Origin of the sequence: Sediminispirochaeta bajacaliforniensis DSM 16054 (assembly GCF_000378205.1) — a bacterium.
GTDB classification, from domain to species: domain Bacteria; phylum Spirochaetota; class Spirochaetia; order DSM-16054; family Sediminispirochaetaceae; genus Sediminispirochaeta; species Sediminispirochaeta bajacaliforniensis.
Genome location: NZ_KB899419.1, coordinates 57,672 through 115,342, shown reverse-complemented (window position 1 = coordinate 115,342; position 57,671 = coordinate 57,672). Strand labels below are relative to the sequence as shown.

Sequence of the window (57,671 nt, the reverse complement as noted above, 5' to 3'; positions counted from 1 at the left end):
TTCGGAGAGTACTCTATTACTTGCTGTAGCGAAGCGCGATAGCGCCCCGGCTTTGCGTTTCCGGAACTTTGCTCAAGGAAAAGATCCGCTATAGCCGAATTCCCGCCTGTATCAAGATAAAGCTTAAGGTACCGCTGTGCTTCATCCATATAGGAACGGTCGAGGCAGTAACCTGCAGAAGCAAGCAGATAATGCTCATTCCTGCCAAAGAGAAAAGCCCCCCTATCGAGCCAAAATACCGGTTCATTCTGTTTCAACTTGTTTTCTTCAAGGATTTGCAGATTATAATAGGGAGTCCAGGAGGCAGAAGGAAACTGACGGACAATTGACTTGAAGGTCTCCGCCGACTGAATAGGATTACCGGTTTTCATGAGAATATCAGCATAAAGAAAAAGCTTTTCCTGAGCGGTAAAAGCGGAACCTGCCTCCAACATTTGCCTGGCACGATCGTATTCACCATGTTCAAAAAAAAGGAGAAACAGAAGCTCATCGCTTCGATTATAGCGATCCGAGCCGAAACCAGCCATCAGCTCTTTACCGAGCGCCAATGCCCCATCGAAATCATTATTACGGAGTCGGATAAGAAGCGCATCGGCCATTATTCTGCGGCTGTCAAGCTGCCTGGCCAACTGTTCCAGTTCATCAGCATGGTAATCCGCATAGCCTGTGCCCTTCTCCTCCTGTACATGAAACAATGCCTCACTGTATACCGCATGAGTAAAATCTTCATGAAAGGGTGTGTAGCCCTTCAGCAGGAGCACAGCATCACCCCAACGATTTCGTCGAAGCAGTGTATAGGCATAAAGGGCCGCAAAATCCTCACGACCGTCGAAGAGCCGGTGTCCCTTTGCGGCGATAGTCTCCAGAAAAGAAAAATCCCCGTTGTCCTGGGCAATATTGAAGGCTCGTTTGGAGATCTGAAGCAACATCGACGCAGAATCGGCATCATGAAGAAGCGTAGTCAAACGTTCCCCCGCCTGCTGATAATTCGCAAGCAGTAATAAACGGTCGATTTCTTTTAGTAAAGAAAGATGGTTTTCAAGATCGCCAGATTCTGCCTTAACCGATCGCTGTTTCAGCACATAGTAACCAAGAAACATAGTTGCCGCAGAAAGGATGAGAATCAGCAAGACCAATGCCCGATTTCCCAACCGCGGTAATCTCACGAAGGATCCCTCTCCTTACGAATGGAATCGAGCACACCGTTGATGAAACGATATGAGTCATCACCACCAAAATCTTTCGCAAGGTCCACTGCCTCGTCTATTGCAACGCTGGCAGGAACATCCTGCTGAAAAAGAAGTTCATAAGTGCTTAGGCGGAGTATTGCAAGATCCACCTTTGAAAGTCGGGAAAAATCCCAATGCTCGAGCCTGTTTTGTATGCGACGATCAATAGTATTGCAATTTTCAATCGTCCCCTGAACAAGAAGCCGTGCAAACAGCCAGGTTTCGGCATCAAGTTTCGCCTTACGTTCTTCTTCCAGCCAGTCAAACTGCAAAAGTTCGGCAAGGAGAGGCTTGTGAAACTCCCAGCTATATATTGCCTGAAACGCCAGAATACGAGCTTTACGTCGTGATCCCATTGATTATCTCAGTATACAACAATTTCCGCTTCGGCTTTCAAATCTTCAACAACCGCATCAAGCGCTTTCTTAAGTACCACCTGCTGCTTTTCCTGAAAAAGCCCTGCACGAATATATTCACGTACAGTCATCTTATTATCGGGAGCAATCTGATCATCCAAAGAAAGTATTCGGGCTTCCCGATGTTCGGTAACCTTGAGGATGTGAAGACCGACATTCGATTCGATGACGCCGGAATAATCTCCCGTCTGAAGAGAAAAAAGCTTCCTGAAAAAATCAGCCCCATAGGTCTTTTCCACGCGCTGATCGGTCCGCGCGATATAACCGACATCCCCGCCCCGGTATTTTGAAGATTCATCTTCCGAATACTGCAAAACCAGATCATCGAATTTGGCAGAGCCGTTCCTAAGTTTCGTCCAGGCACTCTCCAAACGTTCTCTGGCGGCCTGCTTTTCCTGGTCATTCATGCTGATGGTCGGGATAAAAATCTGTTTCAGACGGACATACTCGGGATTGGTAATAGAAGTGGCATGAGCATCATAGTGGTCCTGAATTTCCTTTTCGGTAGGAGGCTGGATGGCTTCAAACATATCACGCTTTTCCGTCGCAATATAACGCTGCTGCATGATCTGTTCCCGGATATTTCCTGTATACTGCTCCCAGCTAAGCCCAGTCTGTGATCTAACCACTTCCTGGTACTGACTGTCGGTAAGAGGACGCCCCACCTGCTGCTCGATGGAAGCCTTCTGCTTTGCAACCACTTGTTGGATTTGCTCCTGCGGGATAGAAATACCGGACCGCTCGGCAGCCTGCTTAATCAAAACCTCGGCAATCATGGCGTCGAGGACCTCTTTTCGATCCACCCCGTCGGCAGACAAACCGGCTTTTTTTCGCGCCGCAGCAACCTGAGCGACACGCTGGTCAAGCTGTACCGACGAAATACCTTCCGTTTTCGTCAAGGTCACAGTGGCAACGGTCTGTCCAACAAGGTCCGCGGAAACAGGGAAAACACTACCGCAGAGAAAGAAGAGTACCAAAACAACACCAAGTAGGTTGCCTTTCCAAATCGCACTATTGCTCAACATGTAGTTTTGCTCCTATCCTTTCCGCCTCTTCCGTGCTTCCGATGATACTTGAGACCTTCAGATACATTCCTTCTCGTTCCATCGTCTTCATAAGCGTCTGCAGTGTTTTCAAATTTCGTAATCCCGACTTGATCGTAAATGCAAAACAACGTTTTCCAGAAACCATTCCGCCGTTCTGTAAAAAAGCGGTCACATTATCCGCTATTTTTCCACCGAAGAAACCGGTAGAGGGTGCTCCAACCGCAATATAATGAAACATTGAAAGCTTTTTTTCTGTTTCGGTATCGCCGTTAATGATCTGGACGGTATGACCGCCCTGACTTTCCAAACCCTTTGCAAGACTCTTACTTATTTCCAACATCTTCGCGTGACGGTCTGCACCAAAAAAAAGAACACAAATATTCATCAATAGCTCCCAAAAAGGACAGGCCGATTCCTCAAGAAACAAGGAACCGGCCTTCTTTCTTTACTGGGCGTTGTTACTGGTCCCGGCTTGATTAGGTTCCTGCGCCTCAACCTGCTGATTCCACCACTCTTCCTGTTGAACACCAGCTTCCTGCCTGGCGGCTTTAATAACATTACCGCCTTCGGGAGTATGATTGACCCACGCCAAGCCAAAAGAACAAAGAATAAACACCGTTCCCAAAATAGAGGTGGTTTTCGTCAGCACGTTTCCGCTCCTGGAACCAAAGGCACTATTACTCGAGCCGCCAAAGATTCCTCCGAGCCCTTCCCCCTGATCGTCCTGAATCATGACAATCACAATAAGAAGAAGTGCGCTGATAACAAAAACGACCAGTAGAAGAATACCGATAAAACCCATTCTCATTTCTCCAAACGTATTAGCTGTCGTACTTCATGATAGGTACGAAGGTCTCTGCTTTCAGGGCCGCTCCACCGACGAGAGCCCCGTCGATGTTTTTCATGGCCATAAGCTCTTTCACATTTCCCGGCTTCACAGATCCACCGTACTGAATAACCATGGCTTCGGCAGCCTTGTCACCGTACAGCTCTTTGATCACCTTTCGGATAAAAGCATGAACGGCATCTGCATCCTCCGGGGTTGCAGTCTTGCCGGTACCGATGGCCCAAACCGGTTCATAGGCAATGGTAACCTTATCGAGGAATCCCTCGGGAATTCCTTTAAGACCGCCTTCAACCTGGGTGCGTACAACCTGCTCAACCTCGCCGGCCTCCCGCTGCTCCAGGGTCTCACCGACACAAAGGATGACTTCAAGATCGTTATCAAGGGCAAGCTTGACCTTTTCGTTGATAAACGCATCCTTCTCACCATAAATCAGACGGCGTTCGGAATGGCCCAGGATAACAACCTTGACACCGACATCCTTCAACATGTGAACAGAAACTTCGCCGGTGTGTGCTCCTGATTCCGCATTCGACATATTCTGAGCACCTAACAGTAAGGGGGTACCCTTTACCACCTCGCCGACAGCGGAAAGAGCAGTAAAAGGAGGAGCAATCAGATAGCGGCTGTTTCCGTCTGCCGCTGGTACCAGTTCCTTAGCCAAGGCAACGGCTTCGGAGACCGTCTTATGCATTTTCCAGTTTCCCGCAATGAAAGTTTTTCGCATTATTTGCTTCCCTCCAGCGCTGCAATACCGGGAAGCACCTTTCCCTCGAGAAATTCAAGGCTTGCGCCTCCACCGGTGGAAACGTGGTCAATTCTGTCCGCAAAACCGAATTTGTTAACGGCCGCAACGGAATCGCCGCCGCCTACCACGGTAGTACCTTTACAGGAGGCAACCATCTCGGCAACCTCAACGGTCCCCTTAGCATACGCTTCGAATTCGAATACGCCCATGGGGCCGTTCCATACAATGGACCTTGCACCTGCAAGAGCGTTCTTTATTTCAGCAAGGGTTTGAACCCCAATATCCATGCCGATGAGATCTTCGGGGATATCCGCCCCGTCGACGGCAATCGGTGTTTCCTTCTCAGAAAAAGCCTTTGCACATACATGATCAAGGGGAAGAATAACCTTTGTCCCTTTCTGCTCCGCTTTTTTCAGAAGGTCTGTGGCAGTCTTAAGAAAATCCTCTTCAAAAAGTGACTTTCCTATGCTCTTACCCGTGGCCTTGAGAAAGGTATAGCACATTCCGCCCCCGATAACGAGGGTATCACATTTATCAATGAGATTTTCCAAAACCCCAATCTTTGTCGAAACCTTTGCACCACCGATAATCGCTACAAACGGGTGCTCGGGATTCTTAAGCAGAGGTTCAAAAAAAGCGACCTCTTTTTCGATCAGAAAGCCGGCAGCGGAAGGTAGAAACTTTGTAACCCCTTCAGTACTGGCATGGGCCCTGTGAGCTGTTCCAAAAGCGTCGTTGACATATACATCGCCAAGGGAAGCAAGCTTTTTCGCAAAATCGGGATCATTCTTTGTCTCTCCCGCATAGTAGCGAACATTTTCCAAAAGCAGTATCTCGCCAGCCTTAAGCGAAGCGGCCCGGGAGGTCACAGCATCTCCAATACAATCTGCTGCCATTTCAACAGGCCTTCCGAGAAGCTCCGACAAACGCTTTGCCACCGGGGCAAGGGAAAATTCAGGTTTTTTCTCGCCTTTTGGCCTTCCCAGGTGACTCATGATGACCAAAGAGCTGCCTTCCTGTTCAAGAATATATTTCAAGGTAGGAAGAGCAGCTTTTATACGTGTATCATCGGTAATAACGCCCTCTTTCAGGGGGACATTGAAGTCCACCCTGATGAGAACGCGCTTACCGCGAAGATCAAGATCTTTTACGGTACGTATTGACATAGTGGTTAAACCCTACACCAGTTTTGTCGCCAGATCAACAACTCTGTTACTGTAACCCCATTCGTTATCGTACCAAGAAAGAATCTTATAGAAACCCTTTCCGATTTTCATGGTGCTGGTGGCATCAAAAATCGAAGAATGGGCATTGCCAACAATATCCATAGAAACAATGGGGTCTTCGGTATACTCAAGGACACCCTTCATAGGACCTTCGGCAGCCTTCTTCATGGCAGCGTTGAGCTCTTCGACCGAGGGATCCTTCTCAAGACGAACGGTCAGGTCGACAATGGAACCGGTGGGGGTGGGAACTCTCATGGCAATACCATTGAGCTTTCCATTCAACTCTGGAATAACGATCCCAACAGCTTTTGCCGCACCGGTGGAAGTGGGAATGATGGAAAGAGCCGCAGCCCGTGCCCGGCGGAGATCACTGTGGGGAGCATCATGCAGACGCTGATCAGAGGTGTAGGAGTGAACGGTGGTCATCAATCCTTCAACGATACCGAAGCTATCATTCAGAACCTTGGCAACAGGGGCAAGACAGTTGGTGGTACAAGACGCGTTGGAAACGGCAAGATCCTTGTCCGTAAGCTTGTCTTCATTGACACCGAGAACGATGGTCTTATCAACCTCATCCTTCGCAGGAACGGTGAGGATTACCCGCTTTGCACCGGCGGTGATATGATCTTTGTATCCACCCTTCGGGCCGCTTGCAGTCCGAAAAATACCGGTAGACTCGATGGCAACATCCACACCAAGTTCTTTCCAGGGGAGATTCTTGGGATCACGCTCGGCAAGAACCTTGATGGTCCTTCCGCCGACGGTAATGGCATTGTCGCTTGCGGAAATTTCATACTTGGAAACACCGTAGATAGAATCGTACTTGAGCAAGTGTGCCAAGGTCTTCGCATTTGTAATGTCGTTAATTGCTACGATTTCAATCTCGCTTCTCTCGAAGGCGGCACGAAAAACACTCCGACCGATCCTTCCAAATCCATTAATCGCTATTTTCATTTTATCCTCCTGAATTGGAATAAACGCAATTGTGTTTAAACTATACGGAAAAGGATTTTACGTGTCAATCAATCACCGTATCCCAGACACCGATTTATACACATCGGTCTGGGACAACGGCTGTGAAGGGGCCTGAACAGAGCCGTTTGGGGGCGAAGACGAGTCGGGACCGGGCTCTTTAACCACCCAATCCCCAGGATTAATAAGGTCATAGAACCGATTCGAGGCCACATCCCCTTCAGAAACCATTTCATCCATTGAAGTAACGGTGAAGGTTCCCACCGCATCTGAGGCTTCGAAACGAAGGCCGAGCCCCTCTTTTCGCACAGTAAGTTTATCCTTCGGCAAGATCATGAAGGCCTCATCGTTCTCCACCCCGTCAATGGTTCCCAGATCCATAAGGCCCGACGCGAAGGAATAGCGCAGCATTTTACCAAGGGCAGGCAAGTCGGCATCGAGGCGGTCGACCCAAATACCGATAGCATCGGTCACCCGTTCATTTCCTGTACGGTAGATTCTCTGACGCTCTATAAGGGCCCCGGTGGAACCGCCGTACAATTCGGAATCGAGGGTAAAACTTCTTTCGTCCTCAGAAAGAACGATGAGTGCAAAATAATGAGCGGAAAGAGCCCGGGCCCGGCCATAGGCTTCTGCAAACGAACCGACTTCCGCCGCCTCGGGAACCGAAAGCTTTTCATATCCGTTCATCACATGGGCGACATAAGAAGCCAGTTCATTCTTGCTCAGCGAGTGGAGCATTGCCCCTCTCTCACCGCTGATATATACCGGAATTCGATAACGGAACCTATCAAGTGAAAACTGATCAACATTCCAGCGCTCGGAAACGGATTGGTTGAGCTCATGGCGATATACTTCGAGAGTATCGGCAGTCGAAGTATCGAGCTTTCCCTGACGTTCTATCACTTCAAGAATTGAGAGTTGCTTTGCCGGAAAACCTTTCAACAACCATAAATCGGCATACATCCGGCGTGCGGAGAAAGAGTCGGGATCAAGTTTGAGAGCCCTGCGAACCTCCCGCATCGCGCTATCCGTACGATTCCGACCTCGATACCGATCGGCAAGGGTAAGATGGTACGAGACAGCCTCATCGATTCTTTTTTTATTTTCATCAAGACTTCGATCGACTTCGGATGAAAGAATCTGCTCATAAACGATCCGGCTTATCTGATCCTCCGGACGAAGACGGAGGACGGCGGAAAAGGAGTCAAGGGCTTCCCGGTAACGACCGAGAGCCTTCTGTGCCGATCCTCTCAGATAATAACCAAGATAATCGTCAAGAAGAGATGCGGCCGATTCTCTTGAACCGCCCGGGTTGAGTCTATTGAGAAGATCCTCATAACGCCCCTGTCTGGAAAGAACGAGGGCATATAAGAGAAGAGCATCGCGATTTTCCGGTTCTATACGAAGAGCCACATCACAATGATATTCGGCACGGGAAAGATCGTTTATCTCAAGATAGTGCCGAGCGGCAGTCAAATGTACGAAAAATGATTCGGGATAGAGCTCTACAGCCCTCAGGAGAACCTGTTCCGAATCGTTCCACTGCTCAAGCGCATCCGTCACCGGCACCGATGAAAGCAAAGCAATTCGATTGACAGGATCGATATTCAGCGCCTTATCATACCATACCAATGCACGACGCAGACTCCCCCTGGCAATCTCCAGCTCCCCCATTGCACGATAGGCGGAAACAAGGTTCGGCTGTTTTGAAAGCACAGTCGAAAGAAGCTCCTGGGCTTCGATGAACCTTCCCAGATCCGTCAGTATTCGCCCGCGCAAAACCTCCACATCACTTGCTTCTTTACCAAGCTTTGCAGCAGTATCGGCGTAGGCAAGGGCCTCTTCCGAAGAACCCTCATAAAAGGCGATCTCCGCCAAACGCAGATAGGGTTCACGATAATTGGGATTCTCCTGAAGAGATGCCTTATAGAGCTCCATTGCGAGCTCGCTCTTCCCGCTATTCCTGGCCGCCTCCCCCTGCGTGTAAAGTTCCACAGCCTTAGACTGTCCCCAAAGCACATTGATACAGAGGAGGAAAAACAGGAGAGCAGGTACAAATCTGCAGACATTAGGCCGTAACAGCGGCATCCCTCTTTATCACCTTCACCGTTTTAATTTTGTGTCCTTCCATATCTTGAATAATGAAATCAAGATTATTATAGGTCACTTTTTCATAGCGGACAGGAATTTTCCCAAAAAGATCAAAGACAAAACCGCCCAAGGTATCAAAATCATCATCGGGCAGTTGAAGTTTTACCTGCTCGTTCAGGTCTTCAATATCGACCCGGGCATCACAGAGATAGACCCCCTCGCCTATTTCGAGAATATCTTCCTCTTCGTTGTCGAACTCGTCCTGAATATCGCCGACAATCTCCTCAATGATATCCTCCAGACAAACGATACCCGAAACACCGCCGTATTCGTCAACGGACACGGCGATGTGTACCTTTCGACGACGGAATTCCTTAAGGAGAGAATCCAATCGCTTGCTTTCCGGTACGAAATAGGGCTTTCTGGCAACCAGACCAATGTCGATCGCCTCGTTTCTCATAAATGCCGGCAGAAGATCCTTTACATACAGAACACCGACGACATTATCGATAGTGTCCTTATAGACCGGATAGCGAGAATAGCCGTAATGAATCATGGCTTCCAGCAAGTCTTGCTTGGAGGCCTCGTTACTGATGAACTCCACGTCGATTCGAGGCACCATCACCTCTTTCACCGTTGTGTCGGAGAGGGTTACGACCCCCTTAATCATATCCTGTTCTTCGAAATTTAAATTACTGAAATTCTCTTCCTCGGAATTGTTGCTTCGACCGAACAACTTACCAAGGATACCAGTGCGTTTCAAAACAGCCTCACTCCTGAAAAAGTTTTCACGATCTGTTCCTGCAGCGTCAACATCGGTTCGCTGCCTTCGTTCGTTTCATGATCATAACCGGCGAGATGGAGAATCCCATGAATCAACAGACGCTTCAGCTCCTCTTCGCGGGTTACAGAGAAGAGTTTCGAATGAAGATCAAGGGTATCAAGAGAAATTACAATATCGCCGGCGTATACCGATCCATCTTCGGATCCGGAAACAACGTTTTCTTCTTCCAGTTGACTGAATGATAGCACATCGGTAGGTGCATCGATGCCACGCCAGGTTCTGTTTAGGTCCCTTATGGTATCATCGTTGCAAAAGAGAATGGAAAGTTCCCAGTTCAAAATATCCAGAGAACGCAGCACTGCCACACAAAAAGGTCCGATCGCGGGCAACCACGACGGCGGTTCAACATCTTTGGCGTCGACTTCAACTCTGTTCATGGGTTTTACGTTTTCCTTCCTCCGCTTTAGGGTATTCTATGCGAGAATGGAAGTGTCCGGCAAGTATCTGAACAAAACTCTGTTTGATCTTCTCCATATCCCGAAAGGTAAGATCACAATTTATCATCTGCCGGTTTATCACTTTATCCATAATCTTAGACCAAATAAATTTTTCGAGCTTCGCAACAGTCGGTTTTTTCAGTGTACGCGTGGCCGCCTCTATGGTATCGGCGAGCATAACGACCGCAGCCTCTCTGGAAACCGGCGGGGACCCATTATAGGAGTACTCCTCCGGACTTATCTTCTGATTTTCCTCTTCATTTTTCAAGGCCTCGGTATAAAAGTATTCAATCAAACCGTTACCATGGTGCTGACCAACAATATCGACCACCTCGGGAGGAAGCCTCAACTCCTTTGCTTTCTCTATTCCAATCTTAACATGACTTTTGATAACCGCAACCGACAGACTTGGCTTAAGCTCGTCATGTTTATTGTTACCGGTCTGGTTTTCTATAAAATATTCCGGCTGTTCAATCTTTCCTATATCATGGTAGTAGGCTCCTACCCTTGCAAGCAGATGATTCGCTCCGATCGCCCTGCAGGCAGATTCAGCCATATTGGCAACACTGACGGAATGGCTGTAGGTACCGGGAGCAGCCATAATCATCCGCTTAAACAGCGGGGTATTCATATCGGAAAGTTCGATGAGCCTAAATACCGTAGGAGCATTCAGAAAATGTTCAATTACGGGAAGAATCGTCAAATTGAGAACCGTACAGGCCAGAGCATTAATAATGGCAAGACCTGCTGCCGAAGCAAACCAAGACACAGGCTTCTTCGAGAGCAAGCCGATTACCAGGACCATCAAAAGGTGAATAAAAGAGATTAACGCCCCACCCCGTACGAGATCTATCCTTCGCTCCGATTTTCGGATGACATGAATACCGGTTAAACCGGAAACGATAATAAAGATTAAATCCATCTTTCCAATCGGTACAAAAGGCACAATGGAAAAGGCGGAAAGAAAGATCAAAAGAAAAGCGGCCTTCTCACCGATCATGCTGGTTATAAGCATTGAAACAAGAGCGGAAGGGAGGAAAAAAGCCCGCAACATGGTCCAATCCTCTCCCGTAAGGAAAAAGGAAAGGGCAGCACTTGCAAAAAAGAAGAGCCATGTTATCAACATTAGCATGAGAAACTGGAATGTACGCCAGCGGGGCTGCAAATAAGGGGAAAGAAGAATGAAACCGAGAAAAAACATGAGGGCAAGGTACAGGAAGGTGGCAATGATCATGCCGTATTGAATGCCTGTCTGCGCTTGACTTATTGCCCGAATCTTCTCCATATCGTTTTCGGTAACGATAAAACCCTTTCGAATGACCCGCTCCCCCTCTTCGATTTTTCCGGTTACCGGCGCGACACCGGCTGCGGCTTTATCCTTTGCCTCTTCCGTCAGGACCGAATCGAACCTGACATTCGGAGTGATGAAGTGGAGTGTCAATTTTTCGATGAGATCGAGACTCACCTCATCTATGCCGGTCCCAGCCAGAGAACTGCGAACGGCATCGGGAATCCGTGAGGGAATGATCAGATCACCGATGCTAAGAACACTCTTTCCCTTCTCTCCATGCTCCCACCGCTGAAGCGTGATGGAATCTCCCGAAACTTGCGGCAGCGACTCGAAAACACCATGCTCCATAAAATCGGTAACAAGCTCTTCAATAAGCGGAAACAGGGAACTCGATGTTGTATTTCCCTGAAGGAGGAGCTCAAGCTCTCTTTGATCAAGTCTCACCGAGAATCGCGACTCAATTTCCGCCAAAAGAGAAGAAGAATTTCCCACGGCTCTCTTGTCATTCAGATAATCAAAAAACTGTTCGAGACTATGCAGGCTTTCCAAGATGGCCTTTTCCTGGGCCGCATAGACGGGTAAGACCTGCGCACGGGCCTCTTCGATCTTTCGTGCGGTTTCCGTCGACTTCACATACTCAACGGCTTTTGGAGCGACCAGATCACGATCGGCAATCTGCCCGGTGGAAAAGCGGCTGTAATTTTCCCGAAAGAGGAAACCACCCATTTGCGGAGAAAAAAGCGAAAGCACGGCGGCAACAAGAAACGCCGCCGCCGTAGCGATCGGAGCGGCACGATGAGACAAATGGATACTATTTTGCTTCTTCACGTTCATATGCGTGTACGATTTTTCTTACCAGTCCGTTCCTTACCACATCGGCCGATTCAAAATGGCAAAATCGGATCTCGTCAATCGAAGATAACACCTGCATAGCATGAATGAGTCCCGATTGCTGCTTTCCAGGGAGATCGATCTGGGTAATATCACCGGTGATGATCGCCTTCGAATTTTCTCCAATCCTGGTGAGGAACATTTTCATCTGCTCGCGTGTTGTATTCTGGGCTTCATCCAGGATGATGTAACTCTCCGAGAGGCTTCGGCCGCGCATGTACGCCAACGGAGCGATCTCGATGATCCGACTCTCCTCAAGACGATTCAAAACTTGATAGGAGATAAGCCGATCCATGGCATCGTACAGAGGGCGAAGATAGGGGCTTATTTTCTGTGCAAGGTCTCCCGGAAGAAACCCAAGGCTCTCTCCCGCTTCCACCACCGGCCTGGTCAGGATAAGTTTCTTCTTTTTACGTTCAAGAATCTCTTTTAAGGCGTGAGCAACCGCCAAAAAAGTTTTCCCCGTACCGGCCGGACCGATTCCGAAAACAAGATCGTTGGAGGACATGGCATCAATATAAGCTGCCTGATGGTAGTTTCGGGGGAAAACCTTCGGGCTACTTGGTATCGAGATATTAAGATCCGATAACATATCGGTCTTTTCTTCGCCGTTTTGGGTAAGCGATGAAAAAATGGTCTTGACGACGGTCGGCGTTACAACCTGCCCCGCCTTTCTGTGCGCCTTCATTCTTCCGATTAGATTGCTGAACAACTCCTTCGTTTCGGTATCGGCACTATCAAGAATCACTTCGTTGCCCTTTGCGACAACTCTTGCACCAAGCAGATGCTCAAGCCCACGCAAATTTTCGTCCTGAGGACCACAAATATCCCGCAGAAAACGGTTGTCGTCCAAGACTATGGTAAATGAATCGCTCAATAAACACTCCTTTTTGTAGTGTAGCCAAGAGAGTATGGAATCGTCAAGGTCGGGAAACGACTACCAATCATACTCATCGTCGCTGTATGAGACCTCTTTTTTAATCTCCGGAATGGGCCGCCATTGCAGAAAAATCGAAAATTCCGGTTGCCACTGATAATAGGAGAGTCCGTCATCATTATCAACAAGCTTAGGTCTCCCCGAATAGACAAAGTTGAGATCCCAGTCCCGCATGGAATGTACAGCTTTTATCGAAATACTTTCAAGGTTAAAATTGGAAGCTTCTCGCCTTGATCGGTCGAAAAAGGCAAAAGAGTCCAAAAGATCGGTCAGTATATTTAGAGGATCATCGGAATAGGTATCAAAATATTGATAGGTAAGCGTATTGCTGGAGACCGAAGAAAATTCGATATCAAGGAATTCAGCTATCGAAAGCTTGAATGAGAGATCGAAGGTGAACTCATTTTCCGAATATCTGATAAGATTCATTTCCCATGAGCTATCGAGCGAAAGTGACAAATTGATTCGTCGCTTCCAAAAGGGATCGGGATCGAATTTAAATTTGAGTCCCGTCTCAACGCTGTACGGCCTGAAAGCCCAGTCATCAGAATCTTTTTTCCAGCCAGAATCCGTCAAGTCATAGTCGTAAGCCCTTTTGGCCAAAAAATCAACATAAAGCGGGAAAAGTGTCACCCCACCCTCGTAGCTATCGATCTCCTGATCGTCGAAATCCCAGGTAAGGGCATTGCTGAGTTCGATGTTTTCATCGAAGAAAGAAAAAGCGACAGTGGAGGCGGCAAGATCATGGTCGTCTGAATCCATTCCAAGGTCGACCTTTTCGTTGAGTTTCAGCCAATCGAAGGGGGTTATACCAAGTTCCCAAATGAGATAATCAGAATACCAATCATGCGCGGTATAGGTCCATATTCCCTTTCCGCTCAGTTTCATCCAGTTGTTTTCAACGGCCAAAACAGGCTTAACATAAAGATCCTTTGGCGGCAACTGCAGCGTAGTCGAAAGGCTTTGGCTGCCTTCCACCTCCTTACGTACAAAAGAGGTCGTAAATAGATGATTGGTGATACTGTCTTCACTCCAGGTCAATGGGATCGTATTGAAACTTGTGTCGCTGTCTCCCTCCCATCTACCGGCAAGCACGGTACTTGTTCCTTCATACACGACTGAAGAATCGTTCCACAGATCGCTGGCAAGAAAAGGCTTCCAGGTAGCGGCAAAGCTATTTGTCACATCATAACGGGTCGCAGACTCATCGGCATCCTCTCCGTAATCGGAGTCCAACTCGTCACTATATATGGTATGGTCTTGGTATGTTCCGGAAAAGAGTACCTTATTTTCAAAGCTGAAAAAATCCTGCCATATCGCGGCCTTGTAATTAAGGGCCGCAGTTCCGGTCAGCTTGGTAAGGGTGTAATCCGTATCCAGGGAGACATCTTCGGCGGAAGCATAATCGGTAACGTTGTATACATTTTCCTGTGACGCGATCGGCTTGATGCTGAAACCAAGGGAATTTTGAAAAAGAGAGGGATTGTTTGAGGAGGAGTCAACATCCCCTGATATGGAAGAGGGAGCAGCTCCTTCCCCTTCCACCGCGATATCGAATACATCGTTTGCGACGTTACGATCTCCCGGCCAGGCTCCGGGCGATGCAATGCCATCTTCAGCCGAAGGATCAGATTCGCTATCCCCTTGGCTTGTCTGAAGGGATGTGGAAAAGGTATCAAAAAGAGAACCTGTAAGGGAAAAGGAGAGATTAGGAAGGTCAAAAGATTCCGGATAGTAATAGCCTAGAGGATATAGTGTAGTTCCTGAACCATCTTTCGAAGCAAGTATTGCGGCTATGGCCAAAGAGTTGAGGGTAAAGGTGATATCCCCCCGTTCCGAAAGTACCAGAGGATCGGTAGAACTAATTTCAATGCCCGGATTCAGCTCTTCATCCTCGTCCTCGGCATCCCCACTTTCATCCTCGAGAACAGAATCGGAATCGATAAAGCTCTTCCACTGCATTCCCTCTTTGCGAGGCAGAAAATCACTACGTACCGTGGGATCGGAGTAAAGAGGAAGATCCATCGAAAGGGTAAACCACTTTGTCAATTCCCGTTCACCGGAAAAATCAAAACGAAAGCGAAAGGGAAAGGTATTACCCAGGATCATGGGCTCCTGCCAGTCAACATCATAGCTTCCGTCATCTTCGATAAGGGTCGTGTAGCCGTAGGAACTTTGATCAATTTCCCTGGTTTCGGCTATACCAGCATAGAAAAAAAGATTCTGCCATGCCCCCAAGGCCTCATACTCGCCTTGAAGTGCCGTAAGCAGGCCGAGATAGGTATAGTAGTCGGCAACCACTTTGATATAACCGTTATTTGGCTCCTCATTATCTTTGTTCGGAACCTTTGTAAGAAAAAGCCCATCACGTTCATAACGAAACGAATCCGAAGATCCATCGAGATATTCCAGAAAGGACAATCCGCTCTCGTCTTCCTCCTTAGATTGACCGCGAAGATAGGTCGTGGTTTGAAGGAAATATCCCTTTGTCAGGTTGTAACCGAAGTTCGGATGGATAAAAAGGGTGTCGCCCGGCATGAAAAAATAGGGAAGAGGGAGTATTGGAATTCTCCCAAGATATAGGGTGGCATCCTTTACGGCCCACTCCCCGGGACGAAAAATGGTTATGCGCTTGGCCTTAATACGGTAGTAAGGCTCTTCCAGACCGCTGGAGGAGATAACACCGTCGTCAAGGACCACACTTCCGTCGGAAAAACGTCGAATGCTCCTTCCGCTGTAAAAGAAGGTGACACTCTTCTCTTCTACCGTCTCCTCCTTACTGCTGGCACCGGAAAAAAAGGTTCCCGACCAATCTTCGGTATTGAACACAAGGCTTTCTCCGCGAAAGAGCTCGGAACTGTCGTTGCGGACAAGCTCATACACGACGTTTCCCTTCGCGGAGAGGACCCCGGTATCCCGATTAAACAATATATAGTCGGCCGTTACCTTGTGAAGGGTTCCATTCTTTTTATCATCAAGGGTGATGGAGACATCTCCCTGCAGTTCAAAATAGTGCTCTTTTGATTGGGGATCGCTGTAACTCTCTGCAGATTCCGCCTCCTCCACACGAATCGTCGTCTCGGCGGAAAGTAGCTGCACCCCCAAAAACAACAAAGTCATTGCCCAAACGAGGGTGAGGCAGTACATCATACAATAGTTGCGTGCCCCTTGCTTCATCTCCCGTCCAAGAGATCCTGCAGATAACGGCCGGTATAGCTCTTCTTGTACCGAGCCACTTCTTCGGGAGTACCGGTGACGACCACCTGCCCTCCTGCCGCTCCACCTTCAGGACCAAGATCGATAATATGATCTGCCTGTTTGATCACGTCGAGATTATGTTCAATCAAAAGCACCGTATTTCCCATATCCACCAACTGGTGGAGCACTTCCATCAATTTCTTTACATCGGCAAAATGAAGCCCTGTCGTCGGTTCATCCAGAAGATAGAAGGTCTTTCCGGTGCTGCGCTTAGACAATTCCAGGCTCAACTTCACCCGTTGAGCCTCCCCTCCCGAAAGCGTCAAGGCGGATTGTCCAAGTTTAATATAGTCGAGCCCCACAGAATGGAGGGTATCAAGTTTACGTTTGACAGAGGGTATGTGAGAAAAGAATTCACGGGCCTCTTCTACAGTCATTTCTAGGACCTCGTGAATATTTTTTCCCTTATATCGGATATCGAGGGTCTCCCGATTGAAGCGCTTTCCCTTACACACATCGCAGGTGATGTAAACATCGGGCAGGAAATGCATCTCGATTTTAATCGTTCCATCGCCCTGACAATGTTCACAACGCCCTCCCTTCACATTAAAAGAGAAGCGGCCGGGTTTGTATCCCCGTGCCTTTGCATCGGGAAGAGAGGCAAAAAGCTCGCGAATAGGAGTAAAGAGGCCAACATAGGTAGCGGGGTTCGACCTCGGGGTCCTTCCGATGGGAGACTGATCGATATTTATGATCTTATCGATGTTTTCGAGTCCCAGAATTTCATCGTAGGAAGCCTCGGGGAGTTTGCTTTTCCCCACTCGATTCGAGATTGCGGGAAAAAGAACATCGCTTACCAACGTCGACTTTCCGGACCCGCTCACCCCTGTGACAACCACCATCTTTCCCAGCGGGATGGCAACATCTATCCCTTTTAGATTGTGCTCCCTGGCTCCTTTAAGGAGGATCTGGTTTCCGTTACCTTGCCTGCGCTCCTGAGGAACGGCAATAACCTCTCTTCCGCTAAGAAACCTTCCCGTTATACTTTTTTTATTTGCAAGGATCTCTTCCAAGGTTCCTTTCGCAATAACATGCCCCCCATGAACGCCAGCCCCGGGACCGAGATCCACAATGTAATCGGCAGTACGAAGGGTTTGCTCGTCATGTTCCACAACAATCAGTGTATTGCCAATATCCCGAAGATGCTTCAGGGTTGCAATGAGTCGATCGTTATCGCGTTGATGTAAACCGATGGTTGGTTCATCCAGGATATAGAGAACACCGACAAGACTTGATCCTATCTGGGTCGCAAGACGGATTCGTTGGGCTTCTCCTCCGGAAAGGGTACTTGCACGACGCTCCAATGTGAGGTATTCCAGACCGACACTCTTCATGAAGGTGAGCCTGTCGACGATCTCTTTCATAATCTGAGATGATATCTTTTTTTCGGTCTCGCTTAGTTTCAGCTTCGAAAAAAAGCTGAGAGAATCATCCACGGAAAGGCTGGTGAGGTCAAAAATCGAAACCCCTCCGACCTTTACGGAAAGTGCTTCAGGTTTCAGCCGCTTTCCGCCACAGGCAGGACACTCTTTCTGTGACATAAAACTTTCGAGCCACTGTTTTATCCCCTCGGAACTTGTTTCCAGGTATCGCCGTTTCAGGTCGTTGAGGACCCCGCGGAACTGGGTCGAATACTCGAACTTACCCGTCTTCTTCCTGTTCACGTAGGTAACATCGATTTCGTCATCGCTGCCGTTTAAGATAATATCGAAAATTTTCTCGGGAAGCTCATCCAAGGGGGTATCAAGAGAAAAATCGTAATGTTCCGCCAAAGCCTCAAACCAGCTACGATGCCAGGCCGAATCGGGATTTGCGGTAGCGACCCCCCCCTGATTGAAGGAGAGGGACTTATCCGGAACCACCAGTTTCGGGTCGAACTCCAGGGTCATCCCGAGTCCTGAACAAACGGGACAGGCTCCGTAGGGATTATTGAAACTGAAGAGCCGGGGTTGAAGTTCCGGCATACTAAACCCACAGCGATGGCAGGCATTTTTCTGGGAAAAAAACGTCTCTTTCTCGTCATCCTTTGTTGCCGTAACGGCGATCAGAGAACCATCGGCAACGGAAAGGGCGGTTTCTACGTCCTCGGCAAGTCGCTTTCGCATATCGCGACTCATCTTCAATCTGGAAACCACAATCTCAATGGTGTGCTTTTTGTTCTTTTCGAGTGTAAACTCTTCATCCAAGGAAGCTACCTGGCCATCAACCCGAACACGAACAAATCCTGCCTTCCTTGCATCTTCAAATATCTTCTGATGTTCCCCCTTCTTCCCCCGAATAACAGGAGCAAGGATCATCAATTTCGTATCTATCGGATGCGAAAGCAATATATCGAGGATTTGATCGATCGACTGTTCCTGGATGGGATCACCGCAATTGGGACAATAGGCCTTTCCGATACGGGCCCATAGAAGTCGGTAATAGTCGTAAATTTCCGTAACAGTTCCCACCGTCGAACGGGGATTCTTGTGGGTCGTCTTCTGTTCTATGCTGATGGCGGGACTCAGCCCCTCAATATAGTCGAGATCGGGTTTATCCATTCTTCCGAGAAACTGCCGGGCATAGGCAGAAAGGGATTCGACATAACGCCTCTGCCCCTCTGCAAAGATGGTATCAAAGGCAAGGCTTGATTTGCCGGAGCCGCTAAGTCCGGACACCACAATCAAACTGTCTCTCGGCAACTCAATATCGATATTTTTCAGATTATGCTCTCTGGCACCCTTGATGATGATCTTATTCATAAACAGGAGAGTACGAAATTTCCTAAAAACCGGCAAGCGCATCTTCTGCAAGAAGACGCCAACGGCCACCGCCGTTAAGGTAGGTCAGAATGGTAAAGAGTTCCAGGGCACGCTCTTTTGCCCCCTCCTGTTCCAACAGAGAAGCAAAATGGTAGAGTGACTCATACATTCCCGCATCCTCGAAAAAAAGCGCGATATCGTCATCGGCCTCTCCCTTTTTCAAAAGGTTCAAGGTATTTTCATAACCGTAAGAGGTGGTGATAAAGCGATATCCAGGCTCTCGGGATAAAAGGAGATCGATTGTCATGGAAAGCGGGATGGTACATGCAAGCAGTAAATGTCCCATTGCCGCATCACTCTCCCCTTTTTCCATAAAAAGAGTACCCAAGGCGGCATGGGCGGGAATTGTCTGGCTGCCTTCGGGGCGGTAGAGCTCAAGAAATTTATCAGGACCCTTTTCGAGGTAGTTACTCAAGAGAAGTTTATCGGGAATTTCCTGAACAGGATACTCTTTTTTCTGCATCGAGATAATCTCTGCATACACGGCGATTGCTTCTTCCTGCTTACCTTCCCGCTCAAGAACCCTCGCAAGAAGCTTTCGCGGGGTATAGCGTTCTTCCCACACGTAGAAACTCTTTTCATGCTCGATGGCGTTGCGATATGCCTGCTCCGCCAGAACGAGTTCACCTTCCGCCTCATACACCTTTCCCGTCCAGGTATATCCGTCGGCTATGAGATCCCCCCGCTCCAAGGTCTTTCTAAAGTAGAATAGGGCCACTCCCAACTCACCGTCGTGAAAGGAATTCTTTCCCCGTTCCAGCAAGATCCAGGAAGGGGGGCCCTCGGTACTTTGTGAAAAAAGCCCAGGAACAAGACAGAAGAGAAGTATCATGCCGATGAGGAAAACGCTTCCACCACCATGTCTGCAAGCTTTCACCACCGTAAATTCCTCCCGATCGATCACCCTTCAAAGGCTGCAAATTGTTCCCAAAAGGCCTTGTACGCCCTTTCCGCTTCCCCTTTATAGACTATAGACCCTTTCCGAAAGACAATCACTTCCCTTCCTGCGCCGGTTATGCCAATGTCTGCGTGACGGGCCTCTTCAGGACCGTTCACAACACACCCCATAACCGCAACCGTAAGTGATTTGTCGCTTTTCAATAACTCTTTTTCATACCGGGCAAGGAAAGCATGCGGGTCGAAGGTCGAACGGCCACACCGGGGACAGCTGATAATCCTGACCCCATTCTTCCGAAGTCCAAGAGCTTTGAGGATCTCAACTCCGGCCATCACCTCTTTGACCGGTTCTTCGGAAAGACTCACACGGATAGTATCACCGATGCCCATAAGCAAAAGGCGAGAGATCATAATCGACGACTTTACCGTTCCGGGGACCAAAGGCCCTGATTCTGTAAGACCGATATGCAGAGGATAACGATATCGCTGTGAAAAAAGGGTATTGGCCTTCACACTGCTTTCAATATCGGACGATTTCAGGCTGAAAACCACCCGGCTAAAACCTATTTTTTCAAGAATACCGATCTCTTCTTCGGCAGCAAGTAGCATGGCCTCTCCACGATCGGGGTGATTACGAAGCGTTCGAGGCAGAGATCCTCCGTTTATACCAACGCGAATTGCAACCCCGGCATCGGCGGCCGCACGAAGCACCGTTTCGGCCTTTTCCCGTGATCCTATATTTCCAGGATTAATGCGGACCTTATGGACACCTGCACGAATGGCCTCAAGAGCAATGCGATAATCAAAATGAATATCCGCAACGATCGGAATCGGGCTCCTTTTGGCAATCAATCCGATGATTCCCGCATCTTCAAGACGGGGAGCCGAAAACCGTATCAGATCACATCCAAAGGCCGCAAAATCATGTATGGATGCCAAAACATCATCAATATTTTCACCAACAAGAGGACGTTTCCACATGGTTTGAACCGTTACGGGGGCGTCACCTCCTATAAAGAGATCCCCGACGGGAATTTTTTCTCGTAGCATGCTCATTACACCACTTTAAAAAAAGCCGATCCGTATGCCATCGGCGGTGGACCGGCTTTATATACATGAAGTTCGTGTGCCTAACCGACAACACCCATCATAAATACCATGACGAACAAGGCAACCGTCTCGATCAAACCAAGGACCATGATGTAGTTACCAAATCCCTTACCGGTCTCAGCCAAGGCATCGGATGCATATGCAGCAGCCTTTCCCTGAAAAAGAGCGGAAAGTCCCATTGCAATACCGCCGAACAAGCCTACACCAAGCAAAAGCCAGCCATTCGCCGTATCGGCAACCCCTTTAAGGGTATTCATCAGAATATACCCGTAGATGGTCTGTGTAAGGGGAGCCCCAACAAAGGCAACCAGCATGAATGGTGCCGGTTTGTTCTGTGCAAAGCACTTTTTCCATGCACCAACTGCAGCCATTCCGGCGGCACCAGCGCCGAGGGCCGATCCCATTGCCGAAAAAGCAAGGGCCGCTCCAATTCCTAACATTCCGAAGTTCATCTGCTCTCTCCTTCTTTCTAAATGAAGTATTTACTTCGTTTCTTTTTTTCGAAAGGGGTCGTACGCAACCCCAGTCCATTCCATTCCCAGGTGACCTGAAAACTCCAGTACATTCAATCGTATACCATGCACGATCACGGAAAGCGCTCCCATGGCAAGATTCAGTCCATGACCGAGGAGGAGGATCAGAACACTACCGATAATCCCAACAACGTCGTTCCCCAATCCGGAAGCCATGGCATTGAAGCTTTTTGCGATCTCCACCGTTGCGAGTCCAACGGCAAAGAGTCGTATATAACTGATAATATCGGAAAAGGCGGAAATCGAATCCAAGAATGTCGTCAAAAAACCACCGATCCCTTTAATAACACCCTTGATAAAATTTCCTTCTTGCTGACCAAAAAGGAAGACGGCAGCCAAACCGCCGATGAGCATATAGATGCTGTAGGTCGGCATAGGAAATTTTTCGGCATCAAGAACAAGATTCAGCACAAGGTAAAAAAGTCCTAAAACCATAGAGAGCCAACCAAGCTGAGCAAAGGCACGGATTTTGGGCTTTTTTCTCAGTTCCGTCATAAAATTCCAGATGTGGGCAATAGAGAGGTGTATTGTTCCCAATACAAAACAAATAAACTTTATCATTTGGGAACTCTCTTCAGAGCCGAAACTGGCTATGGCAGGGATCGTCAAGGCCTTTATGGGGGGAAGATCCGCCAGGAATTGAGATCCAAACCAGGTACCGGTAATGGCACCCCAAACCACTGTGCAGGAACTCAGAACCGTAAGCAACACCATGGCAGTAGGGACTTTCCCTGTTTTTTTCTTGCCGCTTCGCATTCCAAGCAGACCAGGGATGAGAAAGATCAGTCCGTATCCTGCATCGCCGATGATCATGGCAAAAAAGATGCTGAAAAAGATAAGGAAAAAGAGACTAATATCCCGTTCGTGGTAGCCGGGGATGGTTCCCAACATACCGAAAACCGGCTGAATAATGGAGATAGCCTTGGGATTTTCAACCAGGGTCGGAACTTGGTCCTCATCATCGGGATTCGTAATGATAATCCCCATCCCGTTCTCGGTGGCCATTTTCTTGATAGCTTCGCTTCGCTTTTCAGGAATAAATCCCTTCAGGTAAACGATCGTTCCCTCCGAGTGCATACCGGTTACAATATTCTCAAACTGGACCATCCCATTCAATTCATCGAGCACCCTTACCAAGCGACCCCGGCTTGCAGAAAGACGATCAAGCTCTTCTTGAATATGGGCGATCTGTGAACGTCGGTCTTTAATCACGCCTTCGATCTCGGAAAGTGATGTTTCGGGAGGCAGGAACTCTTTCCAACCCCCGATATCGAGGTTTCCATCATCAACGACAGCAACGTAGCGAACACTTTTTGTTGTTCGGACGGGAAAAAGGTTTTTCACCGTAGCGGCAGCCTTTGCCTGATCAGCACTAAGCTCGAAAAGCCGCAGGGCTATCCCCCGTTTTTTCAGTTCCGCTATCACCAGTGGATCAAAATCGCCCCAGGGTACGACCTGTTCACGTTCCCGATCAAAGCGTTCCACATCATCGGACAATTCCCGGATACGTTCGGCCTGTCGGTTCACCCTTCGAGCCAGTTCCAACGCAGCATCAAAGGATGAAGGACCGCCGCCCTCCTCCGAGGCATCCGGCGAAAGTGTGAAGATCGCACGGTCCACCATGTCTCTGGTTTTTTTCAGCTCTTCCAATCGCTCACCGCTTCCGGCCAGCTGTTCAATATGAAGCAGGCCGAAATCACGCAGTTTTGCAATCGAATCGCTCTTTCGTGTCTCGGTGGTAACCAAAACCACCTTTTTCATTGGTACAATCATTGCTAAGAGACCCTCACAATCTTGTTCTTGGCAATCTTTCCGCGAACGACCGAAGCTGTCTGCTGATCGCTAAGATAGATCTGAATCTTTCGGATATTCTTTTTTGTTTCGGGTATCTTTACCTTTTCGAAAAGATTGACCCGCTGAGTCGTAATCCGTAACTCCTCACCCAACAGGTCGGCCTGCTGTCGCAGGATTTCAATCTCAGCATCCAAGGCGGAAATCTCTTTCAGGGCCACAACACCTTTATCAACCCAAAGCGGCTTTTCAAACAGGTCGTAGGGGATGGTATCAAAAAGCAACTCGCGAAATACCGGTATATCGACACCAGCAATATTTCCCATTTCCCGATCCACAGCCTTGATCCGGATCAACTCCCCTATTCCGACATCCTCACCAAATACCGCTATCCACTCTGCAAGATCATCACGAAGCCGTTTCTGCTTTGCCTCAATATCCCTGATCTTCTGTTCGACCTGACGGATGACCATCTGCAGCTGCTGTTTTTTCAGCATAAGGGTCGGAAGGTAGCGCTGATACCGTTTAAGAGAATCCTTTTGTTTTTTCTGTTCGTTTTTGGTCAGCTTAACCGCCGCCATCACATCATCCTTTCGGCCAGAACTTATTGAGCAATTCCGTTCTCAGACCGGTCTCTTCCTTGGTAAAACATTCGGCAAGAATCTCCCAACCGTTGTCCAGCGCTTTTTCGAGGGGGATATTCACCGAAAGGTCCATCATCTGTCCTTCGAAGAGTACACCGTATTTCAGGAGCTTAGTATCCCAGTCGGTCATACGGAATCCCATGGATCGTTTCTCCAGTGACTCCTTGTATGCGGCATAGAGTTTGATCATACCGTCCATGAGGGCCCTGTGGTCCTCTCTGGTATCCTTGTTGACTGCCTGCTTCAGTCTAGAAAGGCTACCGAAAGGTTCGATCCTTCCTCCTTTGAGGTAATACTGCCCCTCTGTGATGTATCCGGTGTTATCGGGAACCGGATGGGTAACATCATCGCCCGGCATAGTCGTGACGGCAAGGATGGTGATGGAACCGGATCCCTCAAAATCGACTGCCTTTTCGTATCTGCTTGCAAGCTGGCTGTAAAGGTCGCCGGGATAACCACGGTTGGAGGGAACCTGTTCCATGGTTATGGACATCTCTTTCATGGCATCGGCGAAGTTGGTCATATCCGAAAGAAGGACAAGCACCTTCTTTCCTTCAAGGGCAAACTTCTCAGCCACGGCAAGGGCGATATCAGGAACCAAAAGGCATTCAACAATGGGATCCGCCGCCGTGTGGACGAAGAAGATGGTCCGGCTCATGGCTCCGCCGGCTTCAAGGGTTTCTTTAAAATAGAGGTAGTCGTCGTATTTAAGCCCCATGCCCCCTAAAATGATCAGGTCGACTTCCGCCTGCATGGCAATCCGGGCCAACAGTTCGTTGTAGGGCTCTCCGGAAACGGAAAAAATCGGCAGCTTCTGACTTTCCACCAGGGTATTGAAGAGGTCGATCATGGGAATACCGGTACGTATCATATTGCGGGGGATAATACGTTTGGCGGGATTTACCGAAGGCCCGCCGATGTCGATCAGATTCTCCTTAAGCTCGGGACCTTTATCCCTGGGCTTTCCGCTTCCGGTAAAAATCCGCCCGAGCAGATTTTCCGAATAGGAGATCTGCATCGGGTGACCAAGGAAACGGACCTCGTCTCCGGTGGATATTCCCCGACCTCCGGTAAAAACCTGGAGTGAAACCCGGTCTCCGTCGAGTCGGATAACGTTGGCAAGCGATTCACCGTGACGGCTGCTTACCACCGCAAGATCATCATAGCGAACCCCGTCTGCCTTTACGGTAATAACACTTCCGGCGATCGCCTCAATTTTACTGTATACTTTGCGCATCGTTTCTCCCACCTTTCACTATGCCTGCTTTAGCAGCCGTTTTGCATCTTCCTGAAAACCGGTCTTTTTTTCGTCGAACATCTGACGGATCTTTTTCTCCTGAGCAACAAACTCATCAGACTTCCATTCGCTTCCGTTAAAGTCGAGAAAGCGCTGGCGCAACTGGTTGAAATAGGTTCGTGCCTCATCCTTCTGGGAAAGATCATAGGCTGAACCGATAATTTCGAAGAGTAAATTAAAGACGTAGGTCTGACGCTCCACGCCTACCGCAGCATCGACCGGATCAAAGGAGTTCTGCTGCAGATAGACATAATCGATAAAATCGGATTTGAGGTAGACGATATAATCATCAATGCTGGTGCCTTCTTCACCGACAACCTTCATCATTTGTCCAACCTCATCGCCTCGATGCAAAATCTGCCTGGCGTATTCGGTTTTCTGGGGTTCAATGACCCCCTTGTACTTACTCCAGCTATCCAGGGGGTGGATGGCTGGATATTTTCTTGCATCAGACCGTTCCCGCGAGAGTCCGTGGAAGGCACCGACGACCTTCAAAGTCGCCTGGGTCACAGGTTCTTCGAAGTTTCCTCCTGCGGGACTTACGGTACCACCGATGGTGACTGATCCTATCGAGCCGTCTTTGAGTCTGACCACACCGGCCCTCTCATAGAAACCGGCGATAACCGATTCGAGATAGGCGGGAAAGGCCTCTTCTCCCGGTATCTCTTCAAGACGACCGGACATCTCACGCATTGCCTGGGCCCAGCGGCTCGTGGAGTCGGCAAGCATGAGAACGTTGAGCCCCATCTGTCGATAGTACTCTGCCATGGTGACGGCGGTGTACACCGAGGCCTCCCGGGCAGCAACCGGCATTGAACTTGTATTACAGATAATGACCGTCCGCTCCATCAAGCTTTTTCCTGTTCGCGGATCGATCAATTCGGGGAATTCTTTCAGGGTTTCGACGACCTCACCGGCACGTTCACCGCAGGCCGCAAGGATTACGATGTCAACCTCGGCATGACGGCTGGTAATCTGCTGCAAAACTGTCTTTCCGGCACCGAACGGACCGGGAATACAATAGGTTCCGCCGAGGGCCACCGGGAAAAAGGTATCGATCAGACGTACCTTGGTGATCATCGGTTTCTCGGGCTTAAGTCGCTCGTCAAAGCAGGAAATAGCCCGTTTTACCGGCCACTGAAAGCTCATGGTGAGGGGAATATCGTTCCCTTTTTCATCGGCAATCACCGCAATCTCATGATCGATGTCGTAACTTCCAGCCGACTCTATCGTTTTTATGCGGTAGCTTCCCTGCTTATCGAAAGGAACCATAATCCGATGCTCGAAAATCCCTTCGGGGACCGTTCCAAGGGTATCGGCTGCGGTAACACTATCGCCGACCTTTACCTTGGGAGAAAAATCCCACTTTTTATCCCGAGGCAAAGCACTCAGGTAGACTCCTCGCTGAAGAAAGAAGCCGCACTGCTGGGCCAATTCGGGAAGCGGGTTCTGAAGGCCGTCGTAGATCTGCGTCAGCAAACCGGGACCAAGCTCTACAGCCAGCAGCTCTCCGGTAAACTCGACACTGTCGCCAACTCCGATTCCACCGGTCATCTCAAAAACCTGCATCTCGGCCCGGTCTCCCCGGATTCGTATGACCTCCGACTTGAGGCGTTTTTCATCTAAAACGATGTATCCCACTTCATTCAAAGAGATGGTACCGTCGACTAAGACAGATACCATGTTTCCGTTTACTCCTATGACTTTACCACTGCTCCTATCCATCAGCTCTCTCCATTCCCGGTTGAGGAAGCAGAAGCAACCGCTTCCCGTACGTCTGCATAAATTTCTTCAAATCGCTCTGTACCAAGCTCGGGGCGAAAAGCCCCTTTCCTTTCCAAAAGCTGCAATTTGAGATAGATAATCATCATCCGTTGAAGGTCAAAATAATGACCGACCTCCATTTCCTCAAGCTTCCGCCAACGTGCCTTATTAAGCACATCTTCCGCCTGTAAGGGAGTCGGCTGCCCCAGGGCATCACGGACAATATCTTCAATTCCCGTCGGGCCCTCGCCGGGGCGCACATACACTGCGGCATCCATGCCAAGACCTGCCGCTCTGGAACGAACCAGTTCATTGCGAAGTTCCCGTTCAAATCGGTACCAGGAGATAAGGAAAGCGGGGAGTTCATCCTCTTTCTGGTCGGAAATATCAAGTTTTGCATAACAAAGAGAACAGTAGGCGCTATCCGACATGTCTTCCGCACAACGCGCAAGGAAATCCTCCGAACGTATAGCGGAAACTGCGTCATACGAAAAGAACGGCAGGGTGGCAATCGTATAATAGTATTGAGCCAATTGCCGCCTCCCTTATTCCTTTTGACCTTTTACACTCTCCCGCAGCAAGGCGGAAAGCCGGGGACTTACATACTGAGAAAGAATTTCTGCAATTCCGTCGGCCGTAAAATTGTAGTAGGCACTTCCGCCTTCCTCGGCAATCTTAAAGCCGGCTTCTATTCCGGCCACAGGCTTGACGGTAACACCCTGCTTCATCTTGGTTCCAAGCGTTTTTTTGAGATACTCTTCCACTTCCAGCCGTTCGTTTTCGGGAAGTAAGAGTTCAAGAGAATCCTTTTCCTCGCTCCAGTTGGAAAGAAGGGCCACAATGGCTTTAGAAAGGCCTTCACCGGTAAGGGCGGAAGCCGCCTCCTTCTTTACCACCGCATCGAGCATTGAAGTAATCGATGATTCGAGACTGAGGAGCAGGTCTCTTCCTGCCTGCCGGATCGATTCTTCGGCAGTCGCCTGCATTTTCGCCGCATCTTTTTCGGCTTCTTTTCGGATACGGGCCGCCTCTTGTTCCGCATCGGCTATAATTTCATTTCGCTTTTTCTGCGCCTCATTGACGATTTCTTTGGCCTGGGCCTCGGCATTGTCGACCCCTTCGCTTTTAATCGTCTCTATCAGCTCTTTCAGTTGAACATCCATAACAACCCCTTCGCCAATTCAGTGAAATTTTATCTATTCCGTATCATACATGGTGCCAGACCATTCATCAAGAGAATACGGAAAACGAGGATTCTATTCCTCGTCAATATACCGGTAAATTTTTACCATCCGCCTCTGGAAAAAGCTATACAATGCTCTTGGCGCATCGCTTCGTTCCGTTAAGATTGACAAAACAGCATCCCCCGCCTCATCGACGGAAGAAAAACTTTCAGCCGAAAGACGATCTACCTCTTCATGGATCGCCTTCAGAATTTGCAATTCATGGCGAAGTAGCGCACTATTTTCCGTCCAGACATATTCGGTGATCTCACGGCGATCATGACGCTCACTGGTAGAATCAAGTAATACGACAATCCCCTCTTCCATGGCTGAAATCTCGACCGAAAGGATACGTAAAAACTTCCGTAACTTCTCCTTCATACTATTCTACCTCATGAAAGTAATACTATAGGTCTTTATCGGTATCCGCAAGATTAAAGCCGATGCTTAACACCGATGTTTCCGTAAATTTTAAAGGCGGCACCGTCTCTTGCAATACGAATTCCCCTTCCGGGATAGGCAGCCTCCATTTTCTCCCGCAGCATAGAGGCAACCGTCTCTTCGATCTCGCTCTGCACTGATTTCGGAACCTTTGCAAGGGTAACCATATCCACTTCCACAACCCAACCTCTGCCGTGTTCGGAACCAAAACCGGGGGAAAAGGCGGCTCCGACGTTGAAGAGGCCGTCCCTGCTTTTACTTGCCGTTTCTCCCTTCGCAGGTCTGTTGGGATGTAGGGGGTAAAGCTTCCCATAACGATTTTCCAGAGCTTCGTCTATTTCATCGAAGCTCTTTTTAAGAAAATCTTCCCACTCTTCCATCTGAGGATTTACCATCTCTATACCTCCTCTTCGTCCTCTTTCGTCCCATCACTTGTCACCTGAGGCACCGTTTCAACCCGCTTTCTGCGGGGACGAGGCCTATGCTTTGCTTTTTTTGGGGAGCTTGGAGAAATATTGGCAACAGAGAAAATGATAGACACGACAAGGATCATGAGTACGGTAACGATAATAAAATGAGGCGAGCGTATCAAGGTAAATAAAAGCTCAAAAAAAGGATTCATCCCAGTCGTACCACCGTTTTGCCCGCCCCTCCATCGTCGGGATGAGCAAATTCGTAGGATTCCACGGCCTTATGGCCTCTCAAGTAATCGTGTATTCCCCGCTGCAAGATCCCTTCACCGGTACCGTGGATCACGGAAAACTCCCTCAAGCCCTGAACAAGCGCCGCATCTATCTGCTTGATAAGAGCGTCTATGGCCTCTTGGAGTCGCATTCCCCGGAGATCCAGAACGAAAGAGGCCCTCTGACCGGCAGATGGGGCATCATAGCTTACGGCAACTCCCTGCCGTCCCCCTTGCTGCCGAGCCTCAACGGCCCGAAGCTCTTTTTCCGCAACAGGCAATTTCATCGGGCCAATCGCAACAAGCCAACGATCCCCTTTCTCTTTTCTTATGAGTACACCCTGTTTTTGATAGTTTGAGACAAACACTGTCTGCCCCTCCTCAAGCGGAAAATCGGAAAACACCTCCTCCTGATGCCGCTCTTCGGGCACCGAAAGACGTTTTTGCTCCTTTTCGTACAGCTCCTTTTCATTGTGGGAACGTTCCTCAATCGTGCCGATAAACTCTTTTACCTTGAGGGTTTTATCCCTGTTTATCTCCCCTTCACGCAACTCGCGAACAAGGTTTTCAAGTTCACGTCGAGTTTCATGCATGAAGGCATCAAGGCTGCGATACCCCTCTTTTCGCAGTTCGTTCTCCCGCCTTCGAAGACGGAGTTCCTTCAGATCGTTCTCCCGTACCTCTTCCCGCAGACGTTTCTCACGCTGATTAAGGCGCTGTTCGTTATGGCGGAGGCGAGTGGTTTGAGATTCAAGTTCCCTGATCATGGTACCGACCTCGCCGGCAGACTCTTGCCGATAGCGTTCGGCTCGATCAAGCAGGGCCTGAGGCATGCCGCTGCGTTGTGCAATCGCAAAGGCGTGGCTTTCACCGGGGATTCCGGAAATCACACGGTAGGTAGGCATGTGTGAAGACTCATCGAAATCCATGGAAGCGTTCATCGCTCCCGATCGGGTATAGCCGAAATTCTTCAACAAGCCGTGGTGGCTGGTTGACACCGTCAGGGCATCTTTTTCAATTAGCTCCTCAAGAATCGCCATGGCAAGCACCGATCCCTCGGCAGGATCGGTGCCTGATCCCAATTCGTCGAGAAGAACTAAGGTGTGGGCCTGAGCAAGCGATATAATATCAGCGATGGTCCTCATGTGCCCTGAAAAGGTAGAAAGTGATGCCTCTATCGACTGATCGTCGCCGATATCGGCATAGACGGCACGAAAGACCGGTAATTCACTCCCTTCGGCTGCAGGAATCTCTATTCCGAATTGATGCATCAGTACCAATAGGCCGATGGTCTTCAGGGTGACGGTTTTTCCCCCGGCATTGGGGCCGGAAATGATTAAAGAACGTACCGATCCCCCCAGTTCGATATCGATAGGAACCGCATCGGCCCCCAACAGGGGATGCCTGGCCCGTTTCAGCCTGATTCCCTCTTCGATAATCACAGGACGAATTCCTTGATAATAGCGGGAAAGACGTGAGCGGGCCTGAAGAACATCAATCTCTGCGATGACAGGAATGAGCGTCTCAAGGCTCTCCAAGCGGTCGCGAACAAGGGCGGAAAGCTCCCGCAGGATCTTGATAACAACCTGATGCAGCTCATGTTCCTGGATGGCAACCTCATTGTTTTTTTCAAGAATGTCAAAGGGCTCGAGATAGAGGATGGCCCCTTTTGAAGAGACATCATGAATAATGCCCTGTACCGCCCCGCGCCGCTGCGCCTTCAGAGGAAGTACAAGCCGTCCATCCTTCTGGCTTGGAACATCATTTTGCCATAAATCCTTACTTTCGTTCATGTAGCGGGAACTCATCTCCATTAATTCCCGTCGTAAAGCGCCAAGACGCTTTCGTATCGCACGCAGCTCCGGGTGATTTTCTTTCACACTTCCATCCGCTTCCAAAACCGAAAAGATACGGGAAGCAAGTTCACGGGGAGGATCAAGGCGCTGCAATAGCTCGAGCAGATGTATGGGAAACACCGCCGCCTTCGACTGGGGGGGGAAAAGCTCCTGACTCCCCTCTTGTACATAGTCCTGCAAGATAGCGGCTGATTGGATATAAAGTGCAATGGGATAGAGATGTTCTCCATCAACAAACGATCCCGGTCGGGCAAGCTCTTTAAGGGCATCTGTAATTGAGGGAAAAGAGAGAGCGGGTAACTCCCGAAACTGCTCCATCAGAACTCGTAGGGCAGCTACATCATCATGGAGCGATTCACACTCGCGACGCTTTGTCAGAATACGCTGTCCGGAAAGGAGCGTTCGTCCCTCTTCACTAAAACAACGGGCTGAAAGTTCCTTTCGTATTTTGCCGAATTCTAATAGCTCAACTGTTTTTTCCACCGTTCAAGTTCCTCATAAAGACGAAGATAGCTTTCAAAGCGATCTTCATGGATCTTTCCGGCAAGCACAGCCTCCCGTACTCCGCAGCCAGGTTCTTCCCGATGCGTACAGGGTTGAAATTGGCAGAGGTGGCTATAGGCGGAAAAATCCTTGTAATAAAAGCCGAGATCTTCCGGCCCGATCCCATAGGGAATGATCTCCCTCACTCCAGGAGTATCAATCACCATGCTTCCCCCAATGACATAGGCTCGAGACAAAGTAGTCGTATGTCTCCCTCTATTATACTTTACCGAAACATCTCCTGTCTTTAACTCCAGCTTGGGATAAAGCGTATTAAGCAGAGAAGATTTGCCGACCCCGGATTGGCCGAAAAAAGCAACGCAATGGCTATCTATCCTTTTTTTTAGCGAATCGGTGCCTTTCTTTGTAACTGCAGAGGTCCTGAAAATCTCATACCCCATCGCCTCATAGGCATCAAGCCGTTTCTCGATGGCGGCAATGGCCTCTCCGGCAACATCTTCATACCCCTCGATTTGATCATACTTGTTAAGCACGATAATCACCGGTATACGCTCCCCGGATGCTACAAGCACCCGATCAAGAAAGCGAGGACGGAACGGCGGTGTTACCGGAGAGAGGATTGCAACAAGAAAATCGATGTTTGCGGCAACTGCCTGCGGCATGTTTCGCTTCTGGTTGAGCCGGACAAAGGCATTTATGCGCTCCTCTCTGGAAAGGATGATCCCCTCCTCATCGGCTTCGTTACCTTGCCGTTCGTAGCGGACGCAATCCCCCGGGGCAAGGGGGTTGTACTCCTGCAAACTGCCCCGTTCCAGGACTTTGCCTTTAATCCTGCATCGCAAGGTAAGATCCTCGACGGCATCATAGAGGGTAAAGATATTGTTTGCCCCCCAAAGAATGGTTCCCGTCGACTCCATTACACAACGCCGCCCCAGCCGAGGGCATAGGCATCGGCAAAACGGCGGTATGTATCGACATCCCCTTCAATACCGCTGACAAAAAACTCACTGCCGCCCCCGCCTCCATGGTATTCTGAAACCATTTGGATAACGTGCCTTCCGACCCCTTCGATGGAATCGACGATTTTCACCCGGCCGCCGAAGGCTTCGACAATCTCATCCCTGATGTGAAGAAAATGGGTACACCCCAAAACCAAGGTATCAACCTCTTTTTCCGAAAAAAAGGCAACAGCAGGGGCAAGAACCTCACGAATTTCAAGAGGATCGGCATCAAGGAGACGGTTTTCGACAAAATCCACGATATCGACACCGGCGAATCGTTCGACCTGAAAACCATCGGCAAAAAGCCTGACAAGATTGTCGGTATAGGGATCCTCCACGGTACGCTTTGTAGCAAGTAATCCAATGGTATGTGTACAAGAAAGAGCGGCGGCAGGTTTTATCGCCGGAACAACCCCTACGAAGGGAACGGAAAAGGTATCTCTGAGCTTTTGAAGCGCCGTTACCGAAGCTGTATTACAGGCGACGACGACAATCGAGGGATCGACACGTTCGATGTAGCGTTCCATGGTGCCTATGATAAGCCCACCCAGCTCTTCAATGGATTTTTCGCCGTAAGGAAAATTCGCCCTATCGGCAAGGTAACGATATGAGAAGTTGGGAAGCTTCTTTCGTACCCACTGAAGGTATGGCAATCCTCCGATACCGGAGTCAAAGAAGGCAATCGGGCCGGTATTCTTCATGGCCGTATAGTAAAACCTTCACGGCGTATTGACAAGCCAGAGTTTTCCATTACTCTAAAACTATGTTTTCCAATTCCATATGTAGTGAGCCGGGTTGCAACTCTTTCTCGGCTACCGGTCAAACCACCTGTCTGAAGCATAGCCCCGACAGGGACGCAAGCACCAAACGCTGCAAGGAGATTCTCGATCGAGAAAGGTACATAAAAGATATCAGTTTCTCGGGCATCATCCTCCGGGAACTGGATATGAGAGAGAAAACCCTCACCACTTGCAATTTTTCCGAAGCATATTTTCGTAACATTGATTTCAGTGGCTCACGGTTTCGGCTCTGCTTTTTCCCCTTCTCAACCTTTGAGAAATGTCGTTTTACGGGATGCAACATCACCTACACGGTCTTTGCCGGTTCAACCTTCTTTGATTGCGATTTTTCCGGATCCGATATCATCCACACAAATTTTCTGGGGATAAAGGCCGAACATACCATCTTCGACGATTCGGATCTCTACTACTCAAATTTTACCAATGCGAAGCTCAGTAATGTCACCTTCATCGACTGCAATCTGAAAAAGGCCGATTTCTACGCGACCGAGAGAACGGGCGTTAATTTCAAGTATTCGAACTATGAGGAAGCAAGTTTCGGAAGGGAAGCGGTATTATGAAGCTCTTTTTCCATTTTGCCGTCGTCGGTTTTTCCAATACCTATCTGATCGGCCCCGAGGGGGGCGGGAATGCACTCCTTATTGATCCCGGTGTGATGGATGTGGAGCTTTTGGACATGATCGAATCAAACGGCTACTATGTTCGTTACATTCTGGTGACCCATAGCCACGAAAGTCATGTAAAGGGGCTTGGTACCATCGGAAAAATCTATGATGCGGAGATATACGGAAAGCACCCGGTGGTCCTCGGTCGATCGGCGCATGTTCTTGAGGATGGAAAGGAATACGATTTCGAGGGGATCAAAGTGGTTCCCATTGATGTCAAGGGCCATTCTGGAGATCATCTGGTTTACCGAATTGAGAACATGCTGTTCACCGGAGACATTCTTGCCGCAGGTAGAATCGGATCAAGCGAAGGGGCCGTAGAACGAGCCATCATGCTCAAATCGATACAGAAAAGGATTCTCCCCCTCCCCGACTATATGCTCATCTTTCCCGGCCACGGCTCGCCGACCACCCTCAAAACGGAAAAGCTCTTCAATCCGGATCTACGGCTCGGTAGTCAAGCCCCCAGCACTGCTGAAGGGGAGCTCGGAAGCGTTCGGGAAGAGGAGCGATAAAGCGGCGGGGCTCCCTCTCCCCCGGCAGAACGATTTCAAGGCTCATGGAGTGAAGCATCAAACCAAGGTCAGGAAAACGGGTGCTTTTTCTGCCGTAGATGGGATCACCAATGACCGGGTGGCCAAGCATCAGCGTATGGACCCGAATTTGATGGGTCCTACCGGTAAGTAAGTTAAAAGCAGCAAGAGAACAATCATTTCCTCGCCTAAGCCTGGTGTACTCCGTTATCGCAGGCTTTCCTCCACTCATAGTCCAGGTAAAACGCTTCCTGTTCTTCGGGTCGCGGATGATGCCGCTTTCCATACGGCCCGTTGCATTGGAGAGGGCTCCCTTCACAAGGGCGATATAACGCTTTTTACACCGTCTGCTGGCAAATTGCTCCGCAAGAAACTGACGGGTTTCCGGATCTTTTGCAGCTATTAGGACCCCGGAGGTATCCTTATCGAGACGGTGAACGATGCCGGGGCGTACCGTATCCTCGCCGAACCGTTCTCCCAGTTCGCGGCAATGATACAAAAGGCCTTGTACGAGAGTCCCTGACCAGTTCCCGGCCGCAGGATGAACGACAAGGCCCTGAGGCTTATCGATGACAATGACGTGCTCATCCTCATATATAATAGAGAGGTCGATAGCCTGCGCCTCGAAGGATGGCTCGGGCTGATCCTCGTACATTAATGCAATACGATCCCCCGTATATACCCGCGACGATGCCTTGACCGCCTTTCCATTAATAAAAAAACGGGGATTGCGCTGGCGCAGTTGGCTGCGGGGAAAGAGTCCGGCAACCTCGCTCACATAACGATCGATTCTGACACCGTCACTCGGAATATCCCGAACGAGATGGTCCCAGCGGCAACCTTGTTTCTCAACGCCCACCGGAAGAGGCTCCGATGATATAATCGACAAGGGCAAGCAAGAGTGATCCACCGACCGCCGCAAGAATCCGATAGGTTCGTTCTTCACTATCTACCAAGTATTCCCCGCTTCCCGTCGAATAGAAGGGAACATAATCGGTATCGAAATCGTGGGCAACATAGTTGTACGAATCAAACCCAAGGGTCGATAAAAGAAGGGTAAACGGGAGCGATCCAAAGAAAATAGCCTCGGCACGCCGAAGGTCCAAGGCCCATTGAGGAAATTCTGATGCACTATAAGGTTCGTAATCGGATTCATCGCTTGCAGTATCTTCAGTATCATCGGCAGGCAGCAACGTCACAACGAAACAAAGAAGAAAGAGAAAAATAACAATTCGCACAACAAGGGGACGGGTCATCTCCTTAGTCCCGTCTCCCGAATATTGCAGTTCCCACCCGTACGATTGTCGCTCCTTCGGCAACGGCGATAGGAAAATCCCCTGACATCCCCATCGAAAGTTCACGGAGCTTTGCCTGGGGGTATTCCACCGAAAGGCGATCGGACATTGAACGAAGAAGGATGAAGGCCTTTCTGATCTGCCCCTCATCTCCACCAAGAGGTCCGATGGTCATAAGACCGGTTACGCAAAGGGCATCCAATTCAAGCGTCGCGCCCAAGGCATCGCTCAGCTCTTCATATTCGGAAAAACCGTTTTTCGAGACTTCTCCGGAGGTATTAACTTCAAACATGATGTCGATATGCTTCCCGGCCGCCTGGGCCCTTTTATTGAGCTCCTCGGCAGTGGCGACTTTGTCGATTGACTCCACACATTGAACAAGGGGAACAATCTGTTTCACCTTATTGCTTTGTAAATGACCGATCATGTGTAATCCCATATCGGCAGGAAGGGGTACGGTGTACTTACCGACAGCTTCCTGAACACGATTTTCACCGAAGAGACGAATCCCGGCCTCATAAGCGGCAAGAACATCTTCGAAGGGGTGTGTTTTCGTTACTGCCATTAACTGTATGTCCCCGGGATCTCGTCCCGCTTTATGGGCAGCTTCGGCAATCTCATCTCGAATTCTCGCAATATTTCCAGCAATCATTCCGTCCATACCTTCCATACAACGAGCATATCACGAGAGAAAATGAAATAAAAGAGGAGGGATGATTGAAACCGCCTGCAGCTCTGTATTATCTTTCCTCTCATGAAACAGAAGATTATCATGGTTACGCTGGCATTGATTTCAACCTTGAACCTTGGTGCGCAGACACTTTTTGAGGCCGTTCCCTATCTTACGGGAAACGATGCGGAAAAGCTGAAAGCTGGGGAACCCCTCACTCGCTATTTCTTCTCCAAGGATGAAGCAGACTTACGCTATATCCTGGATTTCACCTCGGCACAGACCCTTTCGGACAAAGTACGCTCCCTTGATCCGACCCTCGGGGTTGAAAGCCTATCGCTGATGCCCTATCCCCAGGGTGCATCAAAAGAACAGGCCTATGAGCAGGCTGCAAAGATCCTTTTTTCAGTCAGTACAATGGAGGGTATCGAGTATTATTCGGCGTCGAGGGAAAAAATGAGGACGCTCTTTACCGAATCAACGGTCATCGACAGCCCCGAATCAGGAAGGCCGCTGCCGGACCCCCATTTCGAAACGGTGCCGAGATCCATCGACCTGACCCTTCGCCAAACCGATCTCACCTTTGGGACAAATATCTATGCAACCCATTTTGAAGGGGACGGTAAGACTCTTTTACTTGAAATGTCGAACATGACTAAGATGAAGTATAAGTTCATCTCAATGGTTTCCCCCGGTGATCTCTCGCTGAGTATTGTTCTTTATCCCGTGGATGAAGGGATTCTTTTTTACGGTGTCTGCAGTGTTAACAGCATCTCTTTTTTCGGTCTGGAGCGAAAAAAGACCGATTCGTTTTATTATCGTATTGAAGCTCTTAAAAATTGGTTTGAAAATCGTTACCGCGTTTCCGTAAAATAGTATTCTATGCCATAATACTGAGAACCATAGGAGGCTTCAATGAATTTTCCCTGGTCACTCATTATCAATATCGGAATCATTTCAGCGGCCTTGTTGATTGCAACGTTTATTAGGACCCGTATCCGATTTGTTCAACGGTTTCTCATTCCGAATGCACTGGTGGCCGGATTCATCCTCCTTATTCTCTACAACTTTGTGCTTCCCCAATATGGCCTGTCAAACGAGGGCTTTGGCATGCTGGTGTACCACCTCTTGAATATCAGTTTTATTGCCATGACCCTACGAAAGGGGAATGGCAAGGTAAGAAAGAGCCGAGGAACCATTTTTGCTACCTCAGTTTCTGTTCTTTCACAGTATGCACTCCAGGCTTTTCTCGGTCTCTTGGTTACCTTCCTGCTGATAAAGACAATTTTTCCCGGTCTGTTCCCGGCTTTCGGCTTTCTGCTCCCTCTCGGTTTCGTACTGGGACCGGGACAAGCCTTCGCCATCGGCTCGGGATGGGAGCCGATGGGCTTTACCGGAGCGGGAACGGTGGGCCTTACCTTTGCCGCCATCGGGTTTCTTTGGGCCTGCTTCGGTGGCGTTTTTCTGATTAACTATGCAATACAGCGAGGCTGGCTGAATAAGGAACAGATCGAACTCCTTAACAGTCGTAGAATTCGTTCTGGACTCATGAAAAAAGGTGTCGAACGGCCAGTCGGAAGCTTTATGTCGACTGAGACAGAGGCAATCGATCCATTTACCTATCACATTGCCCTGGTGATGGTTGTTTACCTTATAAGTTATTTCCTTCTGAAAGGCCTCGGCCTCCTGCTTGCCTTTGCCGGTCCCCTTGGAGTCGATCTTGCAACAAATCTCTGGGGGATCAATTTTGTCTTTTCGGCAATCGTGGCTCTCGGTTTTAAGGCCTTCGCAAAGGGGGCAAAATTCGAATACACCTTTGACAACGGGACTCTCACCAGAATATCGGGATTCTCCGTCGACCTTATGGTCACCGCGGCAATAGGCGCCATCAGCCTTGTGGTGGTCGGCAAATACATCATCCCGATTCTGATTCTCAGCACCATCGGCGGCGTCCTAGCGCTTATCGGTGTGCCGTGGTTTTGTTCGAGGATTTTCACCGATCATCGTTTCCAGAGGATGCTGGTAATATTTGGGGTCTCAACCGGTACCATGCCGACAGGTTTGGCTCTGCTGCGCGTCATCGATCCCGACTTTGAAACTCCGGTAGCCCGTGACTATATGTTCTCATCGGGACTGACATTTGTCTTTGCAATACCCTTTATCATGATCATCAATCTTCCTGCATACAGTGCAACACATGGGAACCCCATTCTGTTTTGGCTGGCCGTTGCCGTTGCCTTTGCTTACCTGCTCTTCGTCCTCGTGAGCTACTTTCTTATCTCAAAACGGAGAGGCATACGAAAACCGAAGGAGATCTGGTTACGAGGCCAGGACATGGAAACCGACAGCGATATTGCTTGACACAATAAAAAGATTCATGGTAGGTTTTGCTCACTTCGGGCGATTAGCTCAGCTGGGAGAGCGCCTGCCTTACAAGCAGGATGTCGGGGGTTCAAGTCCCTCATCGCCCATATAGACGATCTATCTTTTTCCAGTCTTCCCGATGCTGCCCATACATCGTATCCCAAAACGATCAACGCTGCCCTCTCCCCAGAGAGTGGTCACTCGGTGGTTATAGGGGTACGTATCCTGTGGATGAGCACAATCATGGGAATAAAATAACGTAACAAACCCATAGGAATATCCCATTTCAAAATTGTAATTGATAAACGTAGGATTATAGTTCAAGAAGAAATTATACATCGAGCCATCTGAAAACAAGCCTCTATTCTGTAACATCTGGACCGTCATTGATCCCCCGACATAGAAACGTTCAAAAAACCAGCAGTATGGGCTAAGCTCAATGTATGTCACATCAAAATCATAAACTGAAAGATATTCACGCTCTTTGTCAGTTTCCATTTCGCCAAACTTCCCGTTGGCCATTCCTGTCTCAAACAGAAACTCGAATCCTAACCACTGTGAGTACATTGGGGATGAAAGAAGGGTGATTATGGTGATGAATAGTAACTTTCTCATACTGCTACCTCTTCATAGCCTTCTTTATAAGCATCGATGATGTGGCGAAGTACTTCAACAATGTATGGTACTATCAGCAATGCTCCCCATTGGAGGACTAAAAATATCCGGGCTATTCAGGAAATAGCGATGTTTTGAGACCTTGACTATAGAGTCAAATGGTAGTAACATTTAGTTGGTTTTTACGTACTAACTTTTCACCCATTGTGTCCGCTACTGATCCGGTAGCGGTTTTTTCTTCGGTAGATGAGTTTTCTTGTGTAGATAGATAAATCTTCATTTATCGCCTGAATTTCTTGTTTTTTGTATCAAAACGTAGTACTTTTTAGTTGGCTTCTATGTACCAACTTCCTACCTAGGGTGGCCGCTACCAATTTGGTAGCGGCCTTTGTATTTTCGACCCTGAGTGTCATTCTCCGCAGATAGTAATCGTTCCCAAACAAGCGGCTTAATGGTTTTTTCAGCAAGCCGCATTTACTCTATATAACTTGCTTTGTCCTATCGAACATGTATAATAATAGCAATCATAGAAAAATTTAAAAATCAGGAGAGCATGATGGCAGATTATACAAAGCTTTCGCTTGCACAAGCAATTCTTGCGTCGGTAGATTCCATTATAAAGGCTCAAATACACGCCTCCCGTTCTTTTCTCAGTTCTATCCTTCAAATGGGATTTGGACATCAGGGGCTTGATGATGAAGGCAATATACTAAATGATGAAAACAAATCGGATAATCTGTACCGGCTTGAGTTTATTCAGGAACGTGAAATCAATGGAGAAATAAAAAAATACCGGGTAAGCGTTCCCACCCTCGCGGCTCTTCCCATGAATCCCCTCATGATCCATGATGCGCAAATTGACTTTAAAATGAAGATTACCAGTATTGAGCCTGAAAAAATCTTCGGGATCGGAACCGAAGAGGAAATGAGGACCAAAGACAAAAATAAATGGCATGCGGGCAAACGTCCTTGGTTTCTGGTGGAAGAGCCAAAGAGCTTTATCGGAGAAATCAGAAATGAAAACGAAAAAAGCGACTGCGGCTTTATAGGGGTCAAGATTAATATTGGGTCAATTGATGTTCCCGATGCCTTGGGAACATATATTAATGCACTGAGCGAGTTTAGTATTGCTGAACCGCTTGATGATCAAGGAGTAGAAAATGTCTGATACATCACCAGTACCAAAAGATGTCTCAAAAACTACAAAGGCTTTACGTTCCCTGCCTCTCTCAAAGCTTATAGGAGATCCGCTGATAGCGGCAGCCAAGGCGCATGCCGAACTTTCAAAGATGAATCTTGAGACCATCAAGAAATACGCTGAAACTGAGCCTCAAAAGCTTGATTTTGATTTTACAGATGAAAACGGTGCCACGAAAAAGGTCACGGTATCCGTCCCGTTGCTGGCCCTGGTTCAGCCGCCGCTTCTAAATATTAACAAGGTTGTTAACGAGTTTACGTTTGATGTGTCCACCCTTCAGGATGAGACTCAGCAGACAGACGGAAGCCTTAAAGGGAACGCCAGCGTGGGCGGAGTACTGAGTTCTTTTGTAGATCTCAGTCTTTCAGGCAGCCTTAGCCAGAACACAACAAGGAAAAATAGCTATTCCGAGCGCGGAAAACTCAATATCAGGATTGAAGCCTCCGGGGCCGAACCAACGGAAGCGCTTAAAATGATAGTGGAATCTTCATTAACCGCCATAACAGTAAAATAAGCAGATGGCGCCGCCGGATGATAATATTGAGATCCTGATTCGTCTTATACTTTTCCCGGTGCTGAAAAGCGTTGAGGGCCTTCATTGCAGACTATCGCAGTCGGACCAGTTTAAAAACACGATTTTTCCTGTACACTATCTTGGCCTGAATAAACTGGAACTGATTGTGCCTGTATGCTATTCCATGATTCGTTTCATTCTGCTCAGACAAAAAAGATACAGGTACCGGCTCAAAAAAAGGCCATTCTCCAAAAAGCAGGAACTCTGTCTTGTTCTGGATAGAAACACCATGGGATGGCTGGTTGCTTATCGATTCAGAACCGAAGAACCCAATGCTGGAAAACGTTTGTTTTTGACATGGGCCGAGTTCTGCTGAATACTAAAGAACTTCCCCATACGTGACAGACCATCTTCCTTCTGTATGGGACCTGTCCCCATTGTCAATAACAGAGTAATCTGTCCTGTACTCGGCTATCCATCCTTTTTCAGCATGTTCCTGCATAATGGCAGGATTTGGATGTCCATGCCTTGATCCATTTGCCGAATAAATTACAGTGCCGTTTTTATCGGCAGGCACAGGAAGGTGTTGTTTTCTGTCTCCAGTGGAAGGAGGCAGAGCATATTCACCGCCATGATGACAGGCCTGCAGATAGTGAACCTTTTTCTGGGCTATCGGAATCCCCGAATACGTGCAATCTCCTGCTAAAAGCAGTGATCTAAAAAAATTTCCGCTTATATCAACAAGTTGGATTTTCGCATAAATTCCGTGATGGTGAGCATGTTGTCCATCCTTGCTGGGACGCCCCCTTTCATTTACAGGATTAAAGGCATCAATTTTACCGTAAGCCAGATAGGGATTCTTATCTATTTGATAAACAGTATTATCTGCCGGGAACACATTCTTTAATACCGTCATACACGCTCCACTTCCCCTGATCTTCCTGGCTATAAGAATAGGCACAGGTGAGGACTCTTCAGGCACATACCATCTGGACCATTGCCAAAAGGGATTATACTCTGGTAAAAAGAGATGTCTGGCAATACTGATATGATCCGCATGCCAATGGGAGATAATAATAACTTTGGCAGGACGTTGTCGCAGCTCCTCCTTGATGTTCTCAAGATTGGCAGCGGCATAGGGAAAATTCGCCCTAACATGGGCATTACCTCTTTCTACATCATTGAATCCGAAATCAAAATAGCCCTCGATGCAATTGGGTACCCAGATATCTAATCCTTTGGAAAGCCTTGCCGAATGTAATCCGACACATAAGGCAGCACCGACATAATAAAACGCCGCTCCCCAAAAACGAGCTTCGGCTGAAATTGTTTTTAGCATTCCGCCATCAGAGTCGGCAGAAGAATCTATTCCTTCAGAATTCTTTATAGCAAAGAGTTTCTCAAGCGTTCTGCTGTCTTCCTGATCTATTTTTGAAATCATGCATGTTGAAGGCTCAGGTACATCAACCGGTATAAAAGGCTCCAAGACGCAGGCAAAACTGATGCCTTTTTCAATCCGGTACCAGCTGTTTAATTCAAACTGCTTTGCTTCCGCGGGGACATCAAACCAGACGGTAATGTAATATATGGCCTCCCCGTCCCCGAAATGCTCAAGCTTTTTCTCATAGAAGAGCTCCCCTTCCGTCCCGTGTTCCAGATAGTGATCAAGGAGAAAAGCAAAATTTTCATCATCAGTGTGTTTCAGTGCCTCCCTATCCCGTCTCAAAAAGGCGGAAACCTTTTCCGCTTTTATAGCCTCGAACTCAATGCCGCTTCGCATTTTCCCTTCATCTTCGTACACATACCTGGAGGCATATGCGGTACAGCTCCAATACTGGTCATTTTTACTATTGTTCATTTTTGCAAATGCTCTATCAGCCTGTCAAACTCTTCTGTAAGTTCCTGTACTTCAGCGCTTAATGGTTCCTCACCTTTGGAAGACAGCACAAAATTATTCTGACTGTCAAAATCGCCGGCCCATATTCCGTTAGCCGCAAGCCATTGCCCTTTGCCCTCGGTGATCAGACTGTATACCTTGTCATTATAAGGCACCGTATAATTAAAAAGAATCTCATCTTCCGTACCATCCTGACAGAGCAATGCCATTCCAGGCCTTAGATCTTGTGCCCGGACAGGGCCTTCTGTTGTTTTAAGAGGATGCGTAGCGCTTAGTCGAATAAGCTTTTGTCCTTTTGTGCGTATACAGTAAAGTTCTTCTTCGTCACCAGAGACTACATCCCTTACAGTGAGTATTTCCCCATTCTCACTCATTACCTGAGCTCCCTGTTGGATTTCGGTGACAGCCATTAGACTTCCATCAGCCATGGAAACCAGGGTATCTTTTGAAAAACAGCCCCACTTAATATACACATACGGCAAACAAAGATTCGTATCATCTGCCGACTCATAATAACGTTGCCCCATTTCCAATGTGTTTGTGGAATAAATACAAATTCCTACATCCTGTTCTTTTTTAAAACCTGCAATTTGAACCGTGAAAAAGAACGAAAACAAAAGCGCAATATCCGCATCATGGGCTGAAGTATAGTCGCTTATATCAAGGTTGTGATTCCAGTCTTCATTTAGCTCAAATTCCACTACCTGCGGATTGTCCTCCGATATTCTAAAACAGGAGGCTATTTGTTCCTGGGTATAACTATAGGGGCAGACGCCTTTTCCTTTGTACTGTAGCTCCGGTGTATGGCTCGAGCTTTTTGTACTATACCTTAGAGGTTTAAAATCGTCGCTAAATGTTATCGTTCCCTTTACAGGAAAGATTGTTTTGACGCTGTCCGTTCCCGAGATAATCTTATTATTAGGGTAATTATAATCAACGGTTTCTCCGTGATCCGGGCTTCTCGCGTACATCATGATAATCGGATTATTTCCCACATTTGATCTCGGGGCCTTAAGGTTCATATACACGACAGCTGAGGCGCTCCCCTTTGTTGTAAATTCATCGCTATATGCTTCAAGACTTTCCATGGTTCCGTCTTCTTTCAGGATAGCTGTGCTTTCAATAAAATTCTGTATCCTTTGCTCTCCAAAGGAAGCAATATCCTTAACATCCCGATGCTGAACGGTCTCATAATAATTTTCATTAGAAAGTTTTCTGAAAAATGTATGAATGATAGTGTCCTGTGTCAGGTTTTTCATATGCCCTGAAACGATGGCCCTGCTCCAGTCGGTATGTCCCTGAACTGATGTCGCGCCGCTTATCAGACCTTCTTCAGTTCCATCAAGCTGATTTTTTTTTACTTTATTATTACTTGCCGCAATCGAAATTGCTCCCGCAAAGGCCCCGCTTTGAAGCCCGTCAGCGGCCTCTTTCTCAGTTTTTTTTACCCTTTTATGTTTTGCTACAGTTTTAAGGTACGATTGATATACCTTTGGATATTCTTTCTTTAAAAAATCCTCGCCCCCAAGTTTGTCAAGGACCTTTTTTGCGTCTTTCGGATCTGAAAAATCCAGAACTCTTGATACATATTTTCCAGCCTGATAATCCATACACTATGCCTCCTCTTTTGTTTTTATAATAGTAAGTTTTCCCCTGCCGCCGTCCTGACCGTTCTCGCCTTTACGCCCTTTTCTGCCGGTCCGTCCGTCATGTTCCCCATGGCCTCCGGCGCCGCCAGAACCGGCTCTTCCGGCCTCTCCTCCACATGAGCTTAATTCCTTTCCAGTTATTTTACTCGCGTTGCTCGTTTTATATTTTATGATCAGCTCTCCTCCGCTGCCGCCGGTCCCGCCGCATGCTCCGTCTCCGCCGTCTCCGCCATCGCCGCCGTCAGCACCGTAAGCCCCGTCTCCGCCGGAGCCACCGTCTCCTCCACGGCCCCCCTGGCCTCCACTGCCGCCACCATAAACATGCACGTTCAGCGAACTCTGAAGATCGTCTATAATGATTTCCGCTTTCGCTCCCGCGCCTCCGTCTTCTCCGCTTTGACCGGGGCTTCCAATACTCCCGTCAAACCCCTTCAAAATGATATCGGGATTGTCATTAACCTCACCATCATCTTCCTTTACCAGTTTTTTTATTCCGAAAGAACAATCCACAAGGATTTCAATACGTCCTCCACGTTCCAGTGTGGCACAGCCATACTGTCTGCAATAATCAGCATCCTGTATAATCAGCGGACACATTTTGCTAATAGTGATATCAGGGTAACTCATCTTTTCCTTCCTTAATATAATTTTTTAAACACCATAAAACGCCGCTCTTTGTTACAAGAAACGGCATGTTGTTTTTACTTCCGGTCCATGGGCGATAATCCTTATCCAGTTCCGGATGAAAGGGTGATACAGATTCCAAATCATCCACGCAGAGCATCTGTTCTGCTGTAAGCAGAAAAAGTTTTCCCTTTGTCGGGACCAGGCAAAACCACTCATCGTCTGCCACCTCAAGCCGACCTACATCAAGCCACTGCCTGTCTTTAGGCTTGATACGCCTTATCACAAGCTGATGCTCCCGGCCGTCATGCAGACCTGCATACAGATATTCCCGTAAAGGGCTTATATCGCATGCATCCACATCAGGGTATTTAAGATAAAAAACCAGATTCCATTTTCCCCCCATCATCTCCTCCGGGGTATAAAACAGAACCATCGGCCCCTCGGGATGCGCATAATAAGGCTGATCATGTATGCCTGAAAGTATTCCGCCAGTATCGTCGCCATCCGGCAAGGCATCAGTTATCTGCCATTTCCTTTGGGAAAAATCATAGGTTGCCGACTGAACAAATGTCGAGTTCTTGTTTTTTATGCCAAGCACCAAAAAAGTATCACCGACAACTGTGGTTGCGCAGCTTTTGAGGATCATGCCATCATACAGTTCGAATTTCGCCGTTTGCTGCCAATGTAATACATCCTCGCTTTCATACAAAATTCGGTTGCAAAATACATAACTTTTCCCCTTATACTCCCAAATTCTCCTGCCAGTATTCATGGTGTCCTTTGACAAATCGACGCCAGCTATCGTGCCTTCACATTTCCAGGGAGTTTTTTTCAGTGTCAAAGAGGCCATGGCCGCATAGGGGGTAAATCCGTCAAAGCCGCTGGCTGTGGCCGTAAAGGTTGGCGAGTGAGGGACCACCTTTTTGCTCCCAGAAACAGGAACTTCTCCAGGAGCCGGACTAATCTGTACCGACACGGCAGAGGTACCCTCCCAGCGCAGTGTCACCTCTTCTCCTTCATGATACCAGGTTGAATCCGCTGAGAACTGAATGGAAGGCTTCACGCAGCCAACCTTCTTTTCAGTCTGATCAGTTATCCCCATATCGTTTTCAGCCTTTAGAAGAAAGTTCTTTGGGGAATCAATGGTCACGTTCATGGAACCTTCGGTATCAACCTGGCCGATATCATCGATGTAACACTTTTTTACGTTAAGCACGCGCCATGAAAGTGTTGTCTCACCGCCAATCTCAACAGGCTCTGGTTCCGCCCTAAAATAGTCAAACGCAATCGGATAGCGTTTGTAGATGTTTACTGCCACTATTTTTGTGCTTACATCAGGAAAATTTACAACATATGCTTCAAGTGTCGCAGCGCCCTCTTTTGCCTCTGTGTAAAATCCGTTACTTCTGAAAGAAGCGCGATATGAATCCGGAAAATTGAAATCATCCGGCGGATAAATAATAAAACATTTATTTATGGCAGACCACTCCATTTCCCAGCCGTCGCCCTCAAGTGTTGTAAAACTTAGCTGTGCGGCAAGCTCGGCAGTACATAAGTCATCGATTTCATCGCCCAGGCCAAGTTTGATATAAATTGCCGCACCCGATCGTTCTTCCTTAATAAAACTCGTATCCTTAATAGCTTCCGCGTCATTATGGCCATAAGCCACAGGAACCTTTTCGAACTCAATGCAGAACTCATTGTCTAAGGTTCTTTCATGAATATATACAAGCTGCGGAGGAGTTATGCTGCATTTGATAATATAGTCAGAAGCGCTCATTTTTCCTGCTCCCTTCGCTTTAAAAATCCTTCGAGATACACCGGATTTGTGTCTGCAAATACATTCCTTGGTTCGCTGACAGGGCCTGCATCAGAATAAGCCTCTTGTTCCCGCCGATACCATGTCCAGCTTGTATTTTCTTTTGAAAAAAGAGGCAAACGAATAGTATCCATATCAGTGATGATCGGAGTAACCTCAAATGAGAAATCCAGTGTTGAAAGGACCTTTTCTACATGCTCAGGCAAAATGCTTCGTTTACATGACGGAAGTATTCCGGATCTAAAGACCGCTTCAGATCCGGCTTCCATAAGAAGTGAAAAACATGTATCCGAATTCCTTGCAGGTGATACACAAAGCCCGGAATCATAGTTTAAATAATCGGTTGCAACTGGTATTTTTTCAGTTTTGTATATGCAATGCATCGTTTTATACGGATCTTCCGAATCAGGGAAAAATCCCAATGCCCCATCCCTTGAACATGAACTATCGCCAATAAAAATTGGGACTTCTGTTTTTTCATAACCGTAGCTCTGTTTCTTTCCGAAATCTTCGGATTTTTCGGAATATGCTGGTTCTCCCAATATATCCAGTGACAGTCTCGCTCTTGCCAGCACCAGCGGGCGGCTCCATAAGGCAAAAATATCCTGGCAATCACTGTATGTACAGATTGCCGCCATCTTCTTTTCAATAACATACATGAACCCGTAAAAGGCAGGGTCTTTGTTGTCGTTATACTGAAGCAGCGCCTTTAAAAACTTTCTCGTGTGTTCACATTGAAACGATACACTTTCAAAATCGGACGCTTCTCCCGGAGCGCTGCCCCAGCGAACCTCTGGAAGTGATTCGCGGTATACCAGTTTTAATCTTCCCTTAAACAGACCGTTCGATTCATATACCGACAGGGCATGATTCAGAAAATCAGGATATAGAAAGCAACATACCGGCGAGGTTGAAGGATCGATACAGCTGACAATATCAGGATCATCACTGCTAATCCAGTCAAAATTGAGCCTGGCCCCCTGGATAAAACGGGGAGGAAACATCCCCTTACCTTCAATATCATGAAGCAATTCTTCGGAGAAGAAGGTTTTTTTGAGGGTTGAGGCGACACGCTGGCGAATACCGAAAGAATTGACAATATTCACATTATTTACCCGTAAAAACCCAGCCCTTATCGGATAGAATGGAATATCGAAGGCAAGCGTCATAGGCAATGCATCTTCCATCCTGGGAATAATCTCTCTGGTAACGTCAGCGTCATCATCTTTTTCAATAATAGGCAGCTGTAAGGTTTCCTCCAGAGAGAGGAACTGTGTCCATAATCCGCTTAATTGTTGTGACAAAATCGCCAGATCTTTGGTCTTTTCGACTGTTTCTTTCAGCTTTTTGTACAGTTGTTCATCTGATTTATAACGCTCTATATTCTTTTTAAACACGTACTCAAGGAGCAAAGTCGAATGAGGAGTCAGGATCGTTCGTCCGGTATAGCTAGTTTCCGGTGTCGGAGGATTACCTGAATATTCATAGTCCATATCGGAAAACTGCCACCCATTAAAAGAGTTCTCAGGCTGGATTGAGGTTCTTGTAGGCGACCATATCATACTCCATTCCATAAACAGTGAAATCCAGGGCTGCCGCCATGGGGCATATCCAATGGGTGAAGGCGCCAGCCCCCTGGCGTTCAACTCTTGTACGCCTTTTTTTTTCTCAATCTCGGCCAATAGATCAGGACTTAGGCAGACGACTTCGCAAAAGAGGTCCTTATATTCCGGGGGTAAATTTTCTGATATATCGCAATACGATAAAATATCCTTTTCCTCCAGACACAGGTCCGTTCCGTCCAGGCCCTCAATCAAAGATGTTCTGCACAAGAGCGTGCCGTCTTTTGCAAAGCGTCCGTCTTCACCATAGGCATACTGACGGCTGATACCGGCGCCACCGAATAATAAGACAGGAGGCTTTGCATGATAAAACGGCTCCCTAACCGCTTTTTCCAGAATTATTCTGTCCTTTACCGGTGCAATAATGTCTTCAAGTGCCTTTTCAGCTTTTTTTACATCATGCTCAGCGTCCTCAATATTGCTTTTTAGCTTGTCAATGGTATCGCATAAACGCCTGATTTCTTTTTCAATGTCTTCTTTTGAGGGCGTTGTTTTTTCCCATGGAGCCGGAGGCTCTTCAATCCTTCTTACATATCGCTGCCAGCTGCTGAACAAGCGCTGTCTTTCTGATTGGAGCGCATAACAAAGACCGTCATAATCGGCCTGGGCCTTGTTAAGCAGGGTAAGTTGTGTGCCTGTACCCTTTGGGATTCTCACTTTCGGCCCAGATTCATCATTATCCGTGCCCTTCAGGCGAATATGCCATAGGGATCCCCCTTCTTCCGGCTCAAATTCTTTGGCATGAATGTGGTTTTCAACCTCTGCCACAGCATCAATGCCTTCAGAATAATGTAACAAGTCATATTGCATCATTGTCAAAAAACGCTCCAGAACATCCTTTTTCTCATCGCACAACTGGTTTGCTATCAGGGAGGACAATGCCTCAACGGAAGTATTTCCTATCGCTATATTAATTTCACCTGTCGGTGTGTTCGAAGGATACTCAGCCTTTACTCCCCGCCACGGCACTGTGTGGACCATGCCATGACAGATCATCTTCTCAGCCTGAGGTCCTGACACGGACCAGCAATTCTCCGTCACATATTGATTGTATTCCCCCTCGCTGAGGTGATATAAAGGGTCATTTTTTTCATCCGCATAATATCCCATTACAAAATAGGTCAGGTCACCGGAAGCAACGTCTTCCAGCTTGTCATGAAAGCCGAAAACAGTGCGGCAACTCGGATAGTATGCTGCAAAACTTGAATCTCCAGGCCCGATGGCCGTCAGTTCTTCAAGATACGTGTCTCCTGCTGCGGGCGATTCCTCTGTGGGGTAAGAGCGGCCAATGAATCGATAGGGAAAATCCTTATCCGATAAGAAAGGAACTGTTACACTGTTTTTATTATCAAGCCCCAGATAGTCGCTTTCAACTATCCAGCTTTTACTTTGTATCTTACTGCCTGTGAAAAGCCTTGTAACCAGCCAGCGGTTGGGTACACGCGGATACTTCAAACTTCCCTCTTCCAGAGTAACGGCATGAGTCAAAGCATCGGGAAGAATAAAATGCAAATGAACGCCGGCTTCCAGCGGAACGGAAGTCTCAAATGCCCTGGGCTCCAGTTTTCCGCCCAGCTGAGTTTTATTTTTCAGTTTTGTATAATCCGGTGCAATGGAAGCTATCTCTTTTTGCTTGCTGTTTTCGTTATTTGTCATATAAGCCTCTATTGCCATGGGGACAAACAGAATACTCATTTCATTTTCCTTATGTTTTATAACCACAACTTTCAAAGTTTATAGTTATTGGAATTCCCTCCATATTTAAATTCACATTCTCCGGCTACTGAAAGCATTTCCAAAGCCAGCTGGGGAGATTCGATAGTGTTTGCGTCTATATCAAGAGCCTTTGCCAAAGATTTCCTTAGTTCCGATATTCTGACTCTTCCGTTGCTCTCCGTTGGTACGGTTAGGCTTACTTTTTTCTTTGTCCCGGCCTGGTATAAAGGTTCACCTTCATGTCCTTCGTCAACTCTTCGTATATCCATTTTTCGGTCCAGGCCCCTGGTGCCAAAATGCAGGGCCTCTTTTGGTTCATACATTTTTACCACATCAATTTCTCCTTCAAAAATGCAGATAAGCAGCTTGTCCGAAAGTTTTTCCATCCGAAGAATGTCCCTTGGCGCATCTTCATAAAATCCCTTTACCTCAATTCCTTTCCAGTTTGAAACCAGATCAGATCGCATAAAAAATCCGGACAGCACCGAATTACTGTCTGCCGTCAGCGGTACATTTTTACGTCTATGATTCGGGTGCATCTTTGAAAACCGTGGTATACGGATACTTTTTTTTGCATTCATATACTGACGTGGCAGATTTTTAGCGGAGTAAAGGGCCTCATCCTTTGTCGAGATGCCGATACTGGTCGCTCCCTCAACCAGCGCCTGTGTCCACAGTGGATCAACAACAAAAAAACGTATAGATTCCATCGGCAGCTCTCTCTCGTCTGAGACCAGATAGGCCAGCGGGACTTCTCCAAGTAAAATAAGCTCTCCCAGCCAGTTACTAAGCTGCTCAGGAATTGGCAGAGAGGTAGTATCAGTGACTTCAGAAATTTTGAACGCTGATTTTTCAGATCTCCAGCTTTTCATGTTTACTTTCCTTCTTTACTCTCTCTTACATCAGTTTTGGGCGATCCGCTGGCTGTTGACAACGGCGCAACCAGTTCATCTTCCAGCAACTGTTTGAAAAGCTTGTGCGCGCAATAATCAACAATATCACCCTGTTCCGCCTTCAAACCGAGACGCATTTTATTTTGAAAGACTATCTTGTTTGCCTCTATATGGAATTGCCGCATACCCTGCTTTTTCCATGCAAGAAGCGCGGCCGCCATAGCCTTGTTTTTCAGAATCAAAAGACGGCCTAATTGCCAGGCTGCGGCATACGACAAATCCATAATACCGTGTTCCGGATCATAGATAATCCAGCCGTCCGCTGTTTGTTTTGTTATTTGTTCCGTCTTTTTTGCCGGATACGGGATCAGCGGCCCGCGATATAAGGAAACCGTCTTCTCACCTGTTCTTGTTACATGATAAAGAGGAATCTTTCCACGCTTCAGGAGTTCGGTCGCAGACAGGGCAAGCGGTCCACTCTGGATACTGGTAATGATATTGCAAAAATCCGCATCCCCCTTTTCCGTGGAAAAAACACTCCAGCTGTACAATGACACAAGGCGTATCTTTGCATAGGGCTTTAGCGCTGAATACCTTGCCCCTTCCGGAAGATATCCGTCATAGCCTTCCAGTGAAACAAGATGCATGGTGTTTTTTTTGAAATCCTCTTTTCCTGACGGAATGAAACGATTGGAAACAATCACTGAAAAATATCCGTCATGAGATACAAGGTCATCTGACGTATCATAGAGATCAACTATTTTTACATGGGCAAGAAGTTCTGCTTCACTTTCTCTGGGCATAACAGCCTCATAGAGATCAGCGGGCAAATCCAGAATCGTGCAGCCGTCTTCCGGTTTTTCCGTACAAGCCGGCATGCTTTTAAGCGGATAAAATGTATCGTTGGGACAGTTGAACAAATCCTTGATGGCAATTTCCTGCTCTGATTCGAACTCGTCATCTGAAAGGCAGATGAGCGCGAACCATGGCCGTTCCGACATCTCCCAGGGATAGCTTTTATTTTTGAATGTTATATGCGCCATTGAAGTTCCATAGTTTCCGCATGCGTTTACATGAGGATAAAGGGAATGTATTTCTTCCTCGGGAACGGAAAAATGGGCTCCTTTTACACAAAAATCCATTTGCGCATGATAGGAGTCAGATTCTGGAGCTGTCACATTCTGTATAGCCTCAACGGTATACTCTCCGTTTTTCAGGGGTGGAAGATATGCCTTCATCATTTTAAAGCATTCGTTTTTGTCACTCACAGCAATACCCCCAGTATCATTTCCTCGGAAAATATGTTATCCGCTTCTTCCGCCATTTTTGACAGATCAACCGTAAAATCGAAATCAAAACCGGCCGCATTGAGGCCTTCAATCCATCCATGCCTTTTATGTTTTATCTCATCCTTCATGACTGTCCCGGAAAATTCTTCAATGGCATCTTCCTGGCTGTAAGGTGGCAGTTGCCATGTGGGGTTGAAGGTAAATGTCCTTTCAATGCACGAATATACGGATAACCGGTTTAGATCGATAAAGCCCGTTTTGGGGAATATGCTTGTCTGATGTTCCTTCGGATAAAGACGAAGCCCCACAGCTACATTTTTAAGGAGTGCATCCCCTTTCTTTGTCATGCCCCAGACAGCATTCGGAAGATTATCATAAACAGGCTCGACCACCCATTCTCGGGACTGACCCGCGGCATGTTTACATGTTACGGATAATGTTGACAGAAGCCTTTTTCCTTCACCCATCGGCAAAACGCCTGCTTCCGGCATTTCCTTGTTCAAAGGAACAGCCGTATCATCAAGCTCAATTGCCGTAACAGGAACTGCCGACTTAATCAAAAGTTCCATTCCTGTTGACGAGACTATCGGAACCATTTCCGATCCGCTCTGCTCCTCACCGCGCTGGCCATTGCTTAGCGAAAGGGACAAGGGCAGCGCCCGGTCGTCTTCAGAGAAAGCCACTTCCGGCTGCTGCTCAGCCACACGGCCAGACTTCTTTTGGGGAAGAAAGGAGTGGCGGAATTCTGTCCAGGCAAGAGGCGGGGGCTCCTTCGATGCGCCTGCTCCGAATCCTATTGTAAATGAAATGATATAAAGAGATATATGTGCCTTACCGCTAAACTCCGGTCCCCAAATCTGAAGCCCTGCCGAGAGTTCCACTTTTATTGTTTTATGAACAAAGAGAATATGAACTTTTACCGCAACCCCGAAGCAGGCAAATATTTTTGCTTCATAAAAAAAGGGCTTCCATGCTATATAAAAATCTGCTTCCACGGTAAACCATGCCCTGACGCATCCTTTTTTATAAAGAGCACAGAAACGTCCTCCTGCCATTAAAACAGAGGGCGTCAGGGCAAAATACATATCGCCGCTCAGGTTTACATGTGATGTCACATCCCATGTAAACCCGACCCTTGGAACATCAGGATAATGTGCTGGCCTTTTATAAAGCGGATGATAGCCGCCCAAAGTAACAACAAAATCCCCGGCATGTTCTCTCAAGAACCAGGTATAAAAGGCAAAACCTCCTGTCAGTTTACATTTTTTCGACAGGATGTATGATTCAGAAGTCAGTTTCGCCATTACGGAGAACAGTCCGGCTTTGGGATCGAATGAGGCCTTCAGTACCAACTGCGCGTAAGCAAGCGGGTCATTATCACGCTTCATATGAGGTGGTATGCTCATCTGTGACAGCCCAAGCAGGTTGACTTGTGTGTGATTTCCGAACGTAAAGGTAAGCAGAGCGAAGGATTCAATCATCTCAAAAGAGGTAAATGTAATTCCCGCCGCAAGAAACGTCTGCCCGTTTTCAATCCGCAAATAATCCTTCAGCTTTTCCAGCATCTCTTCTTTCTTCAGGTTCCCCATGGCGGCGCTGACCAGCGGAAATTTGGATATGCTGTCAATTACCGGAATGTTTACATCCATATTGTAAGCAAAACTTGCGGCTATACCAGTTACAAAGAAAACAGGCGGACCTCCGAAATTTTTGTTTATCAAAGCGGATACAATAAACGCGTTTTTGCTATAGGTTCCTACCGCAAATAATGCAAAATCTCCTGTTTTAACGAGAAGAGTGCCGTCATAACTTTCCGCATCATGTAATGTAGATTTCAGGAAAGATCCGCTGATTGCCAAGGTACCGCTGTCATAGCTAATCTTGATTCCTGACAGATGAAAAGAGACATCTCCGGGGGAAGAGAGGTTAATACCTAATCCTATTCCAAGCAGTGACAATCCAATAGGCTTCGACGTCAGGGATGCGTCTAAAAGAAAGGTGATACTCCCGTCAATATATCCGATGCCAAGACGATACAGTTCAAAGATTCCAAAGGATTTATCCATCGCAAACCATTTGGTTAAACTTGCTCCGGATGGCTCTTGCAGCATCTGTTCCTGTTTGGCTTTGTTGTGGTATATCTGAAGAACAAAGGCCTTTTCGCACAGGCTGCCCAGAAAGGCGGCTCCTGACAGGGTTTCCTTTGCCTGATTATCCTTTGATGATGCAAAGAGCTCCAAATTCTCAATGGCGACCTTGTCAAGCACATGCAGATATGTTCCGACAAGGGGAAGCCTTGATAGACTTAGTGCATTTTTCAACTGTATGTCTATTTCATAATCTTCATCGCTAACAGTAAGCCGGATTTTGTCAAATTTATCGGATGTAACTTGAATCGCAAGTTCCTTTGCATCAAGATCATACCTCATTTCGACGCCTGAAATGGCAAAATCAAGATCTGAAACCACCTGCGGTATATCCTGCACGCCAAAATGCTTTACAATTTTAACAAGGGATAGCGTTTCTTTTTCCGAAACCGGCTTCCACTTGACCGCCACGGTATTTCCCGGACTTACAGTATCAAAATCATACGCGACCGTAAATTTGCTATCTCCAATATACAGTTCCCCGCTAAACTGCCCTGAGCACGTCCTTTTCTGCTCCTTGAGTGTGGATTGCATCCGGATTTCCGCATTAATTTCAAAAAGTTTTTCTAAAATGGAAGCAGAATCTTTGGAAGTTATTCTACTCTTTGCCTTTGCTGAGAACGCTTTATCCGGCACATTAAATTCTATTTGAATATCATAAAGAGAAATTTTGGGGATCGGCAATGAGGAGACGCCCGAAAAGTCAAGCATGTCGGTAAAACTAATCCATATTTCATCCAGATGGATTTCTTCATGTGGCAACAGTATTCCGGTAAACGTCCATCCTTTTTCAAAAGTATAATTCCCTCCCAGCTGCACAGATATATCCGAAATACAGATTGTTCCGATAATGGTAAATCCATTCACAGCCTTTTCTGATATGGTCTGCCTGTAGAATCCTAATTCGATTTCTTTCAAGCATAGGTTCCGAAGGCCAAAAAAATCCCAATCAGTATCTACAGAGACAGTCACAAAAAATTGACGGATCTGTTTCAGGTTACACGATGTGCCAATAGTCAATAAGCGTAGAATCAGATTCTTGCCATTGGCAATTTCTTTCGGGAAAACCGACATGTGGCGACTCATTCCGAATATGCTTGCAACATCAGATAGCGATGGTAAGGGACAGCCTTCATCGCCGACATCAACTCCGAAATTGAACTGATCCTCCATTGCCTGCATATACAAAGGTACTCTTGTCGTTCCAATGACAAGCTCACCCTTAATTGCATAGGAATAGCTCATATTTCGCTTATGCATGGCAATGCCAAAGGATTCGATAGCCAGGTTTTCGGTGATGGAAAACTTGTATCCGGTAGTCACCTCCAGTGTAAGATTATCCCATAAGTCCTTTCCTCTTTCCTCATAGGTAAAAGCAAGATTTTTTAGCGCCGTATCAGGAAGTATTTCCGCAGGGATGCCGAGATGAGCATAATGATCAAGGCCCTGTATTAGTGAACGTAATGTGTATGCTGCTCCTGTAAATGAATAGAGCCATTTGTGTGTTTCATAATCGTACCTACCGGTTGCCTGGAACTGTATTCCAGGAAGCTGAAGGCATCCGGAGGCATTGCCGCTGATATCGGCTTTTCCCGTGTGCTTTTGAAAAGATTTTTCAACATTCAGCAAAGAGAACATACCTTCCTCATCCAAAGGCATGTTCCAGGTTCTCGGCATGATGGCTGTAAAAGAACATAGTATACTCTGATCTTTGTCGTTTTCAAAAATAACTACAAAGGTTACCAGGCTTTGGCTGTCTATTACAGTATTGCCTTTCAGCTGTATTTTATCAGTAAAGCTCGAAACTACATTCTCCATTGTTAGAGACGTTAGCTGAAAAGCCTCTTTCAAAAGCGTTGAAATATCGTTTGTCGCTGTCGTTGTTGTATCGCTTAATAAAAAAGTGCTGTTTTTTATGTTTTTATCAATTCGTTCATAGATGCTTTTTAATTCCATTTTTATTTACTCTTTCTCTATCCTACCATGAAAATGACTTCTGAGCAAAAAAACAGATTACCAAGGCATGGTCAAAACCCGACACCGGAAATCAGCATGAGAAATTTTCGTGTCGGGCTTTCGTCAACAGGCAAGGCTCCTGTTCGGGTTAGCGGTGCCGCGTTCTCATATCACCGCTATATTTATTATGTATACTTTTATTGTTCACAAAATACCAACACTTTGATACATTGTAGCGATAAGGATGGCACTATGAAGAGGATTCTGAACCACAGCTTCGACGGGGAAAAAAGTTCTTTATTAGGATACTGGACTTCAGATTATTATGCAGTTCCAGAAAGTATCGTTATGGAATTTCAAAGTTGTGGAATCTTCAATCTATACAATGATTATCTAATTAAAAAGCAATATGCAACAGGTCGCTGGACCTTTGGCGATAAGGGGCTGCTGCTGCATGACACACTCTATACGGTGGCGTTTATCGATTCCTTTACCATAGAACTTGAAAGCGGAGACAGCAGGAAGTATTTATACCGGCTTGGTCATGAACCAGGTGGATATATCTTCGACAAGGCCCCCCATCAGCTTTCATTAGGAAGATACAACGGAGAATTTACGACCATTG

The 57,671-nt window shown here is 47.5% G+C and carries 50 protein-coding genes and 1 tRNA gene (2 of these 51 cut by a window edge); 9 read left to right on the top strand and 42 right to left on the bottom strand.

Annotated elements, in window-relative coordinates; genetic code table 11:
- The 30 genes from F459_RS0114320 to murI form a co-directional block, all read right to left on the bottom strand.
- Nucleotides 1–1,166: the 5' portion of a tetratricopeptide repeat protein gene (locus tag F459_RS0114320; RefSeq protein WP_033301820.1), read on the bottom strand. It extends 481 nt beyond the left edge of the window; only the first 1,166 of its 1,647 coding nucleotides appear in the window; it begins with the start codon at nt 1,164–1,166; the stop codon falls past the left edge of the window.
- Nucleotides 1,163–1,585 (bottom strand): transcription antitermination factor NusB, encoded by a 423-nt coding sequence (nusB, locus tag F459_RS0114315; protein ID WP_020613402.1) that lies wholly within the window; start codon nt 1,583–1,585, stop codon nt 1,163–1,165. Before nusB ends, F459_RS0114320 begins: the two co-directional genes overlap by 4 nt.
- Before the next feature lie 8 nt (nt 1,586–1,593).
- The gene (locus F459_RS0114310) at nt 1,594–2,670 is read right to left on the bottom strand and encodes a peptidylprolyl isomerase (protein WP_033301816.1); all 1,077 of its coding nucleotides are present in this window, start codon (nt 2,668–2,670) and stop codon (nt 1,594–1,596) included.
- A complete protein-coding gene (locus tag F459_RS0114305; RefSeq protein ID WP_020613400.1) occupies nt 2,657–3,076 on the bottom strand; it encodes a hypothetical protein in 420 nt (139 codons plus the stop codon). The genes F459_RS0114310 and F459_RS0114305 overlap by 14 nt, the downstream gene beginning before the upstream one ends.
- A 60-nt stretch (nt 3,077–3,136) precedes the next feature.
- Nucleotides 3,137–3,493: a preprotein translocase subunit SecG gene (gene secG / locus F459_RS0114300; RefSeq protein ID WP_020613399.1), complete on the bottom strand. Its 357-nt coding sequence runs from the start codon at nt 3,491–3,493 to the stop codon at nt 3,137–3,139.
- A 19-nt stretch (nt 3,494–3,512) separates the two neighbouring features.
- The gene (tpiA, locus tag F459_RS0114295; protein WP_020613398.1) at nt 3,513–4,262 is read right to left on the bottom strand and encodes a triose-phosphate isomerase; all 750 of its coding nucleotides are present in this window, start codon (nt 4,260–4,262) and stop codon (nt 3,513–3,515) included.
- Nucleotides 4,262–5,449, bottom strand: a complete 1,188-nt coding sequence (locus F459_RS0114290; protein WP_020613397.1) for a phosphoglycerate kinase — start codon at nt 5,447–5,449, stop codon at nt 4,262–4,264. The genes tpiA and F459_RS0114290 overlap by 1 nt, the downstream gene beginning before the upstream one ends.
- 12 nt (nt 5,450–5,461) lie before the next feature.
- Nucleotides 5,462–6,463 carry a type I glyceraldehyde-3-phosphate dehydrogenase gene (gene gap / locus F459_RS0114285; RefSeq protein ID WP_020613396.1) on the bottom strand — a complete coding sequence of 334 codons (1,002 nt, stop codon included), beginning with the start codon at nt 6,461–6,463 and terminating at the stop codon, nt 5,462–5,464.
- Nucleotides 6,464–6,535: 72 nt separating this feature from the next.
- Nucleotides 6,536–8,572, bottom strand: a complete 2,037-nt coding sequence (locus tag F459_RS0114280) for a tetratricopeptide repeat protein (RefSeq protein WP_020613395.1) — start codon at nt 8,570–8,572, stop codon at nt 6,536–6,538.
- Nucleotides 8,553–9,338 (bottom strand): hemolysin family protein, encoded by a 786-nt coding sequence (locus F459_RS0114275; RefSeq protein ID WP_020613394.1) that lies wholly within the window; start codon nt 9,336–9,338, stop codon nt 8,553–8,555. Before F459_RS0114275 ends, F459_RS0114280 begins: the two co-directional genes overlap by 20 nt.
- A complete protein-coding gene (gene ybeY / locus F459_RS0114270) occupies nt 9,335–9,796 on the bottom strand; it encodes an rRNA maturation RNase YbeY (protein WP_020613393.1) in 462 nt (153 codons plus the stop codon). The genes F459_RS0114275 and ybeY overlap by 4 nt, the downstream gene beginning before the upstream one ends.
- Entirely contained in the window at nt 9,783–11,981 is a 2,199-nt protein-coding gene (locus F459_RS0114265; protein ID WP_020613392.1) for an HD family phosphohydrolase, read from the bottom strand. The genes ybeY and F459_RS0114265 overlap by 14 nt, the downstream gene beginning before the upstream one ends.
- Nucleotides 11,959–12,915, bottom strand: coding sequence for a PhoH family protein (locus F459_RS0114260; protein WP_020613391.1), 957 nt, complete (start codon nt 12,913–12,915; stop codon nt 11,959–11,961). Before F459_RS0114260 ends, F459_RS0114265 begins: the two co-directional genes overlap by 23 nt.
- A gap of 60 nt (nt 12,916–12,975) precedes the next feature.
- Nucleotides 12,976–16,152, bottom strand: coding sequence for an LPS-assembly protein LptD (locus F459_RS0114255; RefSeq protein ID WP_033301812.1), 3,177 nt, complete (start codon nt 16,150–16,152; stop codon nt 12,976–12,978).
- Nucleotides 16,149–18,974: an excinuclease ABC subunit UvrA gene (gene uvrA, locus F459_RS0114250; protein ID WP_020613389.1), complete on the bottom strand. Its 2,826-nt coding sequence runs from the start codon at nt 18,972–18,974 to the stop codon at nt 16,149–16,151. Before uvrA ends, F459_RS0114255 begins: the two co-directional genes overlap by 4 nt.
- A gap of 22 nt (nt 18,975–18,996) precedes the next feature.
- Nucleotides 18,997–19,914, bottom strand: a complete 918-nt coding sequence (locus F459_RS0114245) for a tetratricopeptide repeat protein (RefSeq protein ID WP_051086178.1) — start codon at nt 19,912–19,914, stop codon at nt 18,997–18,999.
- Nucleotides 19,915–19,934: 20 nt separating this feature from the next.
- The gene (gene ispG, locus F459_RS0114240; protein WP_033301810.1) at nt 19,935–20,981 is read right to left on the bottom strand and encodes a flavodoxin-dependent (E)-4-hydroxy-3-methylbut-2-enyl-diphosphate synthase; all 1,047 of its coding nucleotides are present in this window, start codon (nt 20,979–20,981) and stop codon (nt 19,935–19,937) included.
- An 80-nt stretch (nt 20,982–21,061) separates the two neighbouring features.
- The gene (locus tag F459_RS0114235; RefSeq protein ID WP_020613386.1) at nt 21,062–21,493 is read right to left on the bottom strand and encodes an ATP synthase subunit K; all 432 of its coding nucleotides are present in this window, start codon (nt 21,491–21,493) and stop codon (nt 21,062–21,064) included.
- Between the two features lie 30 nt (nt 21,494–21,523).
- On the bottom strand, nt 21,524–23,335 hold the full coding sequence (locus tag F459_RS0114230; RefSeq protein ID WP_020613385.1) for a V-type ATP synthase subunit I: 1,812 nt from the start codon (nt 23,333–23,335) through the stop codon (nt 21,524–21,526).
- Between the two features lie 14 nt (nt 23,336–23,349).
- Nucleotides 23,350–23,946 carry a V-type ATP synthase subunit D gene (locus tag F459_RS0114225; protein ID WP_020613384.1) on the bottom strand — a complete coding sequence of 199 codons (597 nt, stop codon included), beginning with the start codon at nt 23,944–23,946 and terminating at the stop codon, nt 23,350–23,352.
- Between the two features lie 4 nt (nt 23,947–23,950).
- Nucleotides 23,951–25,246, bottom strand: a complete 1,296-nt coding sequence (locus F459_RS0114220) for a V-type ATP synthase subunit B (RefSeq protein ID WP_020613383.1) — start codon at nt 25,244–25,246, stop codon at nt 23,951–23,953.
- An 18-nt stretch (nt 25,247–25,264) separates the two neighbouring features.
- On the bottom strand, nt 25,265–27,031 hold the full coding sequence (locus tag F459_RS0114215) for a V-type ATP synthase subunit A (protein WP_020613382.1): 1,767 nt from the start codon (nt 27,029–27,031) through the stop codon (nt 25,265–25,267).
- Nucleotides 27,031–27,603 carry a DUF2764 family protein gene (locus F459_RS0114210; RefSeq protein ID WP_020613381.1) on the bottom strand — a complete coding sequence of 191 codons (573 nt, stop codon included), beginning with the start codon at nt 27,601–27,603 and terminating at the stop codon, nt 27,031–27,033. The genes F459_RS0114215 and F459_RS0114210 overlap by 1 nt, the downstream gene beginning before the upstream one ends.
- 12 nt (nt 27,604–27,615) lie before the next feature.
- Nucleotides 27,616–28,233, bottom strand: coding sequence for a V-type ATP synthase subunit E (locus F459_RS0114205; RefSeq protein WP_020613380.1), 618 nt, complete (start codon nt 28,231–28,233; stop codon nt 27,616–27,618).
- Between the two features lie 93 nt (nt 28,234–28,326).
- Nucleotides 28,327–28,674, bottom strand: coding sequence for a hypothetical protein (locus F459_RS0114200; RefSeq protein WP_020613379.1), 348 nt, complete (start codon nt 28,672–28,674; stop codon nt 28,327–28,329).
- 53 nt (nt 28,675–28,727) lie between these two features.
- Entirely contained in the window at nt 28,728–29,129 is a 402-nt protein-coding gene (locus F459_RS0114195) for a hypothetical protein (protein WP_020613378.1), read from the bottom strand.
- Between the two features lie 2 nt (nt 29,130–29,131).
- Complete coding sequence (locus tag F459_RS0114190) at nt 29,132–29,356, bottom strand: hypothetical protein (protein WP_020613377.1); 225 nt, start codon at nt 29,354–29,356, stop codon at nt 29,132–29,134.
- Nucleotides 29,353–31,755, bottom strand: a complete 2,403-nt coding sequence (locus tag F459_RS0114185) for an endonuclease MutS2 (protein ID WP_026295039.1) — start codon at nt 31,753–31,755, stop codon at nt 29,353–29,355. The genes F459_RS0114190 and F459_RS0114185 overlap by 4 nt, the downstream gene beginning before the upstream one ends.
- Complete coding sequence (gene rsgA / locus F459_RS0114180; RefSeq protein WP_020613375.1) at nt 31,731–32,693, bottom strand: ribosome small subunit-dependent GTPase A; 963 nt, start codon at nt 32,691–32,693, stop codon at nt 31,731–31,733. The genes F459_RS0114185 and rsgA overlap by 25 nt, the downstream gene beginning before the upstream one ends.
- Nucleotides 32,693–33,478, bottom strand: coding sequence for a glutamate racemase (gene murI / locus F459_RS0114175; RefSeq protein ID WP_020613374.1), 786 nt, complete (start codon nt 33,476–33,478; stop codon nt 32,693–32,695). Before murI ends, rsgA begins: the two co-directional genes overlap by 1 nt.
- 62 nt (nt 33,479–33,540) lie before the next feature.
- Here murI and F459_RS0114170 point away from each other — a divergent pair, with 62 nt between their 5' ends.
- Together F459_RS0114170 and F459_RS0114165 are read left to right on the top strand one after the other, a co-directional pair.
- Nucleotides 33,541–34,137 carry a pentapeptide repeat-containing protein gene (locus F459_RS0114170; protein WP_020613373.1) on the top strand — a complete coding sequence of 199 codons (597 nt, stop codon included), beginning with the start codon at nt 33,541–33,543 and terminating at the stop codon, nt 34,135–34,137.
- Nucleotides 34,134–34,757, top strand: a complete 624-nt coding sequence (locus F459_RS0114165; protein ID WP_020613372.1) for an MBL fold metallo-hydrolase — start codon at nt 34,134–34,136, stop codon at nt 34,755–34,757. Before F459_RS0114170 ends, F459_RS0114165 begins: the two co-directional genes overlap by 4 nt.
- On the opposite strand, the gene F459_RS0114160 is transcribed toward F459_RS0114165, so the two are convergent.
- Genes F459_RS0114160 through F459_RS0114150 form a run of 3 tightly spaced genes read right to left on the bottom strand, consistent with a single transcriptional unit; the run spans nt 34,675 to nt 36,740 of the window.
- The gene (locus F459_RS0114160; RefSeq protein ID WP_020613371.1) at nt 34,675–35,634 is read right to left on the bottom strand and encodes an RluA family pseudouridine synthase; all 960 of its coding nucleotides are present in this window, start codon (nt 35,632–35,634) and stop codon (nt 34,675–34,677) included. The two genes, F459_RS0114165 and F459_RS0114160, sit on opposite strands and share 83 nt — an antisense overlap.
- Nucleotides 35,624–36,031 carry a hypothetical protein gene (locus tag F459_RS0114155; protein WP_020613370.1) on the bottom strand — a complete coding sequence of 136 codons (408 nt, stop codon included), beginning with the start codon at nt 36,029–36,031 and terminating at the stop codon, nt 35,624–35,626. The genes F459_RS0114160 and F459_RS0114155 overlap by 11 nt, the downstream gene beginning before the upstream one ends.
- A 4-nt stretch (nt 36,032–36,035) precedes the next feature.
- Nucleotides 36,036–36,740: a YggS family pyridoxal phosphate-dependent enzyme gene (locus F459_RS0114150; RefSeq protein ID WP_051086177.1), complete on the bottom strand. Its 705-nt coding sequence runs from the start codon at nt 36,738–36,740 to the stop codon at nt 36,036–36,038.
- A gap of 84 nt (nt 36,741–36,824) precedes the next feature.
- Between F459_RS0114150 and F459_RS0114145 the strand changes: the two genes are divergently transcribed.
- The 3 genes from F459_RS0114145 (at nt 36,825) to F459_RS0114135 (ending at nt 39,211) form a co-directional block, all read left to right on the top strand.
- Entirely contained in the window at nt 36,825–37,616 is a 792-nt protein-coding gene (locus tag F459_RS0114145; RefSeq protein ID WP_020613368.1) for a DUF6675 family protein, read from the top strand.
- A gap of 39 nt (nt 37,617–37,655) precedes the next feature.
- On the top strand, nt 37,656–39,101 hold the full coding sequence (locus F459_RS0114140; protein WP_020613367.1) for a sodium/glutamate symporter family protein: 1,446 nt from the start codon (nt 37,656–37,658) through the stop codon (nt 39,099–39,101).
- A gap of 37 nt (nt 39,102–39,138) precedes the next feature.
- A tRNA-Val gene (locus tag F459_RS0114135) sits at nt 39,139–39,211 on the top strand.
- Nucleotides 39,212–39,221: 10 nt separating this feature from the next.
- Here the strand turns inward: F459_RS0114135 and F459_RS0114130 are convergent.
- Nucleotides 39,222–39,719 (bottom strand): hypothetical protein, encoded by a 498-nt coding sequence (locus F459_RS0114130; RefSeq protein ID WP_020613366.1) that lies wholly within the window; start codon nt 39,717–39,719, stop codon nt 39,222–39,224.
- 556 nt (nt 39,720–40,275) lie between these two features.
- Here F459_RS0114130 and F459_RS0114125 point away from each other — a divergent pair.
- The 3 genes from F459_RS0114125 to F459_RS0114115 are packed head-to-tail and all read left to right on the top strand — an operon-like array spanning nt 40,276 to nt 41,807.
- Nucleotides 40,276–40,887, top strand: a complete 612-nt coding sequence (locus F459_RS0114125) for a DUF2589 domain-containing protein (RefSeq protein ID WP_020613365.1) — start codon at nt 40,276–40,278, stop codon at nt 40,885–40,887.
- Nucleotides 40,880–41,431: a DUF2589 domain-containing protein gene (locus F459_RS0114120; RefSeq protein ID WP_020613364.1), complete on the top strand. Its 552-nt coding sequence runs from the start codon at nt 40,880–40,882 to the stop codon at nt 41,429–41,431. Before F459_RS0114125 ends, F459_RS0114120 begins: the two co-directional genes overlap by 8 nt.
- 58 nt (nt 41,432–41,489) lie before the next feature.
- Nucleotides 41,490–41,807: a hypothetical protein gene (locus F459_RS0114115; protein ID WP_154651695.1), complete on the top strand. Its 318-nt coding sequence runs from the start codon at nt 41,490–41,492 to the stop codon at nt 41,805–41,807.
- A gap of 3 nt (nt 41,808–41,810) precedes the next feature.
- Here F459_RS0114115 and F459_RS0114110 read toward each other — a convergent pair whose 3' ends face one another.
- The 8 genes from F459_RS0114110 to F459_RS0114075 are packed head-to-tail and all read right to left on the bottom strand — an operon-like array spanning nt 41,811 to nt 56,164.
- Nucleotides 41,811–43,289 carry a hypothetical protein gene (locus F459_RS0114110; RefSeq protein WP_020613362.1) on the bottom strand — a complete coding sequence of 493 codons (1,479 nt, stop codon included), beginning with the start codon at nt 43,287–43,289 and terminating at the stop codon, nt 41,811–41,813.
- Nucleotides 43,286–44,938, bottom strand: a complete 1,653-nt coding sequence (locus tag F459_RS0114105; protein ID WP_020613361.1) for a Hint domain-containing protein — start codon at nt 44,936–44,938, stop codon at nt 43,286–43,288. The genes F459_RS0114110 and F459_RS0114105 overlap by 4 nt, the downstream gene beginning before the upstream one ends.
- A 3-nt stretch (nt 44,939–44,941) precedes the next feature.
- On the bottom strand, nt 44,942–45,604 hold the full coding sequence (locus F459_RS23260; RefSeq protein WP_020613360.1) for a hypothetical protein: 663 nt from the start codon (nt 45,602–45,604) through the stop codon (nt 44,942–44,944).
- Nucleotides 45,591–47,384, bottom strand: a complete 1,794-nt coding sequence (locus tag F459_RS0114095; RefSeq protein WP_020613359.1) for a hypothetical protein — start codon at nt 47,382–47,384, stop codon at nt 45,591–45,593. The genes F459_RS23260 and F459_RS0114095 overlap by 14 nt, the downstream gene beginning before the upstream one ends.
- Nucleotides 47,381–50,740: a hypothetical protein gene (locus F459_RS0114090; RefSeq protein ID WP_020613358.1), complete on the bottom strand. Its 3,360-nt coding sequence runs from the start codon at nt 50,738–50,740 to the stop codon at nt 47,381–47,383. The genes F459_RS0114095 and F459_RS0114090 overlap by 4 nt, the downstream gene beginning before the upstream one ends.
- 32 nt (nt 50,741–50,772) lie before the next feature.
- Nucleotides 50,773–51,633, bottom strand: a complete 861-nt coding sequence (locus tag F459_RS22390) for a hypothetical protein (protein WP_051086176.1) — start codon at nt 51,631–51,633, stop codon at nt 50,773–50,775.
- Between the two features lie 2 nt (nt 51,634–51,635).
- A complete protein-coding gene (locus F459_RS0114080; RefSeq protein ID WP_026295038.1) occupies nt 51,636–52,922 on the bottom strand; it encodes a hypothetical protein in 1,287 nt (428 codons plus the stop codon).
- Nucleotides 52,919–56,164, bottom strand: a complete 3,246-nt coding sequence (locus F459_RS0114075; protein WP_154651694.1) for a DUF6603 domain-containing protein — start codon at nt 56,162–56,164, stop codon at nt 52,919–52,921. Before F459_RS0114075 ends, F459_RS0114080 begins: the two co-directional genes overlap by 4 nt.
- A 1,134-nt stretch (nt 56,165–57,298) precedes the next feature.
- Here F459_RS0114075 and F459_RS0114070 point away from each other — a divergent pair.
- Nucleotides 57,299–57,671, top strand: partial view of a hypothetical protein gene (locus F459_RS0114070; protein ID WP_020613356.1) — the 5' portion only. 296 nt of this gene lie beyond the right edge of the window; 373 of the gene's 669 nt are visible here — the first part of the coding sequence; the start codon lies at nt 57,299–57,301; its stop codon lies beyond the right edge, outside the window.

Excerpts from the sequence above, each read along its gene's own strand:
- F459_RS0114075 (WP_154651694.1), bottom strand. The coding sequence starts at position 56,164 with ATGTCGGTTTTCCCGAAAGAAATTGCCAATGGCAAGAATCTGATTCTA.
- rsgA (WP_020613375.1), bottom strand. The coding sequence starts at position 32,693 with ATGGAGTCGACGGGAACCATTCTTTGGGGGGCAAACAATATCTTTACC.
- nusB (WP_020613402.1), bottom strand. The coding sequence starts at position 1,585 with ATGGGATCACGACGTAAAGCTCGTATTCTGGCGTTTCAGGCAATATAT.
- F459_RS0114265 (WP_020613392.1), bottom strand. The coding sequence starts at position 11,981 with ATGAACGTGAAGAAGCAAAATAGTATCCATTTGTCTCATCGTGCCGCT.
- F459_RS0114230 (WP_020613385.1), bottom strand. The coding sequence starts at position 23,335 with ATGAAAAAGGTGGTTTTGGTTACCACCGAGACACGAAAGAGCGATTCG.
- F459_RS22390 (WP_051086176.1), bottom strand. The coding sequence starts at position 51,633 with ATGAAAAGCTGGAGATCTGAAAAATCAGCGTTCAAAATTTCTGAAGTC.
- F459_RS0114280 (WP_020613395.1), bottom strand. The coding sequence starts at position 8,572 with ATGCCGCTGTTACGGCCTAATGTCTGCAGATTTGTACCTGCTCTCCTG.
- F459_RS0114215 (WP_020613382.1), bottom strand. The coding sequence starts at position 27,031 with ATGGATAGGAGCAGTGGTAAAGTCATAGGAGTAAACGGAAACATGGTA.
- gap (WP_020613396.1), bottom strand. The coding sequence starts at position 6,463 with ATGAAAATAGCGATTAATGGATTTGGAAGGATCGGTCGGAGTGTTTTT.
- F459_RS0114130 (WP_020613366.1), bottom strand. The coding sequence starts at position 39,719 with ATGAGAAAGTTACTATTCATCACCATAATCACCCTTCTTTCATCCCCA.
- F459_RS0114090 (WP_020613358.1), bottom strand. The coding sequence starts at position 50,740 with ATGAGTATTCTGTTTGTCCCCATGGCAATAGAGGCTTATATGACAAAT.
- F459_RS0114255 (WP_033301812.1), bottom strand. The coding sequence starts at position 16,152 with ATGAAGCAAGGGGCACGCAACTATTGTATGATGTACTGCCTCACCCTC.
- F459_RS0114110 (WP_020613362.1), bottom strand. The coding sequence starts at position 43,289 with ATGAACAATAGTAAAAATGACCAGTATTGGAGCTGTACCGCATATGCC.
- F459_RS0114220 (WP_020613383.1), bottom strand. The coding sequence starts at position 25,246 with ATGCGCAAAGTATACAGTAAAATTGAGGCGATCGCCGGAAGTGTTATT.
- F459_RS0114120 (WP_020613364.1), top strand. The coding sequence starts at position 40,880 with ATGTCTGATACATCACCAGTACCAAAAGATGTCTCAAAAACTACAAAG.
- F459_RS0114190 (WP_020613377.1), bottom strand. The coding sequence starts at position 29,356 with ATGAATCCTTTTTTTGAGCTTTTATTTACCTTGATACGCTCGCCTCAT.
- F459_RS0114290 (WP_020613397.1), bottom strand. The coding sequence starts at position 5,449 with ATGTCAATACGTACCGTAAAAGATCTTGATCTTCGCGGTAAGCGCGTT.
- F459_RS0114195 (WP_020613378.1), bottom strand. The coding sequence starts at position 29,129 with ATGGTAAATCCTCAGATGGAAGAGTGGGAAGATTTTCTTAAAAAGAGC.
- F459_RS0114155 (WP_020613370.1), bottom strand. The coding sequence starts at position 36,031 with ATGACCCGTCCCCTTGTTGTGCGAATTGTTATTTTTCTCTTTCTTCTT.
- F459_RS23260 (WP_020613360.1), bottom strand. The coding sequence starts at position 45,604 with ATGAGTTACCCTGATATCACTATTAGCAAAATGTGTCCGCTGATTATA.
- F459_RS0114170 (WP_020613373.1), top strand. The coding sequence starts at position 33,541 with ATGTTTTCCAATTCCATATGTAGTGAGCCGGGTTGCAACTCTTTCTCG.
- F459_RS0114145 (WP_020613368.1), top strand. The coding sequence starts at position 36,825 with ATGAAACAGAAGATTATCATGGTTACGCTGGCATTGATTTCAACCTTG.
- F459_RS0114225 (WP_020613384.1), bottom strand. The coding sequence starts at position 23,946 with ATGGCGGCGGTTAAGCTGACCAAAAACGAACAGAAAAAACAAAAGGAT.
- F459_RS0114235 (WP_020613386.1), bottom strand. The coding sequence starts at position 21,493 with ATGAACTTCGGAATGTTAGGAATTGGAGCGGCCCTTGCTTTTTCGGCA.
- ybeY (WP_020613393.1), bottom strand. The coding sequence starts at position 9,796 with ATGAACAGAGTTGAAGTCGACGCCAAAGATGTTGAACCGCCGTCGTGG.
- F459_RS0114140 (WP_020613367.1), top strand. The coding sequence starts at position 37,656 with ATGAATTTTCCCTGGTCACTCATTATCAATATCGGAATCATTTCAGCG.
- murI (WP_020613374.1), bottom strand. The coding sequence starts at position 33,478 with ATGAAGAATACCGGCCCGATTGCCTTCTTTGACTCCGGTATCGGAGGA.
- tpiA (WP_020613398.1), bottom strand. The coding sequence starts at position 4,262 with ATGCGAAAAACTTTCATTGCGGGAAACTGGAAAATGCATAAGACGGTC.
- secG (WP_020613399.1), bottom strand. The coding sequence starts at position 3,493 with ATGGGTTTTATCGGTATTCTTCTACTGGTCGTTTTTGTTATCAGCGCA.
- F459_RS0114105 (WP_020613361.1), bottom strand. The coding sequence starts at position 44,938 with ATGGATTATCAGGCTGGAAAATATGTATCAAGAGTTCTGGATTTTTCA.
- F459_RS0114095 (WP_020613359.1), bottom strand. The coding sequence starts at position 47,384 with ATGAGCGCTTCTGACTATATTATCAAATGCAGCATAACTCCTCCGCAG.
- ispG (WP_033301810.1), bottom strand. The coding sequence starts at position 20,981 with ATGCTACGAGAAAAAATTCCCGTCGGGGATCTCTTTATAGGAGGTGAC.
- uvrA (WP_020613389.1), bottom strand. The coding sequence starts at position 18,974 with ATGAATAAGATCATCATCAAGGGTGCCAGAGAGCATAATCTGAAAAAT.
- F459_RS0114200 (WP_020613379.1), bottom strand. The coding sequence starts at position 28,674 with ATGAAGGAGAAGTTACGGAAGTTTTTACGTATCCTTTCGGTCGAGATT.
- F459_RS0114125 (WP_020613365.1), top strand. The coding sequence starts at position 40,276 with ATGGCAGATTATACAAAGCTTTCGCTTGCACAAGCAATTCTTGCGTCG.
- F459_RS0114165 (WP_020613372.1), top strand. The coding sequence starts at position 34,134 with ATGAAGCTCTTTTTCCATTTTGCCGTCGTCGGTTTTTCCAATACCTAT.
- F459_RS0114150 (WP_051086177.1), bottom strand. The coding sequence starts at position 36,740 with ATGGAAGGTATGGACGGAATGATTGCTGGAAATATTGCGAGAATTCGA.
- F459_RS0114205 (WP_020613380.1), bottom strand. The coding sequence starts at position 28,233 with ATGGATGTTCAACTGAAAGAGCTGATAGAGACGATTAAAAGCGAAGGG.
- F459_RS0114305 (WP_020613400.1), bottom strand. The coding sequence starts at position 3,076 with ATGAATATTTGTGTTCTTTTTTTTGGTGCAGACCGTCACGCGAAGATG.
- F459_RS0114310 (WP_033301816.1), bottom strand. The coding sequence starts at position 2,670 with ATGTTGAGCAATAGTGCGATTTGGAAAGGCAACCTACTTGGTGTTGTT.